The sequence below is a fragment of the Bradyrhizobium sp. 197 genome, assembly GCF_023073375.1.
Classification (GTDB): domain Bacteria; phylum Pseudomonadota; class Alphaproteobacteria; order Rhizobiales; family Xanthobacteraceae; genus Bradyrhizobium.
Map to the genome: position 1 here is coordinate 1 of NZ_JADPJJ010000087.1, position 55,357 is coordinate 55,357.

Annotated in this window: 44 protein-coding genes, 4 pseudogenes and 1 riboswitch; of the genes and pseudogenes, 9 read left to right on the forward strand and 39 right to left on the reverse strand. The window is 60.6% G+C overall.

Annotated features, from left to right (window positions below; all coding sequences use genetic code 11):
• Positions 1–766: 766 nt before the first annotated feature.
• The 10 genes and pseudogenes from IVB27_RS20055 to IVB27_RS20100 all read right to left on the reverse strand — a co-directional run bounded on the left by IVB27_RS20055 (position 767) and on the right by IVB27_RS20100 (position 9,907).
• A pseudogene (locus IVB27_RS20055) lies at positions 767–1,127 on the reverse strand (DUF3024 domain-containing protein).
• A gap of 11 nt (positions 1,128–1,138) precedes the next feature.
• Positions 1,139–1,378 carry a nitrogen fixation protein NifZ gene (locus IVB27_RS20060; protein WP_247347531.1) on the reverse strand — a complete coding sequence of 80 codons (240 nt, stop codon included), beginning with the start codon at positions 1,376–1,378 and terminating at the stop codon, positions 1,139–1,141.
• A complete protein-coding gene (locus IVB27_RS20065; protein ID WP_247347529.1) occupies positions 1,375–1,695 on the reverse strand; it encodes a nitrogen fixation protein NifZ in 321 nt (106 codons plus the stop codon). Before IVB27_RS20065 ends, IVB27_RS20060 begins: the two co-directional genes overlap by 4 nt.
• Before the next feature lie 1,115 nt (positions 1,696–2,810).
• The gene (locus IVB27_RS20070) at positions 2,811–3,032 is read right to left on the reverse strand and encodes a 4Fe-4S binding protein (RefSeq protein WP_247299039.1); all 222 of its coding nucleotides are present in this window, start codon (positions 3,030–3,032) and stop codon (positions 2,811–2,813) included.
• A 15-nt stretch (positions 3,033–3,047) separates the two neighbouring features.
• On the reverse strand, positions 3,048–4,604 hold the full coding sequence (nifB, locus tag IVB27_RS20075; protein ID WP_247299144.1) for a nitrogenase cofactor biosynthesis protein NifB: 1,557 nt from the start codon (positions 4,602–4,604) through the stop codon (positions 3,048–3,050).
• A 626-nt stretch (positions 4,605–5,230) separates the two neighbouring features.
• Positions 5,231–7,348 (reverse strand): prolyl oligopeptidase family serine peptidase, encoded by a 2,118-nt coding sequence (locus IVB27_RS20080; protein WP_247347526.1) that lies wholly within the window; start codon positions 7,346–7,348, stop codon positions 5,231–5,233.
• Positions 7,349–7,823: 475 nt separating this feature from the next.
• Complete coding sequence (nifT, locus tag IVB27_RS20085) at positions 7,824–8,045, reverse strand: putative nitrogen fixation protein NifT (protein ID WP_247336471.1); 222 nt, start codon at positions 8,043–8,045, stop codon at positions 7,824–7,826.
• Complete coding sequence (nifS, locus tag IVB27_RS20090; RefSeq protein WP_247347524.1) at positions 8,042–9,235, reverse strand: cysteine desulfurase NifS; 1,194 nt, start codon at positions 9,233–9,235, stop codon at positions 8,042–8,044. The genes nifT and nifS overlap by 4 nt, the downstream gene beginning before the upstream one ends.
• Positions 9,236–9,253: 18 nt before the next feature.
• Positions 9,254–9,547, reverse strand: coding sequence for a NifU family protein (locus IVB27_RS20095; RefSeq protein WP_247347522.1), 294 nt, complete (start codon positions 9,545–9,547; stop codon positions 9,254–9,256).
• A 39-nt stretch (positions 9,548–9,586) separates the two neighbouring features.
• Positions 9,587–9,907, reverse strand: a complete 321-nt coding sequence (locus IVB27_RS20100) for an iron-sulfur cluster assembly accessory protein (RefSeq protein ID WP_018457691.1) — start codon at positions 9,905–9,907, stop codon at positions 9,587–9,589.
• A gap of 328 nt (positions 9,908–10,235) precedes the next feature.
• Here IVB27_RS20100 and IVB27_RS20105 point away from each other — a divergent pair, with 328 nt between their 5' ends.
• Positions 10,236–10,826, forward strand: a complete 591-nt coding sequence (locus tag IVB27_RS20105; RefSeq protein WP_247347515.1) for a hypothetical protein — start codon at positions 10,236–10,238, stop codon at positions 10,824–10,826.
• A 732-nt stretch (positions 10,827–11,558) separates the two neighbouring features.
• Here IVB27_RS20105 and IVB27_RS20110 read toward each other — a convergent pair.
• The 9 genes and pseudogenes from IVB27_RS20110 to IVB27_RS20155 all read right to left on the reverse strand — a co-directional run bounded on the left by IVB27_RS20110 (position 11,559) and on the right by IVB27_RS20155 (position 21,638).
• The gene (locus IVB27_RS20110) at positions 11,559–11,699 is read right to left on the reverse strand and encodes a hypothetical protein (RefSeq protein ID WP_247445043.1); all 141 of its coding nucleotides are present in this window, start codon (positions 11,697–11,699) and stop codon (positions 11,559–11,561) included.
• A gap of 1,196 nt (positions 11,700–12,895) precedes the next feature.
• The gene (gene fni, locus IVB27_RS20115) at positions 12,896–13,945 is read right to left on the reverse strand and encodes a type 2 isopentenyl-diphosphate Delta-isomerase (protein ID WP_247347513.1); all 1,050 of its coding nucleotides are present in this window, start codon (positions 13,943–13,945) and stop codon (positions 12,896–12,898) included.
• Positions 13,946–14,030: 85 nt separating this feature from the next.
• Positions 14,031–14,932: pseudogene (locus IVB27_RS20120) on the reverse strand (terpene synthase family protein).
• On the reverse strand, positions 14,929–16,476 hold the full coding sequence (locus IVB27_RS20125; RefSeq protein ID WP_247347512.1) for a hypothetical protein: 1,548 nt from the start codon (positions 16,474–16,476) through the stop codon (positions 14,929–14,931). Before IVB27_RS20125 ends, IVB27_RS20120 begins: the two are co-directional and overlap by 4 nt.
• 250 nt (positions 16,477–16,726) lie before the next feature.
• Positions 16,727–17,725: a polyprenyl synthetase family protein gene (locus IVB27_RS20130; protein WP_247347536.1), complete on the reverse strand. Its 999-nt coding sequence runs from the start codon at positions 17,723–17,725 to the stop codon at positions 16,727–16,729.
• A 148-nt stretch (positions 17,726–17,873) separates the two neighbouring features.
• Positions 17,874–19,211 carry a cytochrome P450 gene (locus tag IVB27_RS20135; protein ID WP_247347509.1) on the reverse strand — a complete coding sequence of 446 codons (1,338 nt, stop codon included), beginning with the start codon at positions 19,209–19,211 and terminating at the stop codon, positions 17,874–17,876.
• A 5-nt stretch (positions 19,212–19,216) separates the two neighbouring features.
• Positions 19,217–20,142, reverse strand: a pseudogene (locus IVB27_RS43300) (SDR family NAD(P)-dependent oxidoreductase).
• Complete coding sequence (locus IVB27_RS20150; protein WP_247347507.1) at positions 20,039–20,347, reverse strand: ferredoxin; 309 nt, start codon at positions 20,345–20,347, stop codon at positions 20,039–20,041. Before IVB27_RS20150 ends, IVB27_RS43300 begins: the two are co-directional and overlap by 104 nt.
• 1 nt (position 20,348) lies before the next feature.
• Positions 20,349–21,638, reverse strand: a complete 1,290-nt coding sequence (locus IVB27_RS20155) for a cytochrome P450 (protein ID WP_247445051.1) — start codon at positions 21,636–21,638, stop codon at positions 20,349–20,351.
• Positions 21,639–22,055: 417 nt separating this feature from the next.
• Here IVB27_RS20155 and IVB27_RS20160 point away from each other — a divergent pair, with 417 nt between their 5' ends.
• Positions 22,056–22,496 (forward strand): hypothetical protein, encoded by a 441-nt coding sequence (locus IVB27_RS20160; RefSeq protein ID WP_247347505.1) that lies wholly within the window; start codon positions 22,056–22,058, stop codon positions 22,494–22,496.
• 317 nt (positions 22,497–22,813) lie between these two features.
• On the opposite strand, the gene fdxB is transcribed toward IVB27_RS20160, so the two are convergent.
• The 9 genes from fdxB to IVB27_RS20205 form a co-directional block, all read right to left on the reverse strand.
• Positions 22,814–23,098: a ferredoxin III, nif-specific gene (fdxB, locus tag IVB27_RS20165; RefSeq protein ID WP_018457679.1), complete on the reverse strand. Its 285-nt coding sequence runs from the start codon at positions 23,096–23,098 to the stop codon at positions 22,814–22,816.
• Positions 23,099–23,111: 13 nt separating this feature from the next.
• Entirely contained in the window at positions 23,112–23,312 is a 201-nt protein-coding gene (locus IVB27_RS20170) for a CCE_0567 family metalloprotein (RefSeq protein WP_018457678.1), read from the reverse strand.
• A gap of 7 nt (positions 23,313–23,319) precedes the next feature.
• Positions 23,320–23,790, reverse strand: coding sequence for a NifX-associated nitrogen fixation protein (locus IVB27_RS20175; protein ID WP_018457677.1), 471 nt, complete (start codon positions 23,788–23,790; stop codon positions 23,320–23,322).
• 10 nt (positions 23,791–23,800) lie between these two features.
• Complete coding sequence (nifX, locus tag IVB27_RS20180) at positions 23,801–24,196, reverse strand: nitrogen fixation protein NifX (protein WP_247347502.1); 396 nt, start codon at positions 24,194–24,196, stop codon at positions 23,801–23,803.
• Between the two features lie 22 nt (positions 24,197–24,218).
• A complete protein-coding gene (gene nifN, locus IVB27_RS20185; protein WP_247445046.1) occupies positions 24,219–25,601 on the reverse strand; it encodes a nitrogenase iron-molybdenum cofactor biosynthesis protein NifN in 1,383 nt (460 codons plus the stop codon).
• Positions 25,602–25,610: 9 nt separating this feature from the next.
• On the reverse strand, positions 25,611–27,245 hold the full coding sequence (gene nifE, locus IVB27_RS20190; RefSeq protein ID WP_247445052.1) for a nitrogenase iron-molybdenum cofactor biosynthesis protein NifE: 1,635 nt from the start codon (positions 27,243–27,245) through the stop codon (positions 25,611–25,613).
• A gap of 119 nt (positions 27,246–27,364) precedes the next feature.
• Positions 27,365–28,924 (reverse strand): nitrogenase molybdenum-iron protein subunit beta, encoded by a 1,560-nt coding sequence (gene nifK / locus IVB27_RS20195; protein WP_247347533.1) that lies wholly within the window; start codon positions 28,922–28,924, stop codon positions 27,365–27,367.
• A gap of 80 nt (positions 28,925–29,004) precedes the next feature.
• On the reverse strand, positions 29,005–30,507 hold the full coding sequence (nifD, locus tag IVB27_RS20200) for a nitrogenase molybdenum-iron protein alpha chain (RefSeq protein WP_018457672.1): 1,503 nt from the start codon (positions 30,505–30,507) through the stop codon (positions 29,005–29,007).
• Between the two features lie 2,067 nt (positions 30,508–32,574).
• Positions 32,575–32,868, reverse strand: a complete 294-nt coding sequence (locus tag IVB27_RS20205; RefSeq protein WP_247347497.1) for a hypothetical protein — start codon at positions 32,866–32,868, stop codon at positions 32,575–32,577.
• A 2,026-nt stretch (positions 32,869–34,894) separates the two neighbouring features.
• On the opposite strand from IVB27_RS20205, the gene IVB27_RS20210 reads away from it, so the two are divergent.
• Both IVB27_RS20210 and IVB27_RS20215 read left to right on the forward strand, forming a co-directional pair.
• A complete protein-coding gene (locus tag IVB27_RS20210; RefSeq protein ID WP_018457668.1) occupies positions 34,895–35,962 on the forward strand; it encodes a cytochrome-c peroxidase in 1,068 nt (355 codons plus the stop codon).
• An 838-nt stretch (positions 35,963–36,800) separates the two neighbouring features.
• A complete protein-coding gene (locus IVB27_RS20215) occupies positions 36,801–36,965 on the forward strand; it encodes a hypothetical protein (RefSeq protein WP_247408877.1) in 165 nt (54 codons plus the stop codon).
• A 439-nt stretch (positions 36,966–37,404) separates the two neighbouring features.
• On the opposite strand, the gene IVB27_RS42995 is transcribed toward IVB27_RS20215, so the two are convergent.
• Positions 37,405–37,533, reverse strand: coding sequence for a hypothetical protein (locus tag IVB27_RS42995; protein ID WP_256464700.1), 129 nt, complete (start codon positions 37,531–37,533; stop codon positions 37,405–37,407).
• A 382-nt stretch (positions 37,534–37,915) separates the two neighbouring features.
• Positions 37,916–40,231: a 5-methyltetrahydropteroyltriglutamate--homocysteine S-methyltransferase gene (gene metE, locus IVB27_RS20220; protein WP_247347495.1), complete on the reverse strand. Its 2,316-nt coding sequence runs from the start codon at positions 40,229–40,231 to the stop codon at positions 37,916–37,918.
• A 100-nt stretch (positions 40,232–40,331) separates the two neighbouring features.
• Positions 40,332–40,530: riboswitch (cobalamin riboswitch) on the reverse strand.
• Between the two features lie 355 nt (positions 40,531–40,885).
• Here metE and IVB27_RS20225 point away from each other — a divergent pair.
• Positions 40,886–41,152: a hypothetical protein gene (locus IVB27_RS20225; protein WP_247347493.1), complete on the forward strand. Its 267-nt coding sequence runs from the start codon at positions 40,886–40,888 to the stop codon at positions 41,150–41,152.
• Between the two features lie 21 nt (positions 41,153–41,173).
• Here IVB27_RS20225 and IVB27_RS20230 read toward each other — a convergent pair whose 3' ends face one another.
• Positions 41,174–41,377 carry a 4Fe-4S binding protein gene (locus IVB27_RS20230; RefSeq protein ID WP_247445047.1) on the reverse strand — a complete coding sequence of 68 codons (204 nt, stop codon included), beginning with the start codon at positions 41,375–41,377 and terminating at the stop codon, positions 41,174–41,176.
• 604 nt (positions 41,378–41,981) lie between these two features.
• Positions 41,982–43,196 (reverse strand): EAL domain-containing response regulator, encoded by a 1,215-nt coding sequence (locus tag IVB27_RS20235; RefSeq protein WP_247406410.1) that lies wholly within the window; start codon positions 43,194–43,196, stop codon positions 41,982–41,984.
• A gap of 600 nt (positions 43,197–43,796) precedes the next feature.
• Between IVB27_RS20235 and IVB27_RS20240 the strand changes: the two genes are divergently transcribed.
• Positions 43,797–44,309, forward strand: a complete 513-nt coding sequence (locus tag IVB27_RS20240; protein ID WP_247445048.1) for a GNAT family N-acetyltransferase — start codon at positions 43,797–43,799, stop codon at positions 44,307–44,309.
• A gap of 577 nt (positions 44,310–44,886) precedes the next feature.
• On the opposite strand, the pseudogene IVB27_RS20245 reads toward IVB27_RS20240, so the two are convergent.
• From IVB27_RS20245 to IVB27_RS20270, 6 genes and pseudogenes are all read right to left on the reverse strand, one after another.
• Positions 44,887–45,767 (reverse strand): annotated as a pseudogene (locus tag IVB27_RS20245) (SMP-30/gluconolactonase/LRE family protein); the annotation flags it as partial.
• On the reverse strand, positions 45,764–46,591 hold the full coding sequence (locus IVB27_RS20250) for a citryl-CoA lyase (RefSeq protein WP_018454574.1): 828 nt from the start codon (positions 46,589–46,591) through the stop codon (positions 45,764–45,766). The pseudogene IVB27_RS20245 and the gene IVB27_RS20250, both read right to left, overlap by 4 nt.
• Positions 46,592–46,646: 55 nt before the next feature.
• On the reverse strand, positions 46,647–47,912 hold the full coding sequence (locus IVB27_RS20255; RefSeq protein WP_018454575.1) for a CaiB/BaiF CoA transferase family protein: 1,266 nt from the start codon (positions 47,910–47,912) through the stop codon (positions 46,647–46,649).
• A 54-nt stretch (positions 47,913–47,966) separates the two neighbouring features.
• Complete coding sequence (locus IVB27_RS20260) at positions 47,967–48,989, reverse strand: ABC transporter substrate-binding protein (RefSeq protein WP_247406405.1); 1,023 nt, start codon at positions 48,987–48,989, stop codon at positions 47,967–47,969.
• A 33-nt stretch (positions 48,990–49,022) separates the two neighbouring features.
• The gene (locus IVB27_RS20265; RefSeq protein WP_247283999.1) at positions 49,023–49,796 is read right to left on the reverse strand and encodes an ABC transporter permease; all 774 of its coding nucleotides are present in this window, start codon (positions 49,794–49,796) and stop codon (positions 49,023–49,025) included.
• Entirely contained in the window at positions 49,780–50,568 is a 789-nt protein-coding gene (locus tag IVB27_RS20270) for an ABC transporter ATP-binding protein (RefSeq protein WP_247299133.1), read from the reverse strand. Before IVB27_RS20270 ends, IVB27_RS20265 begins: the two co-directional genes overlap by 17 nt.
• 164 nt (positions 50,569–50,732) lie before the next feature.
• On the opposite strand from IVB27_RS20270, the gene IVB27_RS20275 reads away from it, so the two are divergent.
• The 3 genes from IVB27_RS20275 to IVB27_RS20285 all read left to right on the forward strand — a co-directional run bounded on the left by IVB27_RS20275 (position 50,733) and on the right by IVB27_RS20285 (position 54,914).
• Positions 50,733–51,422, forward strand: coding sequence for an IclR family transcriptional regulator (locus tag IVB27_RS20275; RefSeq protein WP_249804631.1), 690 nt, complete (start codon positions 50,733–50,735; stop codon positions 51,420–51,422).
• 993 nt (positions 51,423–52,415) lie between these two features.
• Positions 52,416–52,595, forward strand: a complete 180-nt coding sequence (locus IVB27_RS20280) for a hypothetical protein (protein ID WP_247445049.1) — start codon at positions 52,416–52,418, stop codon at positions 52,593–52,595.
• Between the two features lie 612 nt (positions 52,596–53,207).
• Positions 53,208–54,914, forward strand: coding sequence for an outer membrane beta-barrel protein (locus tag IVB27_RS20285; protein WP_247347479.1), 1,707 nt, complete (start codon positions 53,208–53,210; stop codon positions 54,912–54,914).
• 96 nt (positions 54,915–55,010) lie between these two features.
• Here IVB27_RS20285 and IVB27_RS20290 read toward each other — a convergent pair.
• Positions 55,011–55,357 (reverse strand): hypothetical protein (locus IVB27_RS20290; protein WP_247445050.1); only part of this gene is annotated, 347 nt, incomplete at its 5' end.

A 55,357-nucleotide genomic window follows, 5' to 3' on the forward strand; every position in this document is an offset into this window, starting at 1 on the left:
ATCTTCGCCCATTGGGCGTCAGTCAAAACGAATCGGTCCATCCCAAGCTTGAATCACAACCAAGCCCCGATGAGAATCCTGAATCCCAACAGACCCTAGAGCGGATGGGCCGGGACAGTCGCACTGCCTCACTTGCGCGCGCATCATCAACCGGCCTTCACGGCGAGTGCACGGCGGTGGACCTAAGGGCGAGTACTCACAAAGGCACATCTTACAAAGCCTGAGCGTTATTCCTCGTCAGCAGATCGAGCACGGCTCGCTGATCCAAACTTCATCTACCGCAGTATCCTTGGTTTAATAAGCCACGTTGACGTTCCCAGGCGATTCCGTCCTCAGCGAACAGTTCTGGGAGACCATCGCCTGTCCCCGTCTTATGGACCCGATGGACGAGCGAGCGACCTGATCGTGATATTCCCGGGCCGGGCACTACGGCATGGCAAGCAACCCGCGGGCCTAGCCGTCCTGTGTGAGCTTGGCACCGGCAGGCGATTGCTTGATCGCCTTGCCAGAGCGCTTGGCCAGCACAATGCCGGCGCGCTGCGGATCATTCGTGATCTGTAACAGTGACCTTCACTGTCGAGTAGATGCAGGTCGAACTTCCAACCCGGCGGAACGGATTCTGCGTCATCTCGGACGCCTCGCAACAAATCCAGGCAAGATGTGGAGCTTTCTGCCGGAGCGTCAGGCAGGGCTCAGAGGCTGTATGAATAGCGGCGAGCGTCTACTCGATGTCCGTCAAGACGCCTTCGAGCACCATCTCCACAATCTATTGCCAGAACAAACGTTCAGGGTCGGCGTTCAGAACCGCTGTTGCCAGGCCAAGCCGTTGATGGGTTGAATGCCACTCCCAAACGCCCGTGCGGTGATCTTTGCGGAGCAGCTGCCATGCCGCCCCAGTCCTATCGTGGTGCAGCAGCGCGACCTCGACCGAGGCCGCCCTCCGCATTGATATTGCCTGAGCAGCACGGGCTCTCGACCAGATAGCCGCCAGCAACCGCTGTCACCTTTGGCGAGACATATCGGTAGTGCTCGCGCTTCTTCAGCGCGCGCACGATCCGCCACCGGTCGAGCTCGTTGGGATGCGCAGGCAATCCAGAATGATGTCGTCTGATGATTGCTGCGTTCATTGCGCGATATCCTAGACTGCAGAGATTTCTGCCTCGAGGCAGCCAACCACCAACTGCTTGCCGAAGTCGACCATATAAATGGGTAGGTTCGCTTCCGTATGGCGACCGACCTGGACGATCTGACCAATATACCCGACGCTGACCAGACACTCTTCCGCCGACGCGCCGGGAAAGGAACCGTCGTTGAGCAGATCGATCGCCGCCTTGACACGTTGGCCTGACCGGTATTTTGGCGATCTGGGTTCGATCATCGGGGTGCCGCTCCTGGCAACAACGGCTCCTCGCCTTCGTGGCTTGGCGTGACTAGATCGAGCTCCTTGCATTTCATGCCGACGCGATTGCCGGAGCCGAGGAATTCGACTCCATAAATATAAAATTGTTGCAGGAACGTGCCGATCGAGACGACATAGCCAAGCTCTCCTTTCTTGACCAGAACCTCACCGATCTCCTTGCCCACATAGGTGCCGTCGTTGCGGATGGTGCGGTTGGCCCGCACGTTGTCACCATAATCAAAGAAGGGGGCGTCCGTCAGCTCGACGATGTCACTATCACGGGCGATGTTGCTCATGCTGCCGTCCCCGCTCCATGGTTCAACTGTACCGCGCCTCGCGAGCGCCCGGGCTTACGAACCGCCCTATCATGATGCTCGATGGACCCCCTCCATTCCCGCACGGCGGCGCTTGGGGTCACGGATTGCATGAGCCTGTCGGGATCCCGGTGCAGCAACATCAATGCCCGCAGCCTAAAATCCAGATGCTCGAGATAACTATCCGTGAGCCCATGGTTGATGTTGAAGAAGCCATCGACGCGGCACGCGCGTCTGTGATCGAGCCGGGCGTGCTTGAGCCGGCCGCGAGCCGCGTGCTTCAGCGCGGGAAGCGCACAGCTGACAGAGTCGACCTGATTACCCCGGCAACCGAGGGCATTGTGGACGTCATCACTCACGGTCCCGCCCATACGCTCGAGCGTGCCGAACAATACCTTGGCGCTAGCATGGTCCGCGGGACAAAGCACCAGCAGCCTCCGACAGTTGCCGTCCTTCGCCGGGTTGCCCGAGACGCACCTGCAAGTCGGCAATAGGCGTTGAGCGGGAACAGGAAGACCCGCACGAGGTGCTCTCATGGCAGCCGAATTCCAACTTGGTGGCGCCGACCGCACCGGTGGCAGGAAATTCGTTTCCGCATCACGTGATCGGGTCCGAACGCCCTGCCGTGGCGCAGGTGTATTTCTGCACCTTCATCGAGGTGATAGGATAGCCCTGTCGCCCTGTGATGATGCTTAGCCGGCTCGATACCGTGCGACCAAGACACGGCTCGGTGAGGACGCCCTCTCTCGGATGACCAACTGAAGAAGGCCTCGGGCATGAATGTCGCCTGTTCAATGATGGCCGCACGTGACTGGATTGATATCGTGGAAGACGGGTCAGCCCTTTGTGGGTCCATCGGCGAAATTGATCCTTGACGCCCAAGACAGCGGCCTTCGGGTCGACAGGAATAGCTCGAGCGCTCCCGCCCACGTGCGCGTTGCCAGAATATGGGTCGACAACTGGCGAAAAGGTTAGCGACCAGGGAGAGCCGTCCACCCGGTCTGAGAAGGGGAAAGTCGTGGCCGGCGCCTCGTGAAGGCGGAGCATCATCCGCCCGAGTTTCTGAACGAGTGTCGTAGTGACATCCATCGTGGCCCTCAAGCAGCCTGGTGACGCGGCAGCGCCGTATCAAGCACGCATGTATTGTCAACCGGGCAAACCGCCACGCATTGGGGCTCATCAAAGTAGGCGGCGCACTCGGTGCATTTCTCAGGATCGATCAGGAAAACGCCGGCTCGCTCGGAAATAGCGAAGTTCGGGCACTGCGTTTCGCACGCCGAACAGCCCGTGCATTGCGAGGCGATGATCTTGAACGGCATTGTCTGAACCCATCCTCAGGCGGCGGAAATCAGCGCATTGCGGCGGGCCGCCGGATCGACCCGCTCAATGTGCTTGATCTTCCCCTCATTGACTTTATGGAGATAGAGTTTGAACCAGGCGATCGCCGAGCCATCAATGAACTCCCAGGCGTACTGATCGACCGGTTCGATTCCGGCCTTGATCAATTCGGCCTTCGGGCAGCCGCCGATTTTTGACACGAGCACGGCATGGCAGTCGTTAATGGCATCGATGGCGATTTCGAGCTTGCTGTCCTCGCCATCGCCGCCCTGGCAATAGGAATGAATAGGACGATGGCCAACGAATTTTGCGCCCGAAGTTGAGAGCTCGTAGATCTGGAACTCCTTGGCATGACCGAAGTGCTGGTTGATCAATCCCGAGCCCTTGGTTGCAACCGCCACCAGCACCTTGATTTCGCTGGACGCGCTGGCAAGCCCAGCAAGCTGCTCCTGCTTGGCCGCAAGCTTTGCAATGCGCGCCTTCTCGACTTTGGCCTGATACTCCTTTCGGGCCTGTTCATCATATTTGATGTCCATGGCCATGATCTTTTCCATGGTGAACTCGGCGCCGCGGTCCTCCCCGAGCAGTCCGACGGCGTCGGCGCGGCACTGGCGACAGTGACGCATCATGTTCATCTCGCTTTCGCAGCTATCCTGCAATGCTGTCACTTCCTGTGCGGTCGGGCCGCGTTGCCCGCTGAGACCGAACACGGTGCCGTGCTCGGGTGACGAAATCAGCGGCATCACGTTATGCAGGAAGGCGCCGCGCGACTTCACGGCCTTGTTAACCTCAACCAGATGCTGATCGTTAATCCCGGGAATCATCACCGAGTTGACTTTGCACAGGATGCCGCGCGCGGTGAGCATCTCCAGGCCCTGGAGCTGCCGATTGCTGAGGATGCTTGCAGCTTCAATGCCGGTGTAGCGCTTGTGGCGGTAAAAGATCCAGGGATAGATTTTTGCGCCAATATCGGGATCGATCATGTTGATCGTGATCGTCACGTGATCGACCTTAAGTCTTGCAATCGTGTCGACATGATCAGCTAGCGCCAGACCGTTGGTCGAGAGGCACAGCTTGATATCTGGCGCGAGTTTATTGACGAGCTCGAAGGTCTTGAATGTCTTGTCCGGATTCGCCAGGGGGTCGCCAGGGCCAGCAACGCCGACCACGCTCATCTGAGGGATGGCGGAAGCGACCGCCAGCACCTTCTTGGCGGCCTGCTCCGGCGTTAACTTCTCGCTGACAATGCCGGGGCGCGATTCGTTTGCGCAATCGTATTTACGATTGCAGTAATTGCACTGGATATTGCAGGCGGGTGCGACGGCGACATGCATCCGGGCATAATGATGGTGCGCCTCCTCGCTGTAGCAGGGATGGTTCTTCACCTTTTCCCAGACCTCATTTGGCACATTGCCGATGCCGGCCTGAGATCGGCACCTGGCCTTGCCGCTCCCACCGACCGTACCGCAGCTGTTGTGCTTAGCCATGACTTGCATGGTCTCGCTGATCTCGCCGCCGCCGCAGGCTACCTGGTGTTGCGCTGAAGTACTCATTTTTCCAATTCTCTTCGCAAGCCGAATCCTTCCAGCAAGCATCCCCAGAGTCGTTTCTGAAAAGCCAAGAGCAACTGGCGTGCCATACCTGCCACAAACGTATTTTGTGTTTCGCGTCAAGCAGTTAGGCACCGTCTGTTCGAATGTCCGTTTTATCAACTCATGTTCGAAAGCTGACAGAATTGCGATCACAAGAGCGCCCGGCAGCGCTATTACGAGGGCGGTACGCTGGTTCATCTATGCCCTTGGGCAAAGAGCATGGCGGCTGGTGTCGTTGAAAGTTGATCTTGTCGCCGAAATGTGACGCGTATGCAAAGCACAATCCGCAAAAGACGTTCCGGACGCTTTGAAGGACAACTTGAACCGGCGATGCTTCCTAGATGCAGACAAGAAACCCGTTACCGACCTATGTCGTGAAGATCACGCGGGCCCCTTCCTGACACTCCGGACGCATTGTCGGGCAGGTGAAGAGAAAACGCCTGGTGCCCAGGGTCCCCACGGCCACGGATTGGACCGTGCGTCCAAACGTTGGTAGGCATCTCGAGTAGGTGGTGCGGGTGTGGACACCTCAGATTCGTAAAGCTGCAGCCGCCTCGGTCGACATCGCACGAACTGCCGTCCAACAACTACACTACGTCGCTGACGTCCTCGGTATCCAGCCAGCCGATCCTGCTCTTCAGGAAACGCAGGCCCAGCACCAACAAGCCGGCCTGCTCCCTGTTGTCCTTGCCATAGCCGTGGCCGCCGGCGGCATGCTCGTATAAATAAGCCTCATAGCCCATCGCCTGCAGCTTCGCTGCCATTTTGCGCGCATGTCCGGGATGGACGCGATCGTCCCGCCGCCTGGTGGCCATCAGGATCGGTGGATAGGACTGCCCGGGTCTTGCGGCATGATAGGCAGAATAGGTCTTCAGCCACTCCCACTCCTCAGGGTTGTCGGGATCGCCATATTCGGCGAGCCAGTTCGCCCCGGCGAGCAGTTTGGTGTAGCGGCGCAGGTCGATCAGCGGGACGGTGCAGAACAGTGCGCCAAAGAGCCCAGGATATCGCGTTAGCATGTTGGTAATGAGGATGCCGCCGTTCGATCCACTCTCGGCCCCGATCCGCTTGGCCTGTGTCACGCCGCGCTTAACGAGATCGGCGGCGACGGCTGCGAAATCGTCATGCGACAATCTCTTGCCGGCCAGCCGGCCGGCGTCGTGCCAGCGCGTGCCGAACTCACCGCCGCCGCGCAAATTTGCCTGAACCGTGGTGCCGCCGCAGTCAAGCCAAAGCTTACCGAGCGCGGAATTGTAATAAGGTTTCACGGAGATTCCAAACCCGCCATATCCGCTCAGATGGACCGGCGCGTTGCCGGTCTGTCTGACCGGCCCGGTCTGTAGGTAGGGAATTCGCTCGCCGTCGATCGAGATGGCCTCGTGCCGCGTGACCACGCAGTGCTCCGCGGCAAACGTCTTCGGCGCCTGCTTCAGCACGGCGGGACTGCCCACGCCCCGCTCCAGCAGGATGAGAGACGGCGGGGTGAGCGGATCCTCGACGTGAGCCAGCAAGTCGCCATTGCTCTCGGACGGATTGCGATCGAGAGACCAGATGTCAACGACGCCAAGATCAGGAAGCCCGCCCAATTGCTCGCCGTTCCAGCGATGATCGGATGGCGTGCAGATCTCGAAGACTGGGCGGAGTTCGTCGAGAATACAAAGCACAAGCTTGCCCGCACTCCAAAAGAAGCTCTGCAGCGCACGGCGCGGGCCCGGCTCGAAGAGAATCTCGAACTGGCGGCTGCCCGCCAGGAATGCCGGCAGCGCGATGACGAGCACCGTATCCGCGGCATAGGTGTGCCCTGCCACAGACCAGGATTCGCGCGGCTTCAGGGCAAGCCAGTTGCGATGCGACCGCATCCAGATGTTACTTGGCAAATCGAGCCTCGTCTTGGCTCCCGTTTCATCGCCCAGCCAGACCACGCAATTGGAGACGTCTGTCGCATCGAGGAACCAGATCCTGGGCGGCACGACAGTGTCGTCAACACTGCAACCGACTGACACATGAGCGGCCTTGGTCTCAAAGATCACTTCCGCGTTGTCAACATGCGTACCACGCCGCCACAGCCTCACCGTGCGCGCATAGCCCGTGGTCGCGGCCATGCCGTCACCATGGGAGCTTAACAAGACCAGCGTATCAAAATCGAGCCATACGCCGCTGCCTTTGGCTTCCGGCAAGACAAAGCCGTCGTGGATGAAGAGCTTCGTGTCTGAGTCGAATTCACGCAAGGTGACGGCATCGCTTCCGCCGCGCGATAGACTCAAGATCCATCGCGAGTGATTTCCAGGCGGTGCGGCCGTAGCGTTCAGAAGCCAGTCTTTGCCTTCGCTGACCGCAAGTTGATCGAGGTCGAGCAGGATGTCCCATGATGGCTTCAGCCTGCGATACTCTTCCAGAGTGGTTCGCCGCCAGAGGCCGCGTGGATTATTGGCGTCCCTCCAGAGATTGTAGAGATACTCGCCGCGCCGGCTGACATAGGGGATATTGTCAGGTCGGTCGTAAATCGCTGTCAGCGCATCTCTGTCTCGTTCGGCTGCGGGTCCGCCAAACACCTCCAGGGTTCTGCTATTCTGCCGCTCGACGAAGTTCAGCGCCCGCGCGCCTTCTATTTGTTCCAACCACAGATAGGGATCATCGTCAGGAGCGGAGGGCGTTGGCCTTCCAGTTCGCGAGTCGTCGACGCTCCTTGTATGACGATGCGTCATTTACAACCTTAGTCTTCGCGCAATTCGACTGATTCAAGGATTTGCATCGCGACCGTTGCATCACGATTTGCGAGCTACGACTTGGCCCGGTGCGAGATCCAATCCTCTCGAAACTGCATCTTGCGGAGTTGCAGCGATTGGCCTGACGCTGTGAAGATGTGCGGAATGTAACGACCGGGCTGGCGATGTAGCACAATGGGCCCTCGCGAGGCCTCCCCGGCAACGCCATCTCGCTGGCCCAACAGTGCAGGCCTAGGCCGAGTATTGCGTTTGACACCATGCGTCGGCGCCATCTTGGGTCCCAAGGACGGTTCGACCGCTTCCGGAGTCATCGGCAGGTTCGGCTGGAACCTTCGACCACGCCAAGCCAAAGCCAGGGATTGATGTGGCCTTCCTCGCAAAGGCCGGACCGCTACGCCAAGAACAGCTTCCGCATCCGCTGGTTTGGCGAGGTTCTGTGGAGTCGCAGCATTCATCATTCGGTTGCTTCGCCGTCGCGCTTCCTGGCATTGATCGTAATTGGAAGGATGGTGTCACTCGCCATCGCGGGTAGGTCGAGCACCCACCCGTTCGCGATTCTAATCCAACCACCCCACAGCGTCTCGTGCTCACATTCGACAATCGACTCCTCAAGATCCTTCTTGGGCACATAAATCGAAAGCCCCGTCTCGGGCGAACGGCGAATCATGACCTTCATAGGAGCTCCGCAACTTGTGAGCTCTCGCCCGCGCGCTCCTGACACGCACGCCACAAGGCTCTCTGTTTGGCATTGATGTCCGCCAGGACTTGCAGGACACGATCGATCTCACCCGGCGCCGTCTCGCGCGACAGCGAGAAGCGAACCGCACCGCGCAAAAAGGCCGGTGGTACTCTCATCGCGCGCAGGACATGGGACGGCTCCATCGAACCGGACGCGCAGGCTGAACCGAGCGAGGCGGCAATTCCGTTGCGGTTCAGGTGGTCGACGATGGCCTCTGCTTCGAGATGCTCGAATGCGATGTTGGACGTATTTGGCAAGCGGTTCTTGATATCACCAAGCACGATGCAACAGCCGAGAGCGAGTATGCCTTGCTCCAGCCGGTCGCGAAGCATGCCAATCTGCGTCTGCTCTTGTATGAGGTGTGCCGCAGCGAGTTCCGCCGCCTTGCCCAGCCCAATAATGCCCGGAACGTTTTGGGTGCCAGCGCGGCGATGCCGCTCCTGTGCGCCGCCGAAGATCAGCGGTCGGAACCTGGTGTCCTTGCGCACATACAGCGCGCCGATCCCCTTCGGACCATGGAGCTTATGGCCGGAGAGCGACAGCATGTCGACGTCCGTAGTCTTCAGGTCAATCGGAATCCGCCCGACCGCCTGGACCGCATCGGTGTGAAAGAGCGCGCCGACTGAGCGCGCCATCTTGGCCAGGGATTTCACCGGAAAGATCGTACCGGTCTCATTATTGGCCCACATGACCGAGGCGATTGACGTCCGCCTCGACAATGCGTTGCGATAAGCCTCGATGTTCAATCGGCCGCTTGCATCGACCGGAATGACATGGGTCTTGATTCCGCGTCGGCCCAGCTCCTCGGCAAGGGACAGCACGGCTGGATGCTCAACGGCCGTAGTGACGATCTCGTCGCGTCCCTCCTGCACGGCGAGCGCGGACAGGATCGCGGTGTTGTCGGATTCAGTCGCGCCCGAGGTGAAGACGATCTCGTGATCGAATGCCGCGCCAACGAGAGCCTGCAGCTTCCGGCGCGCTTGTTTCAATGCGGGCGCAACCTCAATGCCGAATGCATGCCCGGACGACGCATTGCCGAATTGCCCAGAGAAGAACGGCAGCATTGACGCGACTACCGATGGATGTGCACGGGTCGTCGCGTTGTTATCCAGGTAGATCGGCTGCATGGACTGTCCGCTCTGCACTTAAGGCCCCTCTTTGGCAGCTGCGGGGAGCGGGATCAGGCGGACGAACTCGCCGAGCCGCTCGATCAGGCGCGCCTGAATGGCCTCGAGCGTCGTTCCCGCAAGCTTGCATAACATGCAGGCGCCGGTGAGCCTGACCATGATCTTGTTGCCTTCGATTCCGACGAGCTCACAATCCCCACGATCACGCCTGAGGCTTGGCCGAATCTCATCGAGCACGGCACGGACAATCCGCGCGCGATCGGAAGCCTCTGCACTCGAAGACTGATTCGTTCGTTCAGCCTTCAGGCCCATGTTCGATGCTCCTTCCATTGCGAATGGTCCGAAGGCGGCTCAGCTGAACGATTTGCCGCAGGAGCAGCTCGATTTGGCATTTGGGTTATCGAAGCGGAACCCTGATCCTTCGAGCGACACCACGAAATCGATCGTGGTGCCGTTGAGATGCGCCCGGCTCGCCTTGTCGACGAAGACTTTGATCCCGTCTTGCTCAAACACGGGCTCATCGGAGACCGGCTCATGAGCAAGACCCATTTTGTACGTGAACCCTTGGCAACCGCCGCCTTCGACCATGACCCGCAAACCGCTTGCAGGCTGGGCCGTCGAGGAGATTGCGGCCTTCAGTGCGTTGATGGCGCTGTCCGTTAGGCTGATCATTTCTGGCTCGCTCTCAGTATCTGTCGGAGGCACAATTCGCAAATCCCATGCCAATCGAGATGCAGCTGAAATCCATTGGTTTTGAAGGCGGCGACCATTCGATTTGCGACCTGTCTGGTTTGCGACAGGCGGCTTTCGGGCGTCCCGCCCTTATCCGGCCGAGACCTCGTGATGGTGCCAGCACGTATTATCCCTGCACATTGCGCCAATCCGCCGCTTACCGTGTGCGTCGCTGCAGACATGGGCGCACGGCAAACAACTTGCATAAGGTCAGCGGACACGCCGCATTGGCGATGCATGTACACGACAGATTGATGAGGAGCCTTCCATGACGTCCATCGACAACACCGCTCTTGGCCAGTTGGACAAGGAGGGGCGGTTGCTGAATGCGGTGCTTAAGACCGAGACAACGAAGCCGGGGCGATTTGGATTTCGGGGCGACATCGCGCTGAAGTTCCAAGCCCAGCTCGCCGACGAAAAACGACCGCCGGACTATTCCATTGAACAAGTTCTTGCAATCGCGCAGGAAGGCGAACCGACCATCCCAGTCCTTGCCGGATATCTGCATTCGTTCGCGTATCTACCTCAGGCCGCAAAGGTTCTGGATGGCAGGCTGAGCCCCAAAGGCAGCTATTTCATTTTCTGCAACAACATTGATCTGCTCGCGAAGTACCGCACCAAGATAGGCGACATCACCTTCCGCATTCTGCCTTGCGACGAATCAACTGTGTGGAAGGAGATGATGGACCTCGCCGGCGTCGACAAGAATGACATCAAGAAGCTCGGTACGGCCGGTAGGCTCGACTACCTGCTCGACGCGGCCAAGGACATCGGTGGATCATACACGGAAGTTTCATACGAGTACGGACTGGCCAAAATGGAGCCGGTGAAAAACAGACGCGAAAACCGCCCCGTCTGAGGCAGACCTCTCTCTCTCGCCAGCTCGACGACTATGCCGCGGAGAGAGTCACTGCGCCCGCTTCACCGGGACTGGCTCTGACAAAACCCTGGTGATGGACTACCGGCCTCCCTTTCGGGAGATCACACGGCACTCTGCTACTCGTGTGTCGGCCAAGAGCACTGTCGTCAACTGCACTGAGGGCCGGCTGGCCACGACCGTCCGCCTGACTGCATCCATGGGGATCCGGACAATCCAATGCTGATCGGATGATGGTCGCGGTCACATTTCAGAGGGCGGATCGCCGATGTATGGTTCGGCTTTGGCGCTGTGCTCCAGGCCTTTGCCAGCCTGCGTAGCGCAGAGATGTCGCGCGTTCGATGCTCGCCAGCCGAAATTATCGGCGAGCTGCGCCCATGAATGATGGAGACCGAGGGGGACTAAGTAACGCGCACGTTTGCATCGTTCCAGAGAACCCAGGGAGCCAGTGTCAAGCGGTTTGCCTCGTACATGCAATTCCGCAGAGCCGTAAAATGCGACAGCGGGGTGCCGGTTGGTCGAGCCAGGCCAAGCGATAGCTGAGCAGACTTGGCCGCACGTCTTCAATGTTGTGAGAACGAAGCGAAGCTATGCAGCATGCCGCAACTGAATCTGTCCTGGGAAGTTGCTCCAGGTCGCGGATCGCGCGGCCGACCCGCCCATGCCACGACGCCACTTCACAGTTCTGACGTCCCTGCCGATGGCTGGAAGCACTCAAAAGGGCCCGATGCGATCGGCGATCTGCTGTATGGGCTGGATCTCCTTGGCAATATGAAACCAGTCGATGATGTGGGTCGTTGGTTTCGGCATGGCGCGGGGCAGCCGCTTTAAGATTTCGGCCCCGTCCGAGATCACCGTCACATCCCCAAAGCCGCCATATCCGACTTCCTAGAGCGGGCGAAGAGCACGATCGCGGATTGCCTGATGGTCGGTGCTGCCGGTTAAGAAATAGCGACCGCCCCTTTCTCCCCGTCCCCCGCGGGCGCATCTGGCCGCGACGAGCTCGAAAATTCGCGCCGAATGTTGATCAGCGCTACGAACGTACGCCGCATCGATGCTGATGACGAACTCTTTGCGCCGAGCTCCGGGAAGCTGCATCTCAAGGTGCCATCGGTCATCCGTTTGGGACCTCGCACGCCAGTTTCCTGCATGACCTGGTCGTCGAGCCGCTTGCCGATCCTGATCGTACCTTGCGCACGATCGCATGCGTCTCAGTCGGTTCAGTGGGCAGGAATCGGCCAGCACCTTTGGCGCCTGCCGGTAGGGCAGCATGCTTCCTAGCCGCGCCATCAGTTCCATCAGCTCCGGTGTCGTTCGATCGGCCCTGGATGGCATTCCCGGCACAGCATCCATCGGGGATTGCGAACCTCAATGGTGCCGCAGACGGTTCGGATCCGGCGTGTCGTGTAGTCGGTGACCGGTCGGAGTGTATGGCAGTCCGGGCAAAACCGGCGAGAAGGGCATATGTCTCCGCCTCATGATTCACGACCGCGCTCTGCAGCGCTGCCATGATCTTCTAGCTATCGGTTATCGACAAGCAGATGTCGAGTCGAACAGGCTCTCTCAGCTCTTGTCTATGCGGACCTCCTTCCGGCATGTGTCGTCAAATTCGTTCCGGCCCTCGATCATTCCACCGCCATCGCTTTGTCTCAAAACGATGCTAACGGGACTGCTAGAGCCTAACAACCCTTGTTTGACACCACAGAAATTACCGGTCTCCTCACGACGGATCGCCCATGACTCGGGGTCGATCGCTACTCCTTCATTGCAATGGACCTGCACCATCTACTCCTTGCCGGTCTCCCGGCGCACCTAGTTCCGGCCCCGTCAGAGGCTCAGCTCGTTCGGCGTGGCCGATCACCCCGATCAAAGCATCGACATAGGCGCCGGACGCGGCTTCACTCTCGGCTGTCCAGTCGGGCATGGCGGGGCGCCTCCCTGATCACGAAGCAGCACCCGAGCAAATCCGCCAGCACCGCGAATCCCCCGCATCCGCGACTTTCTAGCTGAGTAAGACTAGGCGCCCGCCGCAAGTCCGGGCGACGCCGCCATCAACCGGCGGGCAGATGCGCCGATGGCAACAAGCGCGCGTGACGCAACGCCGCCAGATCAGCCGAGCCGGTGCAGAAGCAGGCGACGGCCAACTGGCGGATGACGATCTCGAAATGCGCGACAACCGCCTCGGTGGATACCGTAGCCGCGCGCAGCACGCCGGCCGCCTGCCCGGCGATGTCCGCGCCCAGGCGAATGGCCTTGGCCACGTCGACGCCGTCGCGGATCCCGCCCGACGCGATCAGCTTCACCGTTGGCAGCGCCTCACGTACCGCCTGCAGGCTGGCTGGGGTCGGAATTCCCCAATCAGCGAACGCCATTGCCACTGTGCGGTCGGCGGCATCGCGGGCGCGCTCGCCCTCCACCGCGGCCCAACTGGTGCCGCCGGCGCCGGCGACATCGATCACCGCCACGCCCGCCTCGACGAGCGCACAGGCCACCGAGGCGGACAGGCCCGACCCCACTTCCTTGGCCACGATCGGCACGCCCACGCTGCGCGCGGCGCGAGCGATCTGCGCCAGGACGGCGCGCCAGTCGCGGTCGCCCTCCGGCTGTACCGCTTCCTGCAGCGGATTGAGATGGACGATGAGTCCATCGGCCTCCAGCGCATCCACCGCGCGGCGCGCCAGGTCCAGGCCGTCGGCCTCGCGCAGTTGCGCGGCGCCGATATTGGCCAGCAAGGGAATGTCTGGGGCTAGGCGGCGCAGCGCGCGCGTCAGCCCCTGGGAGTTGCGGGATTGCAGGCTCACGCGCTGCGAACCGACGCACATGGCAATCCCCAAGGCTTGCGCTGCCTCGCTCAGATGCCGGTTGATGGCCTCGGCGCGTGACATGCCGCCGGTCATGGAGCTGATCAGCAGCGGGGCACGCATGGTCTTGCCCAGCAGCGAGGCGCGCAGGTCGATCTGCGTCAGGTCCAACTCGGGCAATGCGCAGTGTTCGAAACGGACGTACTCCCAGCCGGCGGCGACCGTGGCCGGCGCCGTTCGTCGATCCAGCACGATGTCCAGATGGTCGTCCTTGCGCCGGCTCAGGGCGGTGTCGCTCATGCTCGCTCCGTCCGTCGCGTCGGGCGACGGCGTTGCGTCGGATCGGACCGACGGCAGCGCGCGCACGCCGCCGCCTCCCGCGCGTTCAGGCCGGCGCACGCTGGCCTCCCCCGCAGCGTCGCTGCGGTAGCGGCTGCTCGAGGTCTGGTAGTACTGCGCGCGGATGGCCGCCATGGCCTCGATCAACGGTCCCCACGGCGCGGGAAAGCGTTCTTCCGCCATCACCCGGTGCAGCATGCGCGTATGGCCGGCCAGCTCGTCGTTGAGGAACTCCACCGCAGGCATAGCCGGATAGCGCTGCAGCAGCAGGATCGCCGCGTTGTCGGCCTCGCCGGCCGACCTGTCCTTGTCGCGTCCATGCAGATCGTTGTGCAGGCGCCCTATCGCGCAGATGAGCCGCAGGACCTCGCGAAACTCCGGACGCGCGCGCAAGGTCGCCATGTCCAGCCCCCACAGCAACGACAGGCAACAGAACACGTTCGTGTAGGCGATCGAATCGATGCCGTTGTGCAGGTACTCGGCGTAGGACCAGCGTTCCGCCCCTACCGCCTGCGCGTGTCCGCCGCGCAGCGCCGCGCAGTAGCACCGGGTATCGTCAAGAAGCTGAACATAGTCGCGACGATCGTAGGCGAGCGCGGCCAGCGAAGCGCGCAGCACAGCGCAGCCCTCGAATCCAGGCAGCGCGCACGGCACGCCCTGCCCCAGCGCCTGCTCCACGGCAGCGAGCTGCTCCGGCGCGATCAGGCCAAGGTCGTTGCAATCGTCGAGCCAGAACAGCAGCGCCAGTTCGCGATAGAACGCCACGATCAGCGTTTCGTCGTGCGGATCGCGGCCGGTGCGGGCGCTGGTGTCGCGCAGGCTCGGCTGGATGCGCTGCAGGATGTACTGGCCGCCCCTGACCGCTTCCACGGCATGCTCGTCGGCGAACCCGGTCAGGGAACGCCCCCACTCCAGCACCTGCTGCAGCGCGCGTTCGGTCTGGATCATGGCGCCGCTCCTGCTCCCTCGGCCGGGACGCGCCGCCCCCAACCAAGCGCCAGCCACAACCCGGCGAGTTCGGCCACGCGCACGACCCGGGTGGGGCAATACAGTTCCTTGCCGATCCACAGCGGCGTCTGCGGCAATGCATGCGCCGCATGGCGGGCGAGCATCCACTCGCGCGCACGCGCCACCGCCTGCGCGATGCGCCGGCGCCCTGTCGGCTCTTCGCTCCGGTCCATTGCGTACAACGCGAACAGCGCATAGGCGGTTTCCTCGAATGTGGACGCGCGACCGGCGCCCCAGCCGCCGTCGTCGCGCTGCGCCTGCAGCAGCGCCGCCAGCGCGCGCTCGTCGCGCCACTGGGGCTTGCCTTGCGCCAGCGCAGCGACCGCATGCGCGGTGGGATACAGCCACGAAACGTGCCATTTTTCGTTGTCCCATACACCATGCGGGTTGCGATTGGCCTCGACGTAGGCACTGGTCCCGGCGGCGGGCTTTCCCAACAGTCGCAACGCATGCAGAGCATGGATGTTGGTCGACACCGAGGCATTGCGCTCGCCGGGGAAGGTGACGAACAGCTCGCCGAGTTCGAAATGGCGTAACACATCGACCGCCGGGTCGCGGCCTGCAAGGCGCAGGACGCACAGCGCAACGGCGGTGTCGTCCGCATCGGCCGCGAAGTGCAAGGCCGGGCCCAGACCGCGCACGCCCAGGCGCGCGTCGAGCTGCGCGACGATCACGCGCACCGCCTCGGCGAGCGCGGGATGCGCGAACAGCCCGGCCAGATGCAGGGTGTACAGCGACCAGCATGGCTCGAACACATTGATCGGCCAGACGTTGGGAACGACACCTTCGATGCCGCTGCGCGTCGCCCGCGATGCCGCTAGCAGATACGCGTCGGCGCGCCCGACCTGCGGCGTGCTCCCCTGTGTCACTGCGTGCGCACGACACGCGGCGGTGGCCGCCGGACTGATGCCGATGCTGCCGTCGTCATCCGGGCATGCGGTGGTCAGCGAGGTTCCCCAGGCTTCCCAGGAGTGCAGCAACGGATGGCCGCTCGGCAACGTCGCTACCGCCCCCAGCTTGACCAGGCACGCTTGCCGCAACGGCAACAGCGCCGGGTGGCGCGGAAACGCCACGCCGCCCAGTAAGGATGCGGCCTCGCCGCACAACTGCGGCAGGATCAGCTCCGCGGCGATGGGCGCGTCTTCCGGCACCGTATGCGCGTAGGGATCGGGCTCGCGCTCGAGGAACCGGGTTGCAGCCTGGACTGCGTCGGCAGCGCCGGGAAGAGGATCACCGTGCAATGCCAGCAACGCCGCCCAAGTGGGCGCATGGCGGAACAGCGGGAAGTCCGCGCTTCCCCATCCGCCATCGGCCTGTTGCTGCGCGATAAGCCATGCGTATGCGTCCTGCCGACCGGTGACGTTGCCGCGGAACTGTAGAGCTCGCGCCGTGTCATAGACCGACGGGCCGACGCTGCCGCCGTCGCTCATCTCGCTCAGCAGGTGGCGCAATTCGGAAAGGATCTGTTCGGAAAGCGCGTTCACTCGGGATGTTCCTTCTGCAGACGGTCCGGGCAGACACCGCGCACGTCGCCGCGGGCCCGTCGCGGCCCCGCGCATGCGGCAACGCGCCGATGCTGGCGCCGATCCGCCGCATAGGCTTGCGCGCAGCGCGCCGGGGCCGTGCTGGGCAACCGCTGCGATTGGCGCCGCGGACTCGGACACAGTGCAGCATGCACCGCTGCCGCCGGCCGATCGCAACGGCACAGGTGCGACTCCACGTAGACGGGCGCGTTCATGCGCATGGCGCGTGCTTGAACAGATACGCGTTGGCCCGCTGCAGCATCTGCGCCAACCGTTCCGCACGCGGCCCCAGTGGGGCGATGGCCTCTCCGGCGTCGCGCAATAAATCCAGCGCGAACTGGCGCGCTGCCTGCAGCCCCATGATCGACGCGCAGGTCGGCTTCTGCGCCGCCGCGTCCTTGCCGGGGGTCTTGCCCAGCGTCGCGGTATCAGCTGTCGCGTCGAGAATGTCGTCGACCACCTGCAATGCTAGGCCGAAACAGGCCGTGTAGCGATCGAGCGCACAGTACAGCGCAGCGTGCACGGCATCTTCGGCGATGGTGCATAGCGCGCCCATGCGAACGGACGCGCGCACTAGCGCTCCGCTCTTCATCCGGTGCATCGCCACGATCCTGTCCAGCTCGACGTGCTTTCCGACCAGCGACAGATCCATGGCCTGCCCGCCTGCGGCACCCTCGGCGGACACCGCCTGCGCCAGTTCGCGCACGAGCGCGATACGGTTGTCGCCCGGCACATCCAGCCTCGCCAGGGTCAGGAAGGCGTGCGCCTGCAGCGCATCGCCGACCAGGATCGCAGTGGCTTCGCCGAACTTGACGTGTACGGTCGGAAGGCCGCGGCGAAGCACGTCGTCGTCCATCGCGGGCAGGTCATCGTGGACCAGGGTACAGGCATGCATCATCTCGATGGCGGCGCCGATGTCGTCGAGCATGTGCGCCGGCGTGTCGGCCAGTGCGCCGGCAGCCAGACAGAGCAAGGCGCGGGTGCGCTTCCCGCCATTCAAGGTGGCGTAGCGCATCGCCGCCATCAGCTCGGCCTCACCATCGTCTTCGGCGCAGAGAAGACGCGCCAACGCCTGTTCGACCCGCTTTGCGCCGTCCTGCATCCAGATCTCCGGCAGCAGCCTGCCGGATGCGCCGCGCACCTGCGCGCCCAATCCGCCGAGCGCGGAAACGCCAGTTCGGTCGTCGTGTAGCGTAGAACCGGTCTGCATGTTGTTCATGTCCTTGTACCTGACACGGCGACGGCGAGCGCCGAGCCGCCGCGGTGTTGCCGGCGTCGCACCGAGCGCACGCGCCCAGTGCAGCAATGCCGCCCGTCGCCGGCGCCGCTGCCTCGCCACACGGGGATGCGATGCCAGCTCATGAGAAGCCGATGCGGATTGTCATGGACGGATGTGCGGTTGGGTAATAGCGCCGGCCTTTTTCGACGCCGCTGAGCAACCGCGGCCGCACCCCGGCCTTGTGCATGGTCAGCGCCAAGGCAATGCAGAACTGCACCAGTTCCAGCCATACCAAGTGGTAGCCGATGCAGACGTGTGGGCCGGTACCGAACTGCAGCATGTCCAGCGGCTGGATCGGCTCCGTGCGTTGCAGCCACCGCGCCGGGCGGAACTGATCAGGCGCCTCGTGCAGCAACGCCGAGGTCGAGAAATGGAGCAGCGGGATGCACAGATGGGTGCCCGCGGGAATGCGCCGTTGGCCGAGTTGCAATTCCTGCAGCGCGCGACGCGGCAGGAGCGTGGCCGTCGGATGCACGCGCAGCGTCTCGCGGAACAGCGCCTCGGCGACCGGACACTGCGCCAGGTCCGCGTGCCGGGTCGGCACCGCGCCCACGCGTTGCGCCTCCTCGACCAGGGCGTCCCACAGCACAGGCTGCCGCGCCAGCTCGATCACCATCCAGGCCATCGTCGAGGCAGTGGTGTCGTGACCGGCAAGCAGCAGCAAGCGGATATTGGCGACCAGGACGTCATCGGACATCCCATCATCGCTGCGATCGAAGGCGCTCACCAGGTCGTTGATCAACCCGGTGCGCGCGGCATGCGCGCGCACGTCGCGGACGAATTGGCGCAACTGCGCGTCGATCCAGTCGCGGGCGGCGCGGCCGCGCCGCAAGGGCAGTCCGGGCAGGTCGACCGGGGGCGCGACGATCAACTGCACCAGTTGCCGGTACTTGCGATGCCATTCCGGCAGGTCCTGCGCGGGGATTCCCAAGAGGCTGAAGATCAGCTTGAGCATCAGGTCGCCGGTTTCGCGCAGGATAGTTACGTCGCCGCGGTCGCGCCACGCCTGCACCCGCGCTCGGATGACGGGCACGAACAGGTCGCCGATGCCGGCCTGGGTCAGCCCCTTGGGCAGGAACGCCGCCTTGATCGCATCGCGCGCCTGCCGGTGCGCGCCGCCGTCCTGGGTAACCAACGTTCCGCCAAGCAATTCGGGCGCGATCTCTTCGATCAGCGCCGAGGACACGTCCTTGTGCCGGAGCAGTGCGAACGCATCCGGATCCACGCAGGTCATCATGTGTCCGGCAGGGCCGAAATCCAGCCAGAAGTGGCTGCCCAGCATCCCTTCCGCGCGCCGCAGCAGGCGCGGCAGGTCGCAGACGATGGCGGGAAGATGCCCCACCAGGGGGAAAGCGCCGGGCACGACCGGGATGTCGTGCCGCAGCCGGTGACGACGGTCCAGCGGGTTGAGCAGCATGTCCGTCAGCAGCGCGGCGCCGCGGCCGCTTCGGCGGTGTGCCGGCAGGCCGCGCGGCGCGGCTGTTGCCACGCTCGGCGTACGTCGGCACATGCGCCAGCATGCCGCCGTAGATGCACACGACCTGGCCGGCGATGAACGCAGCATCGTCGTAGAGCAGGAATGCCACCAGCGCGGCCACGTCCCTCGGCGCAGCCGACGCGCGGCAGGAGCTGGTGCCGCCGCAGATGCTGTTGCATGCACTCGTCCAGCTTGGCGAGGAGACGCTCGGTCATGACGAGACCCGGCGCAATCGCGTTCCAGCGGATCTGCGCATGACGGTACTGGGTGGCGAGCGAGGCCCACAGCATTTTCATCGCCGCCTTCGACGCGCCGTAGGACGTCTGCGCGGGGTCAGCGCTGAGCCCCTGCCACGACCCCATGTTGACGATCGCGCCACCGCCGCGAGCGATATGGCCTGCGGGCAGCAGAGCAGCGTGCCGCGCAGATTGGTCGCCATGGTCTCATCCGAGAGGGCCAGGTCCAGGTCGAGGATCGCGCAGTGGCGCGGGGTCAGATGCATGTCGCTCGCGTTGTTCACCAGCAGGTCAACCCCACCGAAGTGCCGCTCCGCCGTTTCGAGCAGCGCTGCCACCGACTGCGCGTCCGCGATGTCCATGGCCACGGCCAGCCGCGTGGCCCGCTTCGGCCGCGATCTGCGCGGTGCAGGCGATGCCCGCCGAGCCATCAATGTGGGCCACCACCACTCTGCCGCCCTCGCGCGTGATGGCGAGGGCGCTGCCTTGCCGATGCCGGCGCCAGCGCCGGTCACCACGGCCACCTTGCCTTCAAACCGCGCCATCGTGTCCTCCTGGATTGCGTTGTTCTTTCGCGGCATGCAGCTCGGCCTCCCCCGGAGAAGGCGCAGGGTCGGCGCTGGCGCGCTCGTCATCGCCAACGTCGCTTTCGATGACCCGAATGGCGGCGACTGGGCATTGGCTGGCCGCGAGCCGCACGGCGGCGTGCAGCGCCTGCGGGACCGTCGCCACGCACACTTCGGCCACGCCGTCCGGTTCGCGCTGGCGAAAGGCGCCCGGCAGCGTCAGCACGCACTGCCCGGTGGTTGCGCACAGATCCTGGTCGACCACGACGCGCATCTCAGCCCCCCTGCCCACGCAGCCGCACCGGCAGCGCGCGGAACGTCCTAAGGAACTCGGAGGGCTCCCGGGTCGGCGGCTCGGCCAATGCCAGCGTGGGGAAGCGCGCCTGGATCCGCGGCAGGCTCTCTGCCAACTGCACCCTGGCCAGTTGCGCACCGACGCAGAAGCGGATGCCGTGGCCGAAGCTCAGCATGATCTTTCCGTCCGTCGACATGCCGGGACTGGTGCCGTAGAACCGCGCGGGATCAAAGCGATCGGGATCGGCGAAGGCGTCCGGGTCGCGATTGCCGGCCGCGATCAGCACGCGCACGTCCGCGTTCTTCGGGATCACCACGCCGCCCAATTCGATGTCGCGCTGGGCGATACGCATAGTGGTGCTGAACATGACGGGCGAATCGCGGCGCAGGACTTCTTCGACGAATGCCTGCACCCCCACGGCGTCTCCCTGAAGCCAGTGCCGCTGTTCGGGATAGGCCAGCATCGCCAACACCGCATGGTCGATGGTCGCAGCAGTGGTTGAGAAGCCGCCCAGCAGCATGCCCCAAAGCATGCTGATCAACTCCGCATCCGACAGCGTGTCGGCATCGTCGTCGTGTGCGCCGACCAGCATCGACACGATGTCGTGGCGGGGATCGGTGCGCTTACGCTGTATGAGGTCCCCGAAGTAGGCCTGCACCCTGGCGCTGGCCGCGTCCGCCGCGGCGAGCTGGGGGTCGCTGGCGTGCGGGCCCAGGCCTTTCAGAATGGGGTCGATGACGGCGGCGAGCCCGAACATGTCGTCCTGGGGCATGCCGAACAGTTCGGCCAAGACCAGCATGGGCAAGGCCAGCGCGAATTCCCGATGCAGGTCCACCGGCTCCCCGCGCTCCAGCGCGGGCGCCATGCCGTCCAGGCGCGCTGCGACGTTGCGCGCGATGCTCGGCCGCAGGTTCTCGATCTGGCGCATGGTGAAATCGCGCGAGATCAGCCTGCGCAGACGCGTATGCGCCGGTGGGTCCTTCATCGCTATTGTAGACGCCAGCAGATTGAGTGACCGGCTGGTCGCCGCACGCGGAAAATAGCGCGCCAGTTCGCCCGGCGCTGGTGCCCGAAACGCATCGCCCGTGGCCTTGAGCGTCCAGTAAATATCGGCGTGGCGGCTCAATAGAAAGAGGCCCGACGCCGCGCGATGCACCGGATCGTGCTCGCGCAGCCACCGCATAAACGGATATGGGTCGTGGGTGCGCGCTGGCGACGCCAGTTCGGCGAAGGCGTCCCGGCATGCTGCCGTGGTTTCTTGCACGTCCATCTTCCTTATCTGTTGGCTGGCTGATCCGACCGGCGCGCGCCAGGCGCTCGGGCAAACTGCTGAGAACATCGGGGCGATTTCGCCGAGGCCCCCTTCCCATAGAATGCTGTCTGATGCGGATTTGACATTTTGCTTTTCTTTCTTCGTTCCATCGATGGCGGTGTCATCCACGAAATGAAGGTCGGTCGGCGGCTCCCGGCTCGCAACGAAGGAGCTTCAAAACTCGTGCCAATCTGGCCGACCCAGCAGAAGGAAAAGATTGTGATTGCTTTCAGCGGATTAGCCTGAGGCCAGACAAGAGCTCGCGAACTAGGCCAGTGTCGCGGACCAACAAAGGCGACAGAACAGTGTCGGATAGTCGCCAGACGCCAGACTGGCGACACCTTCTTTATCAGTTCTCCTGAATGACGATTCCAGTTGCTGGAATATATGCGGCCTCTCGCAAGTGGACTGCTGTTGCAGGCAGGCCATAATGAGATCCGCGCACACGCGTTCCCAATGAAGGTTTGGGGCACGAAGCCCGCTTTTTTGCACAGGGCTTACGGTATGCTGATCCACTGTTTCGTCATCACTATCGCGAACCTTGCAATCGAGCCAGAAGCGTCAGGCAAACGCGGGATCTCTGCCTTCGTCGCCACGCATCTGCTCGAAGCGCTAACAAAGACAGTGCTCCAGATCGACTTCACGTCCGTCGTGATGACCGGGACTGTTAGGTTCTTGCTCTTCGGGGGAGCGCTCCACGTCGATCTCGCAACGTTGGTAAGCCGCGCCGTACCCCGAATCGAGCTTGCCACCTTCGCCACGATCGTCGACGTTTATCCTTGGCTTTCTATTCTGGCAGCCCGCTGGTCTCCTTAGTTAGTCGCTGCCGCTGTCTTTGGCGCTGGTGTTTGGCGGCCTCATCAGCCTAACCGATGCGGTGGCGGTCATGGGTACGCTCAAAATGTAAAGGCACCTGAAAGTCTCGAGGTCGAGATGCAGGGCGAGTCACTTTTCAACGAGGTGTCGGCATTGTCGTTTTCACGATCCTGCTGGCCTTCGCCGCCGGCGGTCCATGCGAGGTCGCGGCCCGATTCGGCAACTGCCGGCTTCACGCCAGAACAGGTCGGATCTGGGAGTTCCCTACCAGCTTGTATCTGACAACTCACTCGTCGATCTCGTCGGAGAAAGCTGAATCAACCAGGTGGTGTGTGGGTCTGACAGTTTGTTGGGCACACCCGGGCGCAGGCGCTGCAGCCGATGCAAGCGCCTTCGTCCTTCAGCACCATGACCTTCTTTTCGAGCTCATCGTCGTCCTCGTCGAGATCGATGATCTCGCCACCCTCGCTTAGCCCCTTCAGCGTCATGACCTCACGGCCGCAGATCTTGTAGCAGCGGCCGCAGCCGATACACTTGTTGGGATCGATAGAAACCAGGTAGTCCGGCCTCCAATTGCGACCGTCGCGGGTCCTGAATGACATGGCTAACCGTCCGCTATGTTTTGTCCAGCGCCTCGAGATATTGGCGCTTGCTTTCGAGCTCGCTGAAGGCAGCGTGGGCCTTCTGGGCCACGCTCAGGATCGACGACCAGTTGACCGGCAGCTCCTCGGAGAGGTCGTGGAGGTCCATCTTGGCCTGGGTCGCCTTGGCCGACAGCTTCTTTATTTCCGCTTTCAGAGTTTCGATGTCGCTCACACTTGCCTCAACAACTCGCCACTTCCGGGAACTTACGGATCATCTCAACGCCACTGTTGACGAATTTGTCGCCTTGATTGGCGAGATCAGAGAGATGGTCGAAACCAAAGCGATGCACGTCGCGCAGCTGCTTGCTCACGACAACGAGCCGGCCGCCGATCAGCACGATCCGACCGAACCCTTCGTGATGCATCTTCAGCATTGGCGAGATCATCACACCGGTTGCCTTCTCGATAGAGAGCGCAACGGCGTCGAAGAACAGCTCCAGCCGCCATGTCGTGTCCGGGTCGGGATTGCCGACGATCGGCAGCGCACGGCGCTTGCGCTTGTCGAGAACGTAGGGTTCGAGCAGCTCAAGATCCTTTTTGCCCTCCCAGGCGCCGTGGGTGTCCTGGGCGCGCCAGATCTTGATGAGCTCTTTCAGAAATGGCCATTCCGCGGCGGCGGCGGCTGGAGTGACTTCAGACGGATCGGCCATCTTTATTCCTTCAGGCTTCGAAATCCACCGTACGATCCCGGCTTTTGGTGAGCAGCTTCCGCAGCCAGGGCGGCGGCGACCCCTTCAGCACGGTTTCGAGTTTGGCGCAAAGGTCGTGGATGGGCTCTGGCTGCAGCACCTTCATCGGATGGATGTTCCTGGCGACGACTCGCGCAGCACCCGAGCCGCCAATCGCCGCAACATAGAGGATTGCGCACTCCCTGATCGCCTCGATCTTCGGCGCGAGCTTATCCTCATTGCCGTCTTCGGTGAGGTCACCGTCGAATTGGATCGCCTCGATAAACCGATGCCCGTCCGGGCCTACCTCGTAGATCACGATGTTCTTGGCCCAGCCGAAGTGGGCATCGACGTGCTTCAAGTCCTGAGTGGCGAATGCAACTTTCATCCGGGTTGTTTTCTCTCCCTGCTCAATGCAACTGGGGTGGATGGAGCTGTGGGCCGCCGCAGCTTGATCGCCAGGTGTCGGGCGTCGGCCCATGGTTCGCTTCGCGGTCGGTGATGATCAGATTGGCAATGTCAAAGATCAGATCGCGCGTGCCGCGATAGCCAACCATCGTGAGGTGCGCAGCACCAAGGCGATCGAACATCGGAAAGCCTACCCGGAAGAACGGGACATTGAGTCGCGAAGCGGCCTGGCGACCATGTGAATGCGACATCAAGAGGTCGCAGTCACGCGACCTGGCAAGCTCTTCAAGGTCCTCCAGATCGCCGATCAGGACGTCCTCGGTCCTGACCCGCTGGAGCACCGGTGAGTTCGTCGTCGTCACCGCAGCACTTACCTGTGCGCCGATCTCGTGGAGCAAGCTGGAGAGATCGAATAACAAGTCCGGCTCGGCGCCGATCGCGAGCTTGCGGCCGCCGATATGGAAATGTGCATCCAGCATGGCGTCTGCCAGCTGTCCACGCTGCCGGCGATATTTCCAGGGCACCGACCGGCCGCTGACCTGGCTCAGGAAGGCGATGAATTCGTCATTTGGGATAAGGCCACAGAGCCGCTCGAACAGGCGGAACGGCGCGCCTGTCCGCACCTGCATGGCCTCGGCCGCACGGCGCATCTGCGCGCCGATCGCGATCGTCCAGGCCACCTGCCCCATGGTCGCAATCTCGTCCACTCCAATGCCCCCGATCGTGGTGGGCGTGAATTCGTCGGGGATGTGACCGTCCAGCGAACCGGCGACGTCCGGCAGGAACGAGGGCTTGAGCCCAAAATCCTCAAAAATCGTGCGCAGCTCGTCGAGATCGCCGGGCGTGAGGTGGCATCCAGGTAGCACGTTGACGCGGGAGATATCGCGCGGTCTCGCCGTGTCGACGGGAGCCACAAGCATCTCGATCATCCGCGCCACTGTCTTGCCCCAGCCATCCTGAAAGGCATCCTTGAAATCCGGGGTCGAGACGTAGACAAGGGGGAGCTTTTCGAGCTTCGGATGCTTCTGTCGGATCAACCGGATGAAGGCTTCGACGTCATCGCCGTTGGTCTCGGTGACGCCAGTCGAATTGATACCAATGATCTCAGGCTCGAGCCGATTGTAGATGTTGAGGATCGCCTGTTCGAGATTCTCGTGGCCACCGAGCACGGTGGCAACCTCGCTCATGGCCGTCGTCTGCATCGGCACGGCTTCATTGAAATGGCGCACGAACAGCGTTAGCCCGAAGGAGGTGCAACCTTGCGGACCGTGCAAAAGCGGCATCGCGCCGCGCAGTCCCAGGAAGGCAAATGAGCCGCCGATCGGCTGGCTCATTTTGAGCGGATTGACCGAACAGGCTTTCTTCGAGGTAGTGACGACCGCCATGCCGTTCCCCTACTCGGCCGCCTGCAGCGCAGGGGGCTGCAAATCGGAACGAATGTCCTTACAAGCAACGCACCGTGCGGTGGAATTGGTGCATGGCTTGGCGAGGTTCAGGCCATGGGCCGCAATCGCGCTCTCGCCACCGCTGGCCTCATTTTTATTGGAGAGACTTATCGTATTGACGCCGTTCTTGCTCGCGTCTCGAACTGGATCAGCGGCTTGCGCATACATCTGCGCAAACGTCCTTGCCTGACGCATTCGGTCGAACTCATCCCATGGCGCGGCTTGGCGGAGCTGATCCCATATCGGATTGTAGAGCGCTTTCTCGATCTCCTCCATGAGTTTGACAATGCCGATATAGCCCATATAGGCGTGGCAGCGCTCCTGGTTGATATCGAGCCACGGCATCGCCGCCTTTAGTGCGACGAATTGCGACTTGCCGCCCGAGAGCATGATGTCGGCTTTTGCGTCCTTTAGCATCTTGTAGATCTCGCGAGGCGACATGTCCTCGATCATGTGGGCGTGCTGGCCCATTAACTCCTTGATACGTTCCTTGTCCTTCTTGGTCGATTTCTTCACGGACGTGCCGACGATCTCGAGCCCGGCCTCTTGCAAAGCGGACACCATCGACCAGGATTTCACGCCACCGGTGATGAGAACAACCCTCTTTGCGGCAAAGCGTGGCTTGAAACGTTCAATCGCAGCCCAGGCTTTGGTCTCTTCGCGTGCGATCAGGGCTTGTGTGCGTTCCATCAGCTCAGCCGGCGCGCCGCGTTCGATCAGCATGCGCGCGATCTGGCGTAGTGAATCGCTGGAATCCTCAATACCGTAGAACGAGCCTTCAAAAAACGGGATGCCGTAGCGCTGCCTCATCTTGCGTGCGACGTTGATCATTGCCTTTGAGCAGACCATCATCGCGGCTTTGGCTCGGTGCGAATAAGCCACCTCGCGATACTTGCCGTCCCCCGAGATGCACGACAGGATCCGGATTCCGAGCTCATCGAGCAGCGGCTTGACCTGCCAGAGCTCGCCGGACAGGTTGTATTCGCCGATGATGTTGATGTCATAAGCAGTGGTGTAATCGGGCTCTCCGGTACCAATGACGTGCTCCAGCAGTGCTTCGCCTGCGAGCTTGTTGCCAAGGTTCTTCGACCCCACAAATCCCGGTGCATTGATGGGAATGATCGGTTTGCCAAGTTTGGCGGACGCTGCCTTGCAGACCGCATCGATGTCGTCACCGATCATTGCGGGCACGCATGTCTGGTAGACGAAGATGGCCCGCGGGTCGTATTTCTCTGTGATCTCCTTGACTGCCCTGTACAGCCGCTTCTCGCCGCCGAACACGATGTCGGTCTCGCTCATGTCCGTGGTGAAGCTTCTGCGCCACAGATCGGAGCCGGAGGAGGCGGAACCGCGATTGTCCCAAGAATTGCCCTCACAGGCGATTGGACCATGCACAAGATGGGCGACGTCGGTGAAGGGCTGCAGTGCGACTTTGGCGCCATCGAAGGCACACCCACCGGCGACGCCGCCCGGCTTCAGCTGCTTGGTGCATCCATTCTTGCGCTCGACGTTCGACTTGCTCGCATTCCTGGCGCAGCCCGGTTCGTTAAAGACGTCCTGTATGGTCGTGGGAAGCGAAGTCATGGTGTCTCTTTCGGGGATGTCAAGACATTCGCACAGACCAAGAGGATGGCCCGGCGGATAACCCGGGATCCCCGCCACAGCGCTGCTGTTCCTGCGGACGATGAGGCGGGGCGCTCGCCTCAACGTATGATGTCGAAGCTGTAGTCCGTCTTGCCAACTGAGCTGGTTTTTCTATCGATCTCATCAAAGATCTTGTCGAGAATCTTGACCAGCACATTCATGCTACCCTGATAGCCCCACACTGGATAACGATGGTGATGATGGCGATCGAAGATGGGAAACCCGATGCGGATTAGCGGCGTTCCAGTGTCACGCTCGAGATACTTGCCGTAGGTGTTACCGATCAGGAAATCGACTGGTTCTGTGAACAGGAGCGAACGCATGTGCCAGAGATCCTTGCCCGGGAAGGCGCGGCAGTTTTTACCGAACGGCGAGCTCGCGAACAGCGCCTGCATCTTCTGCTCCCAGCCCTTACTTCCGTTGGTCGAGAGCACGTGCGTCGGCTCAGCGCCAAGCTCCAGCAAGAATGCGGCCAGGCCATAGCAGAGGTCGGGATCGCCGTAGATCGCGAACTTCTTGCCGTGAACATGCGCGCTAGAGTCAGCCATTGCGTCTACCAGACGCCCGCGCTCCCGCTCCAGCGCATTGGGAATTGCCTTGTTGGTGATACGCGACAGCGTCATCAGGAAATCGTCCGTGGCGCTGACACCCAGAGGGTGATTGAAGGAGACGACCTCCTGGTCGTGCCCCTTGATGAAGGGCAACGTCTTCTCCGTACAATATTGCTGCATGGAAATGGTTGCCTTCGCATGTACTGCGTTCGCGGCATCCTTTAGTGTCGTGCCGCCATCATACATGCGGAACTCGCCGTCGGTGGGGGTATCGAACACATCACTGTTATCCGCGAGGATCGTGTAGCCGATCCCCATCAGCTCGAAGATGCGCTTTATCTCACGGATGTTCCCGACAGTGTAGCCGTCGAAGCCACCGATGAAGTTGATCCAGTTGTTCGCTTTGCGCTGGAGTTTAGGCGCCGTGCCGGCTTTGCCATCCCAGAAATGCTCGAGGATGCCCTTGAGCGTGTTGTCGTAGCCGGTAATGTGGCTACCGACGAATGCAGGAGTGTGAGCGAATGGTACGTCGTAATCCGCGGGGACTGAACCTTTTTCCTTTGATGTTTTGATGAAGGCGTTGAGGTCGTCGCCAATGACTTCCGCCATGCAGGTCGTGGCGACCGCGATCATCTTCGGCTTGTACATGTTGTAGCTGTTGGCAAGCCCGTCGGTCAGGTTGTTGAGCCCCCCGAACACAGCCGCGTCTTCCGTCATGGACGAGGAGACGCACGAAGTCGGCTCCTTGAAGTGCCGCGACAAATGGCTGCGATAATACGCGACGCAACCCTGGGAGCCGTGGACGAACGGCAGTGTGCGCTCGAACCCGAGCGCGGCGAACACCGCACCTAGCGGCTGGCAAGCCTTCGCCGGATTGACGGTTAGCGCTTCGCGGGCGAAGTTCTTCTCGCGGTATTCGGGCGTCTTGGACCATTCTCCGATACGGTCGACTTCGGCGGGATCGTGCGGATTCTCAAATAGCGCCTTCTTATTGGCCAGCATCTGCTGGTATTCGTCTCCCCGGAAAAGCTCGGAGTGGTCGAGGATGTGTTCGGCGTTCTGTGTCATCATGGCACTCTTCAGGTTCTTGTGTTCGTTCTCCTGCCCTTCCCTCCTCTGCGGAGGAAAGGGCCCGAGCGTCGGCTTTCCTATTCCGCCGCCATGAGGCTCGGCCGCGGAGCGTCCTTCCAAGGTGCGGTGGTCTTCCCCCAGATCGGGGAGTTGATTGCCATGTCCATGTCTCGGGCGAAGATCGCGAAGCCGTCATAACCGTGGTAAGGACCCGAGTAGTCCCAGGAATGCATTTGGCGGAACGGCACGCCCATCTTTTGGAAGACGTATTTTTCCTTGATACCGGAGCCGACGAGGTCGGGCCGGATCTTTTCGACGAAGCGCTCGAATTCGTAGCCGGTGACATCGTCGTAGATCAGCGTGCCGTCCTTGACGTAGTGCTGGGCGGTGCGCTGATAGTCGTCGTTGTGACCGAACTCATAGCCTGTGCCGACAACATCCATGCCGAGGTCCTCATACGCGCCGATGACGTGGCGAGGACGTAGGCCGCCCACGAACAGCATTACGGTCTTGCCATCGAGCCGCGGCCGGTACTTCGCGGTCACCGCATCGACCAGCGGCTGATATTTCGCGATGACGCGCTCGGCGCCCTCCTTGATCTTATCATCGAAGAAGCTTGCAATTTTGCGCAGCGACTCCGCGATTTTGGAAGGCCCGAAGAAGTTGTACTCGCACCAGGGAATCCCGAATTTTTCCTCCATGTGCCGTGAGATGTAGTTCATCGAGCGATAGCAATGCAATATGTTGAGCTTCGCTTTCGGCGTCGCCTCCAATTCAGCGAGAGATCCATCCCCGGACCACTGGGCGATGACGCGCAGGCCCATTTCTTCGAGCAGGATCCGTGACGACCAGGCGTCGCCGCCGATGTTGTAGTCACCGATGATGGCGACGTCATATGCGGTCGGCTGAAATTTAGAGCTGGCTTCTGGGGCGCTCTTGTCGAAGATCCAATCTCGAATGGCGTCGTTCGCGATGTGATGGCCGAGCGATTGTGACACGCCACGAAAACCCTCGCACCGCACAGGCACGATGGTTTTGCCGCCATATTCCTTTGACTTTTCTCTGGAGACTGCCTCGATATCGTCACCGATCAAACCAATCGGACATTCGGACTGAATGGTAATGCCCCTGTTGAGAGGAAACAGCTCCTGTAGCTCGTCGATGAGTTTGGTGACCTTTTTATCTCCGCCGAACACGATATCCTTTTCCTGGAAATCGGAAGTGAACTGCAGTGTCACGAACGTGTCGATGCCGGTCGTGCCGACGTAGTAGTTGCGCCGCGAGCCCCATGAGTACTGACCACAGCCGACCGGACCGTGGCTAATGTGGATCATGTCCTTGATCGGCCCCCAGACCACGCCCTTGGAGCCCGCGTAGGCGCAGCCGCGGATGGTCATTACGCCCGGAATGGACTTGATATTCGACTTGACGCCACAATCGGACTTCCCCGCCTCGTGAACACTCAGATGCTTGGCGCGCCTTTTGGCGGTCTTCTCTGGGTAGACCTTCAACACCTCATCGATTAGCTGCTTGTTGCGCGCCTTGATCTCTGCGACGCTCTCGGTAGTTGCTCGGCTCATACAAATTTCCTTTCGATTGTCGTCTCAAATGAAGAAGCGGCGCTTTTCCGGTAGACCGACGGATTTCCGATCCGGCGTTGAGGTGTAAAGCGTGCAATCTCGCTGGCCGGTCCTACCGGACGCAACTCCGCGGGGTTCTGGATCATGCCGCAGCGATCGATCAGAATGTTGCAGCTCATCTCGGCTAAGCGCTTGCGAGCGCCATGTGTGACGCTGTTGATTTGTCGACGGAATCGGTGACCAAGACGCGTCTCGGTGATGTCATGCCTGCCCTCCAGCCTTGGTCATATCGGCTTCTTTACTCGCTCGCGTGCCATCAGGGGCGGCCTGCCCCTCTGCATGTCGATGCAAAGGGCTAACAGCCGCCTGTTGCGCAGGGGTTTGCAACGAGTGTGCCAGCGCTGGTTGAACACGAAAAACCCACGTCTGTAGAGCTAGATAGCTGGCAGGATGCGGATGTTATAAACCCGACCCTACGTGGCACCGACAGGCGTGCCCGCTAACGCTCTGTCTGAAACAAAACAATCACTTGCGCTCTCCGCCAGCGAGATAGGTAGAGTCTTCCCGCGCGCCGGCGTCACTCCGGTGCGCAGCTTTGCTTGGCGCCCCATCGAGCGATCGCAAACACGATCGGCTCGAGAGAGTTCAGCGCACGTAGATGCGCCCATGGTGTTTGCGATCGATACTGAGCAAGTGATGTTGAGCGCTGCAGCACCTCTTCTGGATGACTAAGAGAACTCAGGTGTCAGCAGAAGGCGTTGTTTCACTTACAGGCGATCTTTCGCTTCGCTCGTCATTCCAGTTGATCTCTCGTGGAGACGCGCTCTAAGTGGCGACACCCGATCTCGTGGAGAGCATTGGGGCTGATCGATTCTCAACCCGCGATAGCCTTAAAGGCGCAAGCTCCTGGCCCTTGCTCAATCGGGGTAAAGAGGTCGGCGTTCTGCGTCATTCGGCAGCCCAGTTGCAGCTCGCTTCAGCATCTCGGGAAGGCACGCCCCGACGCAATTCGGCGCTTGGATCGCTCGCCCGTCGACTTTTTTCTAACGCCGCTTGCGGGAGCGTGACGCGGTGAGCCGACGCCGGCACGCGGCACCGAGTGCAGCGACAACGAGGCCTGTCTGATGATGAGCGCGAGGCGCTGCTCCCACTACAGACGGACACCACTAGAGCGGCTCCATCAGCGCGGGCTGCCCTCAAATTCGCGTTGAGCGTTCATCCTCCGTCAATGAAGCTTCGCATATTCTCCGTTCGGCAAATAGGGCCCGTGGATAGCCTACTTTTATCTACTTCCCGGCGCGAAATTGATGCTTTCCAGCCTTAGGGCAACGGCATGGGGCAAAACAAACCCGCCGGCTGGACGGCGGGGGCCTGAAGCGAGCATGATGGGTCCGAGATCTACGGAGCGGCTCGGCTGCTCATCGTCCGGCCGATGTTGCGGAGGTTGAGATTACACCGAGGGCGAGCCAGCGCTGCATTCCGGCGTCATCCTTCTACCAGCATGGATTGAAGCCGTTTCGCCGCTTAACCACGCTGATGCGTCCATCGCGTGCGCCATTCTTGGCATCGCGGAACCAGCGCTTCTTCTGTTCGCGCTTGCGCTCAGGGCTTTTGCTCGGTCGATTGGGGATGCATACCCCCCAATGCTCTCGCAGCGGCCTCGTTCTGGCAGAGTAGAATCCGGCGTCAGTCGCCACCAGCCGCGGCACGCCCCCTGGTAGGTGCGATGGCCGTGATCAACGGATCGCCATTGCGCCGCCGGACATAGAGTTAGTCGACAATCTTGCAGCTTGATCATTTTGCCGAACTCATTGGGCTTGCCGGCTTGTCCTTACGGATGATCTCGGGCCGGCGGCTCGAACACGCTGAGAACCTTATCTTCCACATGAGTGTCGCCGTGGAAGATGCGCGCCCAGGCTCTTGACGGATCACCCGCAGCACCAGCGGCAACATCCGATCGAGCTCCGCGCGGAGTCCCCTCCAGTGCGATCTGCTGCAGAATGTCCGTCGCTCTCTTCACTCCTTTGGATATTTCTGCGCTTGCGGAAATAAAGCGTAAGACACGAGTCACTTCCAAAAAACAGATTCTGGCCAATCTGTGAACTCCAATTCGAAGCTACGTAGGCCAGTAAGTTTGGTGGTGAATTTAAGGGTCTTCCCTGAAAGGGCTGCCAATGAGCCAGATGCGAACTTGAATACTGTCGTGCCGGAAGTTGCGACCGCAATGCCTTGCTCCCCTTCCATGCTAGAGAAGCCGGTCGCCTCGGAGAGTTGCCCAATTGCAACTCCCTCCAGCGCGCGGTGAAATTCCAGGGACGCTAGGTACGTTCCTTTATCAGCAGCCCACTCGCTGACCGACACTGCTGTAATCCCCGCGTCACGCGAGAGACCATCCGCGATCCGGCAGCCATATTGAACCGTGAGAATGACCCGCTCGTTCCGAACTCCGACCGGCTCTCGATCGGCGGCAGTGATCGTGCACGCGTACCGCCTTGTGTCCGCAACCGCGCTCGCGCTTAGCCCGAGCAGCTCGAGAGCGGAACATAATGCAAAAGCGATAGCGGCTCTTCTCATTCGGCTACACCTAGTCTGGAGTATCGTTCGCCTGCTCTGTACAACCTGACGCTACGGCCGATTCAAGCTTCTTCGATCGCTCTGTCGGATGAAAGCTACTCATGGTGACCGCGGTTTCGCAGAAACGGCGCAATCGGTGTCCCCCAGCCGTGGTCCTGGATGGCCGGCCCGAACGGTTTCATTATCGGCGCTCACCGTGCGCCGCGGGCCAGCACATCGGTGAAAAGGCTGAGGACCGACGCATTTCAGCTCGGCGGCGGCCATGATGGCGCGGCGGTCCGCGGCGACGGAGCCTACGTTTCTGACGCAGGCGCATGCGTTCTATGAGCCGACGCCATTTTGCGCGCCAATGACCTGCGGCTCCCGAATTTTGCTTGACAGTGTCAATGTAAAAGGAAACGTGGTCGCTAGGAGCCGTTCAAAGGCAGATTGCCGCTCAAGCAGGCGATCTTCGAGAACCTTACGCTCGAGATCACTCAGCTCGCTTTTAAGCCTTCTTCGACAGCGCCAAATGTCATTCCGCACGTGTCGGATCTCATTCAATCGATCGTCAATCGCAGCCATCACCGACGCCATATCTAACTTGAACCAGCCATGGACAACTGGTCAATCACGTCCTTCCCTCAGTAAGACGCGGATGAGATCTCACGACCTGGCCATCTGCGGACATGATGTAAAGATCTCCTACCAACATGTCCTCTTGTACGGAAGTCTTTCAACGCAAGAGCACGAAGTGACCATTGCTTCTGCAGAAGTTCAGCGATTCTTGCGACCAGCGCGCAGGATTTCAAAAGCTGCCACTCGGCCGTGAGTGGGTCGAAATGGTTATCTTATCCCAACCCACACGCGGCCCGATCAGGTGTCAGGCCGGCACTTCAGCTGGTCTCGAATGGGAATATCCGAGTAAATCGGACGGTCGTACCGTCAAACTCTAGTCTAGGTAACAGATTTGAGATGGGCAATTGCTCTGCCAGCGAACCCCAGGTGGGATTCAAGACAAGCCATGTTCAGGCTTCGGGGCTCGTCTGTTACAAACGAGCGCGATTTCGGAGGCGGCGCGCAAAGAGCCGACCCGAACTGAGTCGGCGAGCCTTCAGTCGGCAGGGCGAGGCGAAATCGTGAGCGATGCGCACCGCCGGGCGCCTCGGCTCAGTGTTTCGCCGTAGGCCAGCGTAGATCTTTGTACCGCCGTGCCACGTGTGGCCGGCAAGCCTGGCAATCGGATCTCATCACAAAACTTCCTGAGCGATGATGTCTAGCCGGGACTGGCGCTTGTCGCATCTGTGACACTGTATGTATTCATCAAAGCAAGACATCCGACGTTGTTCGGCAGCCCGGACTCGTTTTGTACCTAAATCAGCAGCTTGCATGTCAGATGCAAGACTGGCATGGGGGTTGCTATTGTCCAGCGACACCGTGAGCGCTGAGCGCGACCAGCGGTGCAACACGGATAGATCAACTTCGCTGGAGCGTATTGCCCACCCAATCGCTCAATGGAGAACCGATGCGGCCACCGGACAAATTATCCTTTTTCGGCACGCTTATTGTTGTCAGATCGGCCATCATTCCGAAGGTTGAGGCGCTAGTCTGATCTACCAAGGTCGTGATCTAAGCTCAAAGCGAATTCGCGAATCAAATAACGGCTTAAAGCCTCTTGGGCGAACGCCGGCAGCGAGCACCTCGAAATCGAATATTTGATGCAGCCTCGCTTCACAGGATCCGGTGCATGCTGCGCCGGCCCGTTGAGGGAACAGAGTGTGGCATCGCTTTCGACTGTTTCCTTCGTATCAATCAGAACTGATGAGGCGGGTGTATGAACAAATCGATCCGGGAGCTTCGGCTTGTGGCTGAAGCATCTGTTTTGGCGATTGGCCTGTTGATGTCGTCAGGAGCTAGCGCGGACGATGATCTGATGAGAACCGCCAGGCAGATCTTCCATCCGATCCCCTCAATCATTCCTGCGGTAAAGGACAATCCAGTCACGCATGAAAAGGTCGAGCTTGGCAAAATTCTGTTCTTCGATCCGCGGCTATCGGCAAGCGAGATCATTAGCTGCAATACGTGCCACAATCTCGGCAGCGGCGGAGTCGATGCCGGTCCGACCTCAGTCGGTCACGGCTGGAAGGTCGGCCTACGTCGGGCCCCAACCGTCTACAACGCGGTGTTCAATTCGGCGCAATTCTGGGACGGACGCGCCGCGGACCTCAAGGCGCAAGCAACTGGCCCTGTGCAGGCGAGTGCCGAAATGAATGCGACTCCGGATCATGTGCTCGACACCTTGAACTCAATGGCCAGTTATGTCGTCTTGTTCAAAAATGCTTTCCCGAACGAGGCGAGACCGGTCAGCTTTGAAAACTTTGCGAAGGCAATCGAGGCTTTTGAAGCCACTCTCATCACACCTGCGGCCCCGTTCGATCAGTATTTGGAGGGCAATACACATGCTCTCGATGATCAGCAGAAGTCAGGGTTGGCGCTGTTTATGGAGAAGGGATGCTCCTCTTGCCACAATGGAATCAATGTCGGTGGACAGGCCTACTTCCAGTTCGGCGTGATGAAGAAGCCGGACGCAACCCTGCTTCCGCAAGCCGATAAGGGCCGATTCGCGGTCACCAAGGCGGTCGGCGACGAATATGTCTTCCGCGCTGCGCCGTTGCGGAACGTTGCTTTGCGAGCCCCTTACTTCCATTCGGGCCAGGTTTGGAGCCTGAAGCAAGCTGTTGCCTTGATGAGTGAAATCCAGCTCGGCGCCAAGCTTAGCGATGGGGAAGAAAACGACATTGTCGCGTTCCTGAATTCGCTTACCGGGCGGCTACCTAAGATCGAGTATCCGATACTACCCACCCGGACGAACACGACGCCGAAGCCTTCAATAGACAGATAGGATTAACAGCACCGGCCTCATATCTTGCCGAATGATAGCAGATGCGACGCAAGAACCCGGCGTCCCGCAATGACGTTAAAATGAATGATCCCGTGCTGTCACTCATAACCAAGCGATCGGGTAGGAGGAAGCCTCGCGGCTTCCCCCTCCCACACCACCCTACGTACGGACCCGTAAACCGCGGTTAGTCAAGCCCGATTGAGATGGCGGTGCAGTCCAATGAGGAACGGCAGACCGAGGTGCACGAAAAAGGCGGCGCGATAAGCGTCGTTCATGTGGCTGGCCCCGGCATTCCACCAGGCCACGGCCGTTGAAGGCCGACTGCCATGCCCGCTCCGGATCGAGCCCACGTTGCATCAAGCGCTTGGCAGGTGTCCATGGTCGCTTCCACGGGCGCCAGAGGCCCGCCTTGGGGTCGGACGAATAGTCGCGGCCAGCGTTGCGGTGCCGGCTTGCGAACGCGTCCCTCAGCGCCATCCAAAGCCGGTGATCAAGAGAGCGCGCGATTCGCTGTCCACGCCGCGGATGCCCTTGGTCAGTAAGACGCGGTCCACGATGGGCCCGAGCAGCTTCTCTATTTTTTTGGCCGACCCTCTCCCACATCTCCGTTACGGCCGCCCAGTGAGCTTCCTGCTCCTCGTGACTCTCAGTGTCCGGCGTCCAGCCAGCCGACACCCGGCGCATGAACTATGGCGACACTCCGGGCGCGGCTCTCGCTGTCCGTCCAGACGCGATGGAGTTCGCCTGCCAAGGCCGTTGCCTGGCGGTGGGTCGGATGCACGGGAGCGTCATTGCGGACGGCCTGCCAAGCACCCTCTAGATAGGCCGCGGCGACTCCATGCGCGACTTCGCTTCGCTGGGCTCTGTGGGTGCGGAGGGAAAATCGAACGGCCTGAGCGCTCTCGCTAGGCGTCACAAAAACGAAATCATCACCGAGCGGAATAGCCAGCTCGATGCCCGCAGCCTTGGCGCGGACGTCCGCTGGAATGCGCCGCACGAATGAAGGAAAGCAAGACCCGTCCCGGCGCATCGGCCGAACAACCCTGAACAGCAATGTTACACCCCATTGTTACACAGTCGGGGCCAGCGCAACACTCTGAAAGAGCATAACTTCTCGAATTGCTGCACATCAAGAAGTTGATGGTGCCCAGGAAAGGACTCTGACCTCCAAGTCATCGACCGGACACCACTCCGGTCGAATCGCGCCAGTCACGGCGGTCCGCGCCATGCCTGGCGCACCAAAAAAAGCCCGGCCTCCTCCGGAGGCCAGGCGAAAGTCACGCAGGAACGACGCTGCTTTACGCATCGCACCAGCTTTCGTCGGCAGGGAGGACTTACCGCCGATCGATCTTCGGCGAGGGCATTCGCCGTCAAACAAGGAGAAACGGATATCACTCCGCGCGAAATCTGGAGCCGTTTGCCTTCCGCTCCTGTCGGAAACTTCACGACTTTTCCACCACTCGCCCGCTGTCCGGTTGGGATGGCAGTGCCTTGACCGAGATGGGATCCTGCGCCGGTTTGGCTGCCGTGCCCTGAAACACAAGCGGCAGTTTGCCGTCGCACAGCAGCATTGGCACGTCCCCAAAAACCAACAACGCTCGATTACCTCTCCCGAAGAGCGTGCCAGGGCCTGAATTTCGTATGACGTTCCGTAAGGACCGTAAAATAGATTGTTGTGATGAGACGCATCCACGCGATGGATAAATGAAAAAGTCGGGCTGTGCTTCGCGTCGAGCGTTAATGACGTCGCAATAGGACCTGATCGGACCTCGCCGGCATGCTGTCGGCCGTCGGGTCGAGAATCGAGCTTGTCGCCGGCTGTATGCGACCGCCTCCGCCGACGCCCGCCCGCATTCCGCGGCGCTGGGAACTTTGAAAGCTCCCAAGGACATCGTAAGCCCCCAAAGCGCGTGCATCTTGTTCACAAACGCGTTGGCGAAACGCTCCGGCCCATCATGGCTCGGCCCGCAACTCGCGTGCGGCGGCCACCATATTGACGAGCGCGGGACGCACCTCCTCCCACCTTCGCGTTTTCAGTCCGCAGTCGGGATTGATCCAGAGCTGCCGATCGGAAACTCGCTGCCGCGCCAACACAATCAGCTGCTTGATTTCCGCCGCTGCGGGAATGCACGGTGAATGAATGTCATAGACGCCGGGCCCGATCTCATTTGGATATTTGTAGCTCTTGAAGGCCTCGAGCAATTCCATCTTAGAACGCGACGTCTCGATTGAAATGACGTCGGCATCCATTGCTGCGATCGCATCGATGATTTCGTTGAACTCGGAATAACACATGTGAGTATGGATCTGAGTTCCGTCGGCGACCGGGGAGGAGCAAAGGCGGAAGCTGTCCACCGCCCAATCGAGATAGTTCTTCCACTGCGATTTGCGTAGCGGCAATCCCTCCCGCAACGCAGCCTCGTCGATCTGGATCATGGTCGCTCCAGCCGCCTCAAGGTCGATGACCTCATCTCGGATCGCGAGAGCGATCTGTCGGCATGTCTCGCGCCGCGAGATGTCGTCACGGACAAACGACCAGTTCAGGATCGTCACCGGTCCGGTCAGCATAGCCTTGACGGGTTTTTTGGTCAGAGACTGCGCATAGCGCCACCATTCAACGGTCATGGGCTTCGGCCGGGAGACATCTCCGAACAGGATAGGCGGACGAACGTACCGCGAGCCATAAGACTGAACCCAGCCATGCTTGGTGAAAGCGAAGCCCAACAGCTGCTCGGCAAAGTATTGAACCATGTCATTGCGCTCGAACTCACCGTGTACGAGCACGTCCAGGCCGATATCTTCCTGCCACTTCACGGTACGGGCTGTCTCCGCTTTCAGAAGCTGCTCGTACTGCGTGTCATTCAACGTTCCCCGCGCATGAGCCGCGCGCGCATTCCGGACATCGGCCGTTTGCGGGAAGGATCCGATGGTTGTCGTTGGAAACATCGGCAATGCGAACGAGACGCGCTGGACGTCGGCACGCTGGGTGAACGCGCTGCGACGGCGAAGCATGCTATCGTCGATCGCGGCGATTCGTCCGGCGACATTCGCATTGTGGATCTCGGGCGATGTTTCGCGGGTGACGGCTGCCTCCTCCGAAAGCGCAAGTTCATCGGCCACCTCGGCAGCATGGCCGGCCAGCGCTTTGCCCAATATCGAAAGTTCCTTGATCTTCTGAACTGAGAACGCCAGCCATGTCTTCAGATTGGGATCGAGATCGGTCTCTAGCTCAATGTCGATCGGAACATGAAGCAGCGAGCAGGAAGGAGCAATCTGAACACGGTGCCTGCCCAATTTTTGGACCATAGGAGCAAGTTGGTCGAGCAGCGCCGGAAGATTGGAGCGCCACACGTTCCGACCATCAACGACGCCTAGTGAGACCACGAGATCTCTACGGGTTGTGGCGACAATTGCGTCCAACTGGTCAGGTGCCCGAACCAGATCCACATGAAGCCCGGCAACGGGCAAGGCCAAGGTTGTTTCAAGATTGTCGCCGATAGCCCCGAAATATGTGGCCAGCATTATTTTAAGGGCCGGCACAACCTTTGCGAAATGAGCATAGGCCCAGCGGACAGCCGCCCGCGATGCTTCGTCGACGTCCATCACTAGGCATGGCTCGTCCAGCTGAACCCATTCAGCACCGCGCGAGGATAGTTCGCGGAGAACATCGACATAGACTGGGAGGAGCCGATCGAGCAGCGACAGCGGATTGAATGCGGGATTTGCGCTTTTGCCAAGCTTCAGGAAAGTGACTGGGCCAACTAGGACGGGGCGCGTTTGGTAGCCGAGGCTTTTTGCCTCCTCATATTCCTCGATCGGCTTTCGAGAGGAATACTTAAAGATCTGATCCCGGTGAAATTCCGGCACCATGTAGTGGTAGTTGGTATCGAACCACTTCGTCATTTCCTGAGCGGCTACGCCAGGCCCATGCTGAGCGTGACCACCGTCCTGAGCGCCACGCGCCATGGTGAAGTAGGTCTTGAGCGACACAGGACCTTCGGTCCAGCCGTAGACGTCGGGAATGGCGCCAACCATTAGGCTGGTATCGAGCACATGGTCGTAAAACGAGAAGTCATTCGAAGGAATGACGGTCGCACCGCGGGATTTCTGCCGTGCCCAATTAGCGGCACGAAGTCCACTCCCCGCCTCGAGGAGCTCGGCTTCGCTGGAGTTTCCCGCCCAGTAGCTCTCGAGCGCGACTTTGAGTTCGCGTCGTGGGCCGATGCGTGACGTCCCCAGTGTGGCAACGGGAAGCGAAAGAAAAGACATAGCTCAGACCCCATGATTGGGGCAAAGGCCATGGCGGACGCATGCAGCGAATATCGCGTGAGCGACAGCTGCTTGGCGCACACCGGGACACCCCGCCCGTGGACGATATATTGTCGAGGCAGGTCTCCTGGCTCGCGGGTCGTCGCTGCTGTCCGGCCTTCCCGAAGCCGCATGGCTTCAGTGACTTCGTTGGACAGCGGCTCGCCGCTTACAGTTGCGGGGGCAGCGCCGGCATTGCACCGGCTTCCCTCTTAGCTCCGGATCAAACGAATCCGAAGACCACGACGGCTGGCATTAGGCGCACGAGGATCGATCCGTCAACCTACTAAGTGTCGCCGCGATATTGCCCAAGCGATTGCGAGCTGTACCAGCTAGGGCACAACGGTCTTACTCCCGGCCTGGTAAAAACGCCTAGATCTGTGGAGCCTCCGCTTGTGAATGCGTCCGTCTGCTCGCGTTGGCTCATCCGAGTACGCCAAGCGGGTGTTGATCCTGTTACGACCCTAGCTCCATGCACTCGTGCATCGTGACCGTGGGCAAGCGGATGCCCAGCTTCTCGTACGTCTTCAGGATCTCCGGACCGATCTCGTCGCGCGTGGAGACCGTCTCTTCGGCTTCGAAGCGACGTAGCTTTAGATATCCTGCAAGCTGATCTTGGGATATTCGACGCCCGTCCACCTCGCCTCGGCTCGTCAGCCAACGACGATAAGCCTCAACGCGACGACCTGGAGCATCGAGGCGGCCTTGTCATTATTCGAGACAAATTTGACGGTCTCCTCTGACAGAGCCCTTCGAGGGTTTCTCGGAGTCGATCAGCGCCTTAAGCTCATAACGATGTTGATCGACCTCGATGCGCCGCACGCGGAAGGCGGCCTCCACAAGCTTGACATCTACTCCTTCGTGCGCGAAATCGAGCGGTGAAGCCTTCTGGACGCGGGCTGCTTATGTTGTCTTAGACGGGACACAGGTGTCAGACACCGGACAGACCACAGCGCATTGCGGCGTGTCGGAATGGCCCTCGCACTCCGTACACTTTTTTGCATCGATAACGTAAATGTCGCGCTTGAGGCTGATCGCCGCGTTGGGACACTCGAACTCACATGCCCCACAAACGGTACATTGCGAAGCGACGATCTTGTAAGCCATGCCTTCCGACTCCTTAGGCGAGCGATGCCATTGGCGATCCCTTTCAAATGCCGTGCCAAGGACAGGCGCGCTCAATGATGGGCAACTTGCCCAATGGTGCTGTGCGGGGTCTGAGACCATGTTGCATCTGCGACAGCATGGGCCGCTTCAATATCAAGCCGTGCGAGCCCTCGGGCCCCTACTCCGATAGCCAGTCGCGACTCGACTGCTGCGAGCTTCCGTCGGTTTGTCTGGCATGGCAACGCGGGGCCAAGCGACGCTCGACGATTCCCGAAACCGGCGGCGCGAGTAGAAGCCGCGAGCCGACGCACGTCTACGCCGGATGTCGGCAAACCTCCGGTCACACGCCCTGACCGGAGATTTTGTCCAAGCCGCGCTCACGCCTGCAACGTTAACTCCGCGGATTGACTCGCTGGAGGCTTGCTACAATAACCTTCGGCATCGCTTCGGAGGGAAATGAAGCTCGGCCGGGAGAAGCGATACTGGGTTTGCAAAGTGGCCGATTTAATTGCTGTCAACCGCATGCCTGGTGCCGAGTAGGCATGGCCGCGCGGGCCAGCGCTGGTACGCTTTGCCTGGCTGTGCTCAGTCACTCCTCATGCAACTATTTTGGACGAAGTGGAACAGGGCTGAAAGATGACTGTGCAAATTGCTTCAGCGGCATGGCCTTTCCGAACAGATGGCCCTGCGCAAGGTTGAAGCCGAGTTCGGTCACAGCGATCAGGTCGGCGTGGCTCTCCACGCCTGCGGCGACGGTGCGCACACTGTACTCTTTGGCTAGATCGACGATATGGCGGCACACCGTTCGCTTCAGGGGCCCATTTCCGCAACCGGCGACGTACTGCCGGTCCACTTTTAATTTCATGAACGGGAATTTTTCGAGCCCCATCAGCTGCGGCCAATTGGCGCCGATATTGTCGATTGCAAGGCCAATGTTGTGAAAGCGAACCTCACGCGCGACCTCGATCAGGAGATCTAGGTTCTGGATCGCTTCCTCGCTCTCGATTTCGATCGTCAAGCCGCCGAAAGCGGGGTGCGACGGCATGCGCTGACAGAGATCGCGTACCGCCTGCGGGTCAATCAGGAATGCTGCCGGGAGATTGATGGAGAGATCGGTCGAAGTTTGCTGCTCCAGAAGATACTTCCAATCCTTGATCGCGCGGTCGATCACGAACTGCGACAAGTCCCTAAAATGCGGATCGTGAGCCTCCGGGATGAAATACGCTGGTGGAACAACGCCCCAGGTCGGATGCCGCATTCGCACAAGCGCCTCGGCGCCGCGGCGGCTGAGGGTACACGGGTCAAAGTTCGGCTCATACCAGAGCTCAAGCCAGCCAGCGTGTAAGGCTTCTCCGACATGGACTGCGGGACGGGGCGCCGGCTCTCTGGGCAAGAGCATGGCGACCCGATCGCGCAGCGTCTCGGCTGCAAACGGCGTCCTCAGCGGCGGCAGCATATCAAGTCCATATTCGCCCCCGACCTGCTGCACTGCCGTCATGACGATCGACTCGCGGGCGCCGAACGCCAGCACTCTGCCTGCAAATTCTTCGCGTACGAGTATCTCGAGCAATCGTCCAGGCTCGATGCGATCCGAGCCAATGCCGAGCAGGATCAGATCAGGGAAGTCCGTACAGAGTACGCGCGGCAGCTCGTCAGCAGTCCCGCATTCGCTGATCACAAACCCCATATCCTCTAGCACATCGCGTAGAAAGGCGCGCAGATGCCGCTTGCCCACGGCCACGCACGCTCGCGGCCGCACCTTACGCTGGCCGAAGATTACAGGTTTCCCTCCGACCAGTTCGGCCTGCCCATGCTCCATCGCAACCACTCCCCTTCCGTGAAGGTCCCTTAAACGAGGAGCGAAGGTCCAAACAAGCAGTGCTTGCCATTATCTTTCGATTCTTCGAGGTAAGCTTAAGATAGTGCATTAGCGTGCAAAATCTTTTCGCGATGTTGTTCAGACGATTTTGTCGGGCGCACGCGTATGATACCTGTCCCGGCTCGCGCAACTTTGTACGAGTGACGCACACGAGTGTGGGGAATCTCACCTTCGGACGCACCGAGCTGATGCGCCCTATGCCACGGCGATGATCATGCTGCAAGATGTACTGAATCGACTCTCGTGAGTGATGATCAGCAATCACTCCTACGAAATGTTTGATCGGCATGGCCGGCCTGCCCACGCGCGAATGTGCCGTCTCGTGGATTCCCTATCTAGTCGAAGGAGATCCAACTGAGTTCGCAGCGGGTCAAGCCGCGGTCGATTCTGAGAACGGCAACAGCTTGCACTTACCTCACCTCTGTTGGTTATAGCGAGTGCGGACGTCCTATTCCCTATCGAGCTTGATAGTTTCTCTCAGTTGCGTTCTCTGTATCCTTCTGAACATGGATATCCTCAAGAGGGACTGGAGGGACTAACGTGACGGGTGTTCGTGTTGGCGCTGAAGCGCAAGGCTTGCCCCACGGGGGCACGGCTTTGCGCAAAGGCGTGCCAGGAGATGAGAACGCGATCGTAGAAGCCGTCGGAAAGCTACTTTCTGAATTAGGTGGTCTCGGACCAGAGTTCAGCCTTGAAGGCGCAAAGCAGACTGCTTTGCGCCTGATTCAGGATCCCGAAGAGGGCTTCATTTTTGTCATCGAGGAACAAGCCACCGGGCAGATTGTAGGGATCGCTGCCATCTCCGCCGTACTGGCCGTGAGAGCAGCTGGAGCGTACGGCGTGCTTCAGGAGCTATGGATTTCTCGGGACTTCCGAAGCTCTGACCGCGGTGGGCATCTCGAGGCGGTACGTTCGGAGGCGAAGCGCCGAGGCTGGCAGATGATTGAGGTTGCGTTGCCCCCTGATGGCTATCCGGCCTTAGAACGGGTACGCCGTTTCTACGAGGAGAGGGGATATCGGGTTGGAGGATTGCGCGCGCGCAAGAGGCTATGACAGTACTGCGACCTCTGCTCCACACTTAAAAGCGCTCCTGGTCCTGTCACTAAAGACTTTCAAGGCAGAAAATCCTGCTGCTTGTTGCTCTCAAAACGAACGCTCCAACGCGTGCGTCGCGGCCGAGGACAATCGAGAACCTCGGCGCTGATGCGGTGCTTACTCCCACTGCGAGCGGGTTACCTCTTCGACTTTTTTGGCGGGTATCAACCATCAAATCGTTCTTCATGGTGCGGAGCGATACGATGGTCTTCTCAAGGCTCGTGGACCGCGAGCGGAAACCTGCCCGGCTAGAAGGCGCGGAGCCAGGTCGGCGGCGGCCCGTTGCGGGCGAAGCCCGACCCAGCCTTACAAACGATAGCCGAGTCGTTCTTTCGTGCTTCCCACACAATGCCGCCAGTTTGGGATCACCGCACACAAATGCGATCCATTCGTCGCCAAGTCCAATGCCTCGGCAACTGGCAAGCCAATCATCTATGGGGCTTCTTCCTGCAACTTGATTCGGTGGACCGTCGCGTAAAGGGATTCGGTACCACGCTGTCGCTCCTGCTGGCGAACGTTCAAGGAAGGTGACGAAATCAGCCATCAACACTGATTCGGTAGAGGATTCTGTAATGAGCAATGTGCCGTTTGCCGCCTCCAATACGAGGTTCGTGCAGGTCGCCCCAGCGCAGGACTTGATGCGGGCGATCGTTTCGCCGTTCGGCGCCATGACGAAGACGTGGCCGAGGGAGGCGAGCGCGACAAAGAGCCGCCCGTTTTGATCCATCGTCAGCCCGTCAGGACCGCTGGTCCCGAAGGACAAGCTGAACCGTCCCACCTTCGCAGCCCCGCCGTCACGCATCAGCGGCACGCGCCTGCTGCTGTTGTCGCGCGTCATTGCAACGAACAACACGGCCTCGTCGGCGCTGAGCACCAGCCCGCTCGGGCTTGGCCAGTTCGAAATCAGGCAATCGAGCCGGCCGGCAGGACACAGTCGGACACCCAGCCGGTCGGATCGTGCACTCCAGTTCGCCCCTGATCGGTGAAATAGATGTCGCCGTTAGTCGCGGTATGCAGGTCGTTGCAGCCTCTGAAGGACTCGCAATTGCGGTTGCCCCAGAAGCGGGCTGATAGTATCCCGCTGCGGATCGAGCTCCATGAGGCCGTTCATGTAGTCGGCCACCAGCCCCCGGCCATCAGGTGCGATCTTCAGACCAATCGGCCAGCCGTCATATTCGATTATCAGAGACCAGATCCCGTCGCGCGAAATCCGGAAAATGCGGCCGAAGGGGATATCGACGACGTAGAGATCCCCGGACTTGTCGAACGACGGCCCCTCGATGAAACAATCCACCGATGGCCTCCGCGGTTGGCATCCGGCCCATTTCGAGGAAACACCACGGCGACGAAATTCCGCGGCATCGACGAGAACACGCGGGTCTCAGCCAGCTGAGGCGGCTTGTCGAGATACATCATGACGGGCCTCCCAGCGTGCGGCGCGGCTGTCCCTCATATTTGTAGCCAAACTGCTTGGGCATCGGTCCCTTGTTACGATCCTTGCGCCTGGTCTGTTCCCAGGCGTGGGCCAGGATTCCGACCGCTCGCGACAGGCAGAAGACGCCGCGCGCCAGCGGTGGCGCGAATCCGAGCTCGCCGTAAATGACCGCGGTCGCGCCATCAATGTTCATTGGGATGAGTTTGCCCTTGCGCTGCTGCATCACCCGCTCGATCGCGCGGGCGGCCTTGGCATAGTCGCCGCTGACACTGCCCTCAGCACTTGCGTCATCCACCAGCGCCAATAGCGGTGCGGCGCGGGGGTCGACCGAATGAAACCGGTGGCCGAAGCCGGGCAGATATTTGCCGCACCTTGCAGTGAAATGGTCAATTGCGGCGGCCGCGGCCTCGCCGATCTCTAGGCCATCGCGCCTCCGCAGCACATCTTCGTAGAGTTCGACCGCCTGCTCCCCTGCTCCGCCGTGCACCTCATCGAGTGTATTGATGGCGGACGCCATCGCACCATTCAGGGGCAGCCCACAGCTCACCGCCATCTGCGCAATTGCGATGGAGGGCGCGTGCGGACCGTGGTCAACGGACGCGACCAGCGCAGCTTGCAGCAGCCGCTCCTGCGCTGGCGTCGGCAGATCGCCGCGCAACATCAGCCAGATCATGGCGGGAAAGGAAATCCGGCCGATCAAATCTTCGATTGGATAACCCCGATAGGCGATGCGACCGGGCGCGATGTCGCAGATGGAGGTTCGCCACCAACGGGCCGCTTGCTGCCGCAATTCTTCTTCGCTCATTTGCGGTTCCGCCCCTTCAACCCTGCCATTGCCGATCGCCGCAAGCCGTCGAATATCATGATATTGGTCCGTCCGCGGCTACGCGGACGGGCAGGAAATCAGCCGCCCGTTGCTTTGGCGTCCCGACGGCCCGGGTTGAGACCAGCTGCTCGACCTCCGCATACGAATAGCCGAGCCGCTGCAGCCATCGCTCGGTGTCTGCTCCGAGCGTCGCAGGTGGTGAAGGCACCGAAAACTCCTCATCCAGCCGGAAGCCCGGCCGCATGATTCGTAACGGCTGCGCACCATCTTGTTCTGGGGCCAAAGTCTCGACGAATCCGCGCTCTAGGAGCTGTGGCTGCTGCAAGATTTGGGAGACCGTCAGCACGCAGCCTGCGGGGACTCCAGCCAGATTCATTTGGGCCTCCCATTCTTCAGCGGGCTTGCAACTCAACGCCTGGTTCAACTCCGTGTTCAGCGCTGCGCGATGGACCTTGCGCATCTCGCGCTCAGCAAAGCGTGGATCCGTCTTCAGGTTCGGTCGGCCAATCAGGTCGCATAGGGCTTGGTACTGCTTCTGCTCGTTGGCGGAAATGTTCAGCGGGCCTGTTGCGGTGCGGAACGTGCCGGAGGGAGCCGCGGTGAAGTTCTCGTTGCCGATGGGCTGCGGTTCCACACCAGCGTTCAGGTGGTTGGAGACGACCCATCCCATCGCTGCAACGGTGGCTTCGAGCAGGGACACGTCAATGAACCGACCGCGGCCGCTATGCCGCTGTTCGACCAGAGCCGCGGCGATGGCAAAGGCAGCAGTGAGTCCCGCAATCGTGTCCGAGATTGGAAAGCCGGTGCGCAGGGGAGCCGAGGCCGTATCGCCAGTGACGCTCATGGCACCAGACAGACCCTGAACGATCTGGTCATAGGCCGGACGGGCGGACCATGGCCCGCTCTGCCCAAAGCCGGAGATCGCGCAGTAGACGAGACGCGGGTTGTGCCTGCTGAGCACATTAAAGCCTAGGCTAAGCCGTTCCATCACCTTCGGCCGGAAGCTTTCGAGCACCACATCGGCTTCCTTGACGAGTCGCAAGAATACCTCGCGGCCCGATTCCGACTTCAAGTCCAGCGCCACGGATTGCTTGCCGGCGTTCACCGCGACAAAAGAGAGGCCCTGCAAGCGCTCTGCCCTTTGCGGATCGGCGCCGAGGCGCCGCGCGAGGTCGCCGCCGTTCGGATTTTCGACTTTGATGACCTCCGCGCCAAGACGCGCGAGATGATAACCGCAGAACGGACCGGCCAACACGTTCGACAGGTCCAGGACGCGGATGCCGGTGAGCGGCAGAGACATCTGAAGACGCCTTCCTTTAGGTGATCCGATGGTGAGGGCTTGGCCGGCTGGCAGCTATTTCAGTTGTTGTGCGGCGCGTTCCGCAAAACGATTGGTGAAGGTTTTGTTCAAGTCGATCTTTGCGGCAGCAATTTTTGGATCAAAGTCGCTTAGGACGGCCAGCGGGACCTTGGCCGCCTCGATGTCCATCTGTCCGGTTGGCGAGAAGAGCGCTTTCGATGCGTTCATGATTTCGATATTCACCTCGCGATTGTCAGTCTTGTAACCAGGAGGAATCGTATCGACGAGCTGCTCCGTCGGCGTTGCGTTGATCCAGCGGTGAGTTTTGAGCAAGGCGTTGACCAGGCGCTGGACCGTTTCGGGATTTTTGTCGATGAAAGTCTGCTGAAGGTAGAGACACGCGGTCGGATAGGACCCGCCGAAGGCCTGCTTTGAGCCTTCGATCGTGCGCGCATCGAACAGCGCTGTCGCGTTCTTTTTGCGCGCGAGAAGCGTCGCGATGGGATCGAAATAGACCAGGGCATCGACGTTCATGGCCTCAAGCGCCACCATGCCCGGTGCGCCGCTGCCGACGGCAATGATGTTGACATCGCGTGAACCCAATCCTGACTTCTTGATGTAGTAGCGCGCCATACTCTCCGTCGATGACCCCGGCGCCGTGATCCCGAGCCTGAGCCCCTTCAGGTCGGCGCCGGATCTGACCTTGTCGGCGAGGTCGCTGCGGACACCGAGCAGGACGCCGGGAATGTCATTCAGCAGGAACACGCAGGAAATTTGCTTACCCAGCACCTGCATCTGAATGGTATGATCGTAAAAGCCGATAGTCCCGTCGACAGAGCCGCCGATCAGGGACTGCAGAGCCTTTGAGCCACCGGCCTGGAAGTTCTCGACGGTAACGTCAAGGCCTTCTTCCTTAAAGGAGCCAAGCTTCACTCCAAGTTCGACAGGCATATAGTTGAGGATTTGTGACCCCACCGCGATCTTCAATTTTGTTTTCTCGGGCTCGGTGGCATGCGCCAAAATGACCGAGAATGCGGCCAGCGCCACCACCGGCATCAATCTTATGGAAACGTGCATGCGAACCTCCATAATTGAGGGGAGAGCGTACGATCAGCTTTCGTGCGCAGGCGCCGGCCGCCAGACCAGGAGCCGCTTTTCCGCGCAGTCGACAATGGCATCGAGGACAACGACGAAGGCGGAGAGAACGATAATTCCTGCGAACACTCCGGTCGCATCGAGGACGCCTTCGGCCTGCGCAATTAAGTGCCCCAATCCTGCGGACGAGCCGAGATATTCCGCGACCACGGCTCCCATCACAGCCATGCCGACGGACACCCGCAGGCTCGACAAAATCCAGGTCGTGGCGGACGGCAGGTAGACGTGCCGTAGCAGGGACGACTTCGATGCACGCAGCAGGCGGGCATTCGCCAGCACGACCGGATTGACCTCGCGGACGCCCTGGAACGTATTGAAGAATGCGACGAATAGAACCAGCGTGACGCCGAGCGCAACCTTGGAGGTGAGGCCCAATCCGAACCAGATGACGAAAATGGGTCCAAGCAAGATCCGCGGGATGGCGTTGAACATCTTGATAAAGGGCTGAACGACTTCGGCAGCAAATGGGCTTAAGCCCAGCCAGATCCCAAGCGCTGTGCCGATCCCGATGCCAGCCAGGAACGACAGGACCGTCTCCAGCAATGTTATGCCAATATCGCCCCAAAAGTCCGCCGTCGACATCCACTCCCCGATCCTTACGACAAGTGTCGACGGTGCCGGAAAGAAGAAGGGATCGATCAGTCCGGCCCAGACGCCCAATTCCCAGATCAGGATCATGCCAAGCAGGATGGCGAACTGCGTGAGAGCGACCCTACCCCTGCGTGACATAGCTTTTCTCCACTTCGGCGCCGAGCAGCGACCAAATTTCACGATAGAGCGCGACGAATTCGTCGGTGGTCTGCAGCGCAGAAACATCGCGCGGACGAGGGAGCGTGATCCTGACGTCGGCAACCATGCGGCTGGCGGGACCGGCAGACATCACAACGACGCGGTCCGCCAGCGTGATCGCCTCATCGAGATCATGGGTGATGAAGATGAGCGAGCGCCGGTCCGCCTGCCAGAGGTCGAGCAGGATGCGGTGCATGAGTCGGCGTGTGTGAACGTCCAGCGCGGAGAACGGCTCATCCATGAGAACGATTTTGGGCTCCATGATGAGGGTTTGTGCCATCGCAACGCGCTTGCGTTGGCCGCCGGACAATTGATGCAGATAGCGCTCCTCGAATCCCTTCAATCCGACCTTGGCGAGCCAGGGCCGTGCCTGCTCGCGCGCTTTCGCGACCGACCTGCCCTGAAAGACGAGCCCGAGGCCGACATTGTCCTGGGCGGTCTTCCAGGGCAGCAGCCCTTCCTGTTGAAGCATGTAGCCGGACTGACCGTTCAGGCCCGTAAGAGACTTGCCGAAAATGCGAACGTCGCCGGCGGCGGGCTTCAGCAGTCCGGTGACAGTGTTGAGAATGGTCGATTTTCCGCAGCCGGTCGGCCCCACCACTGCAACGAATTCCGTCTCGGCCACCTGGAGGTTCATGCTTTTGACTGCCGTGAAGTCGCCGAAGCGAATCATGACGTCGTGCAAGTCCACGGCAAGTCCCGGCCGCCCCATTGTTTCGCTCCATAGAACTTGTTCTGAAACCTGGAACCGAGTAGCTCGCGTTCTCACGAGGAGTCAATCGTATTCTGGCGTGCAGGATTGTGCTCGCGCTAACTTGGGTGGACTCATGGCGTCATTTTGACTATTGGTTCTGCAGAGCAGAACCAGAGGTAGCGATGGTAAGAACAGGGGTTGATGCGGTCGGGCGGGCACTGGCAATCCTTAAGGCATTCGACCCGGAGCGCGCCGCGATGACGCTGACGGAGATTGCGAATGCGACTGACCTCTACAAGAGCACAGTCCTTCGCCTTGCCGCATCTCTGGAGGCGGATGGCTTCCTGGTGCGGGGTACGAACCGGCTATTTCGACCCGGACCGGAGCTATGGCGCCTTGGGGCGCTCTATCAGCGCGGGCTCGACCTTGGTGACCTGATCAGACCCTCGCTCCATCGTCTGGTCGAGGCTACCGGAGAGACCGCATCCTTCTACATCGCGGAGGGCGACGAGCGCATCTGCCTTTATCGCGTCAATTCTCCGCGTTCGGTCCGGCATCACCTCGAAGAGGGTCACCGACTGCCGATTGACCGCGGCGCTGCCGGCCGTGTTCTTACCGCCTACCGCGATTCTGCATCAACTGATGGAAAGAAGGTCAGAGATCGTGGCTTCTACGTCTCGATCGGCGAGCGGGATCGTGAGGTCGCGGCCGCAGCTGTGCCTGTGATCGACGTTCATGGCCAATTGCGCGGCGCTCTCTCGGTCTCCGCCATTCGGAGTCGGTTTGATGCAGATGCTCGGAAGGCTGCGATTCTAGTTCTGAAGTCGGAGGCTAAAGCGCTGATCGGTCTGCTGCCCGCAAGCGAGCGCTGAACTACAATGGCAGCGTTCCGTTCATGACGCACAGCTCAGCGGGTGCCGCCAGGGCCTCTCCTAAGCGCAGCGTGCATTTTTCACATTGTTGAGGAGCATCGGGGCGCGAATCGGCGAGGCGTTCTTTTGCAACAAGAATTTGGTGGTGGAAGGAATGCCCTGACAACGACAGAGCGTCGTGCAGTGGTGACGCCCCTGAAGCCGTTCCTGGAGCCGTCCAAGTGATCCCGCCGCAGATCATCCTCGAGCTCGACGCCACCCACCTGTACACGGGCATCAGGAGGGAGGCTTCTTCAAAGGCTACGCTGCTGGATATATGTGCTGGTGTTCTGGAGCCGGCATCTGCTGAGGGCCAAGCTGCGGCGCGCTGACATCGATGCAAGCGCGGCCAGAACGTTGCGCAGATTGTGCGGCCGTTCGACCCATTTGGCCACCATCTTCGGCGTGGTGTTGAACTGGCGCGCGGCGGCGTGCATTGCTCAGTGCCGTTTCCACACACCGCACCATGGCCTCTCGACCTTTCGGCGCTCCTTGAGAGCTTCTGGCAGGCTCGACATCCGCCTGATACGCCGCCTATCTCAGTCCGTCATCACCCAGCTTATTCAGAGATCGAAGTGATCGATGATGATCTCGGTCGTTCAGCCGCCGGCGGCTTACACACGCCGGCTTCGAGCGAATGGTAGCGGAGGTTTGCCTTGGTAGGGTTGGTGCGGTTTGCGCCCGCGACGTCTCGCGCTTCGCTCGCAACAGTCGGGATTGGCAGCAACTCATCGAGATGTGCCGCGTGGCCGATACCGGTTCTGGTCGATCAGGAGACCATCTAAGCGCTGAGGCATGGCAACGACCGCCTGCTGCTCGGGGTAAGGGGCAGCCTCAACGAGTACGAACCGGATCTGTTGCGCCAGCGCTCGCTCTCGGCACGCTGTGAGAAGGCGCTCCGGGACGAGTTGGTTATGGCAGCGCCCGTCGGCTTCATGAAGCCCGGCGACCGTTATGAGAAAGACCCGGATCGGCGCGTCCAGGATCAAGATGGTGTTCGACCAGGTCGAGGAACTGGGCGGATCGCGACAGGCGCGTTGCTGGCGCCACGGGTCCAATCTCGATCCCGGTGAAGCAGACCAGCGGCGATACGGCCCGGCGGCGACCACACTACTCCGCCATCGGCAGGCTTAAACACCGGGATATGGTAGTTCGAGCGCATTGATGTGACGCGCTCGGGGTACGCGATTGCCGTTGCCGGTCTTGAGGCCATTGCGATTGAGGGGGCGGCAATGAGATCGTCGCTGGCGATCAGCACCAGTCGGCGCGCGGTTGGATGGTGTCGGCGGAGAGCATCACGCAACTGATGCCGCCGTTCTTTAGCTCTCTTGCCGGCCGCGGTTGCAGCGGCGATCGCCCCGGGGACCGACGACACCAAGCGGCGCTTCCTCGATCACCGCGCCGAACGATGCGGAGTTGCATGCCCTACACCGGCGTATTGAGGGGCGATGGGACAACTGTTCGAAGCGCGACGCCCTGTCGGACGATAGCAGCGCAGACTGTCAGTCTTGAGACAAATGTCATCAACTTGACGCTACACACCTCACGGAGTGCCTGCAGAGCTTCGAACTCTCTTCGGCACGAGGTTTGCTTTACTCAGTCATCATCATCACCACGCAGTGCGATGGTCTTCGGGACGGGCTCGGCGCATCGCCGTTAGCGTCTGGTCCGCCCCGACGTTTTGCTGCGGCGATAACTTAAGGGCGCTCGGTTGTCGACCGAGAAAATGCAGGGAAGGAAGTATTGGTGCGATCTGGAGTTTTTCTTTCGGGAGCCACAACAATTGCGCTCATCGCAACCGGTGCAGCCAATGCGGCGGACCTTGAGCCAGAAGTGAAACTGCCACCAGCAGTGTGGAGCTGGTCCGGAGGCTATATTGGCGGGCACGTCGGCGGTGGGTACGGCCGAACCTCCTTCGGTAATCCCTACGGTCCGTCAATCTATGGCGGCGTCGTCGATACCCCAGTGTTCCTCGCAGGAGGCCAGATCGGCTACAATTGGCAGAAGAACGGCTGGGTCTTTGGCGTCGAACTAGATGCCAGCGGCGCTGTCTCCGATGGCACAAATACTTGTCTGGCCGCCTCCGGCTTTGTTGTGAGCGCAAACTGCACGGCTGGTCCAAACCTCTTTACCACCGGGACCGGTCGCGTCGGTTACGTGTTGGACGCTCTCGGCCATACGCTGGCCTATCTCAAGGGAGGCGTGGCTTGGCAATACAATCAGGGCAACGTCCTCAATAACTACGAATTCAATGACCTCGGGCTACAGAAGAAAACTCATTTCGACTATGGTCAGGTCGGTGGCGTCATCGGGCTGGGCGTCGAACAAGCGCTTACGCCTGCATGGTCGGTCAACGTAGAGTATGACTATCTGCATTTCGGTGGGCCAAGCGTCGCAACGCCTCCGACGGTGCAGCTTCCGCCGTTCGCAATTCTTCCGGCGAACACAACGAGCCTGTCCAGCAGCTATCACATCGGAAAGATCGGGTTGAACTACCATTTTGGCGCCGCCCCATGGGCGGCGCAATGGGCCGATGCGCCGCTGTATGCGAAAGCACCTGCCGGCGCGCCGCCGATTGCTTACACGGCCGGTTGGTCGTTCGAAGGCGGATCGCGGCTCTGGCTCAGCCGGGGACGATTCCAATGGGACGCCAGCGCTGTTCCCCATGGGATCGCTACTGGAGATCCTAACATTCTTGTATCAAGGCTCACCTACCATGGCCTCGACGGACTTTCCGGGGAATTATTTGGCCGTCTTGACAGCCCGTGGGGAGTGTTCCTGAAGAGCAACGTCGGCATCGGGCGCTTCGATAAAGGAAAGATGAACGATGAAGATTGGAGCCTCCCGAGCAGGGTCTCTTATAGCAACACGATATCGGGCCAGGCAAACGGAAGGTTCACCTATTATACGGTCGACGCGGGTTACGATTTTTTGCGCGGCGCCAACTACAAGCTAGGCGGATTTATCGGCTGGGCCTATTACGCTCAGAACTCCGACACGATGGGATGCATGCAGATTGCCAACCCCATGACACTATGCCCGGCGTCGGCTGATCAAATCATTGGCAGCCAGGATACGCAGTGGAATGCACCTCGCGTCGGCCTGAGCGCCGAAACCATGCTTACCGAGCGTTGGCGTTTAAGCACGGATGTCGCTTACCTGCCTTGGACCGATTTCGCTGGTCGCGACCACCATCTCTTGCGCCCGGGGACGACCTTCGTTGATCAACGCGGCAACGGAGGCGGGGGTGTACAGGTTGAAGGCGTGTTGTCCTACTTCATTACCGATAATCTCAGCATCGGCGTCGGCGGGCGCTATTGGGCAATGTGGAGCGAAAAGGACAGCGAAACGACGTGCACAGGCTGTTATCGGGGAACCACTGCGACTCAGTTTTCAAAGTTCAGCATGGAGCGCTGGGGTACGTTCTTTCAGGCCTCTTACAAGGTCAATTGAAAAGGCCCCACCTTAGTCAAGCTCCAGACACCAGCCCTGCTGGACGAGCATCCTGAAGCCGTACGCGTTTCCCTGGCAGAAGTACCTTGAACCGTCCTAGGCGTTTTCGAAGCTGGAAGTCATTACCGGCGTGGCCCGCCCGGATTTACGTTGGATTCCGCCGCCAAATAATAGTGAGATACTGTCGAGCAGCTGATGGAAACGTGGAAGCGGCGCCAGGCTGAAATCGGTAACTTCAACAAGCTCCGCATTTGCCTTTGTAGGACGATTCGCGAAGTGTGACGGGTGAAAACAAGGTTCAATTCTGATCGACGGGCGGTTCGTAAGACGCACGCACTCATTCACTAGGGTCTGTTGGGATTCAGGATTCTCATCGGGGCTTGGTTGTGATTCAAGCTTGGGATGGACCGATTCGTTTTGACTGACGCCCAATGGGCGAAGAT

Bases quoted from the DNA above. Each gene is read 5' to 3' on its own strand.
- IVB27_RS20060 (WP_247347531.1), bottom strand. From the start codon at position 1,378: ATGATCGAACCCAGATCGCCAAAATACCGGTCAGGCCAACGTGTCAAG.
- IVB27_RS20065 (WP_247347529.1), bottom strand. From the start codon at position 1,695: ATGAGCAACATCGCCCGTGATAGTGACATCGTCGAGCTGACGGACGCC.
- IVB27_RS20070 (WP_247299039.1), bottom strand. From the start codon at position 3,032: ATGCCGTTCAAGATCATCGCCTCGCAATGCACGGGCTGTTCGGCGTGC.
- nifB (WP_247299144.1), bottom strand. From the start codon at position 4,604: ATGAGTACTTCAGCGCAACACCAGGTAGCCTGCGGCGGCGGCGAGATC.
- IVB27_RS20080 (WP_247347526.1), bottom strand. From the start codon at position 7,348: ATGACGCATCGTCATACAAGGAGCGTCGACGACTCGCGAACTGGAAGG.
- nifT (WP_247336471.1), bottom strand. From the start codon at position 8,045: ATGAAGGTCATGATTCGCCGTTCGCCCGAGACGGGGCTTTCGATTTAT.
- nifS (WP_247347524.1), bottom strand. From the start codon at position 9,235: ATGCAGCCGATCTACCTGGATAACAACGCGACGACCCGTGCACATCCA.
- IVB27_RS20095 (WP_247347522.1), bottom strand. From the start codon at position 9,547: ATGGGCCTGAAGGCTGAACGAACGAATCAGTCTTCGAGTGCAGAGGCT.
- IVB27_RS20100 (WP_018457691.1), bottom strand. From the start codon at position 9,907: ATGATCAGCCTAACGGACAGCGCCATCAACGCACTGAAGGCCGCAATC.
- IVB27_RS20105 (WP_247347515.1), top strand. From the start codon at position 10,236: ATGACGTCCATCGACAACACCGCTCTTGGCCAGTTGGACAAGGAGGGG.
- fni (WP_247347513.1), bottom strand. From the start codon at position 13,945: ATGAGCGACACCGCCCTGAGCCGGCGCAAGGACGACCATCTGGACATC.
- IVB27_RS20130 (WP_247347536.1), bottom strand. From the start codon at position 17,725: ATGCAGACCGGTTCTACGCTACACGACGACCGAACTGGCGTTTCCGCG.
- IVB27_RS20135 (WP_247347509.1), bottom strand. From the start codon at position 19,211: ATGCTGCTCAACCCGCTGGACCGTCGTCACCGGCTGCGGCACGACATC.
- IVB27_RS20150 (WP_247347507.1), bottom strand. From the start codon at position 20,347: ATGCGCGTCGTGGTCGACCAGGATCTGTGCGCAACCACCGGGCAGTGC.
- IVB27_RS20155 (WP_247445051.1), bottom strand. From the start codon at position 21,638: ATGGACGTGCAAGAAACCACGGCAGCATGCCGGGACGCCTTCGCCGAA.
- fdxB (WP_018457679.1), bottom strand. From the start codon at position 23,098: ATGTCATTCAGGACCCGCGACGGTCGCAATTGGAGGCCGGACTACCTG.
- IVB27_RS20175 (WP_018457677.1), bottom strand. From the start codon at position 23,790: ATGGCCGATCCGTCTGAAGTCACTCCAGCCGCCGCCGCCGCGGAATGG.
- nifX (WP_247347502.1), bottom strand. From the start codon at position 24,196: ATGAAAGTTGCATTCGCCACTCAGGACTTGAAGCACGTCGATGCCCAC.
- nifN (WP_247445046.1), bottom strand. From the start codon at position 25,601: ATGGCGGTCGTCACTACCTCGAAGAAAGCCTGTTCGGTCAATCCGCTC.
- nifE (WP_247445052.1), bottom strand. From the start codon at position 27,245: ATGACTTCGCTTCCCACGACCATACAGGACGTCTTTAACGAACCGGGC.
- nifK (WP_247347533.1), bottom strand. From the start codon at position 28,924: ATGACACAGAACGCCGAACACATCCTCGACCACTCCGAGCTTTTCCGG.
- nifD (WP_018457672.1), bottom strand. From the start codon at position 30,507: ATGAGCCGAGCAACTACCGAGAGCGTCGCAGAGATCAAGGCGCGCAAC.
- IVB27_RS20210 (WP_018457668.1), top strand. From the start codon at position 34,895: ATGAACAAATCGATCCGGGAGCTTCGGCTTGTGGCTGAAGCATCTGTT.
- IVB27_RS20215 (WP_247408877.1), top strand. From the start codon at position 36,801: ATGCGCGACTTCGCTTCGCTGGGCTCTGTGGGTGCGGAGGGAAAATCG.
- IVB27_RS42995 (WP_256464700.1), bottom strand. From the start codon at position 37,533: ATGCTGCTGTGCGACGGCAAACTGCCGCTTGTGTTTCAGGGCACGGCA.
- metE (WP_247347495.1), bottom strand. From the start codon at position 40,231: ATGTCTTTTCTTTCGCTTCCCGTTGCCACACTGGGGACGTCACGCATC.
- IVB27_RS20230 (WP_247445047.1), bottom strand. From the start codon at position 41,377: ATGGCTTACAAGATCGTCGCTTCGCAATGTACCGTTTGTGGGGCATGT.
- IVB27_RS20235 (WP_247406410.1), bottom strand. From the start codon at position 43,196: ATGGAGCATGGGCAGGCCGAACTGGTCGGAGGGAAACCTGTAATCTTC.
- IVB27_RS20250 (WP_018454574.1), bottom strand. From the start codon at position 46,591: ATGAGCGAAGAAGAATTGCGGCAGCAAGCGGCCCGTTGGTGGCGAACC.
- IVB27_RS20255 (WP_018454575.1), bottom strand. From the start codon at position 47,912: ATGTCTCTGCCGCTCACCGGCATCCGCGTCCTGGACCTGTCGAACGTG.
- IVB27_RS20260 (WP_247406405.1), bottom strand. From the start codon at position 48,989: ATGCACGTTTCCATAAGATTGATGCCGGTGGTGGCGCTGGCCGCATTC.
- IVB27_RS20265 (WP_247283999.1), bottom strand. From the start codon at position 49,796: ATGTCACGCAGGGGTAGGGTCGCTCTCACGCAGTTCGCCATCCTGCTT.
- IVB27_RS20270 (WP_247299133.1), bottom strand. From the start codon at position 50,568: ATGGGGCGGCCGGGACTTGCCGTGGACTTGCACGACGTCATGATTCGC.
- IVB27_RS20275 (WP_249804631.1), top strand. From the start codon at position 50,733: ATGGTAAGAACAGGGGTTGATGCGGTCGGGCGGGCACTGGCAATCCTT.
- IVB27_RS20280 (WP_247445049.1), top strand. From the start codon at position 52,416: ATGAGAAAGACCCGGATCGGCGCGTCCAGGATCAAGATGGTGTTCGAC.